We start from the raw sequence: 57,671 nt of genomic DNA on the forward strand, positions 1-57,671 counted from the left end.
GGAAGGCCATGAGCGCGGTGCGTGCTTCGGCTTGGCGTGCCAGCCGTTGGGTGGTGCGGGCGACGTCGTTGAGTTCGGCACCGGAGAGGTGGCCGATGGTGTCGAGGTCAGCGGCGGTGAACGAGAGCGGCGAGTTCGAAAATGGCGAAGCCGGGACGTGGTCGTCGATGATGTCGGTCATGGCCACCCCCTTTTTCTCCGCGTGTCGGTGATCGCTTGTGTGTTCGATCTGACAACAACGCTACAGGGCGGGTACGACAATTCGGACACGTCGGAGAACGGCTGTGGAACATCGCTACCCAGACCGCGGATCCGCAGGTACGTGACTTGCGCGCTCGAACTGTCAACAATCCGACAATGTGTCATCATGCCTGCATGGAGTACGAATTCGGGTGGGGTGATGGCCCCGGCGAGCAGGTTGGCATCGGGATCGTCTGCCCGTTCGATATGGCTCTCGACCGCGAGCTGTGGCGCTGGATGCCCGACGGCGTCTCGCTGCACTTCACTCGGACCGGATTCATCGACGCCCCGGTCGACGTCGACATGTGCAAGGACCTGAACAACCACGCCGAGATCGCGGCGGCGGTGCGCGCGATATCGGCCGTTCGGCCCAGTGCATACGCGTACGCGTGTGCGTCGGGCAGCTTTGTCTACGGCATCTCCGGGGCCGTCGAACTCTCCAACTGCATGTTGGGTGCCGGTGCGCAGCGTGCGGTCACGACGTCGGAAGCGCTGTTACGCGCGTTGGATGCGTTGGGAATCAGTCGGATCGCCGTGGCGACGCCCTATACGAATGCGCTCACCGGGTTGCTGTGTGACTTTCTCGCGCAAGCCGGACGCAGCGTGGTGGCGCAGGCCGGACTTGGTCGTGACCACGACATCTGGACCATTCCGTATTCGGTCACGGCCGATCTGATCCGTGGCGCCGACCATCCAGACGCCGACGCGATCTTCGTGTCCTGCACCAACCTCTGGACCTACGACGTCCTCGGCGCACTCGAAGCCGAACTCGGCAAACCGGTGCTCTCGGCCAACCAGGTGACCGCGTGGGCGACGCTCGTCGACGCCGGCGTGCTGTCGCCGGGGATCACTCACTCCTACGCGGTACCTGCTGCCGACCAGTCGCTGTTCGCACGCGCCGCGTGAGCGACTCCGATATCGGGTTGAGCGAAGTAGGGTTGGGTATGGCCACCGATAAGCCCTTCGACGCTGCGACCGATGCAAAGTACGTGCAGCTGACCACTTTTCGCAAAGACGGGACGCCGGTGTCGTCGCCTCTGTGGGCGGCCTACGACGGCGAGTCGCTGCTGATGTGGACAGAGACCGGCTCGTGGAAGGTCAAGCGGATTCGACGCGACCCGCACGTCGTCGTCCAGGCGTGTGATGCCCGCGGAAAGAAGCTCGAGGGTCAACCGGTGGACGGAACCGCGACGATCCTCGACGCCGCCGGTACCGATCGCGTGCGCAGCGCGATCTCGAAAAAGTACGGCATCGTCGGCTGGGGTCTCGTCAAGGCAAGCCTGATCCGTCGTGGCAAGGATGGGACGATCGGCATCGCGATCACACCGCGCTGAGTCGACGCCGCCGGGCAGCGGGAATCTCGTGATAGCAACGGGCCCACACCATTTCGTGTTCGACGGGGCTGATCGCACCTGAAGCGAGACGACCATCGGCGTCGCGCAGGGCAGCGCCGAGTTCGCAGATACTCCGCTGGGTAGCTCGGGCGGTGGCGTCCGTTCCGTAACCCGTCCACGCCTCCATTGTGCGTGTCTGCGTGCGCACCAGGTGGGTCCGCTGCCCCACGACCACAACCGTCGCGAACGCGACAACCATTCCACTCAGCATTCCGGCAAGCCCGGAGCGACCCATCCACGACGCGATCAACGCTGCGGTCAACACCGTCGCGATCGCGACGAAGGGTAGTGCCCGCCACACGCGCAGCCAGCGCGCGTCGTCCTCGCTGGTGCCGGGCGGATACACGACGATGCGATGGCAGACCCAATGGCGCGCGTAGCCGACCTGGACGTATCCCCAGCGCGACGATCCTGACTCGTTCATGTGATCGGTTCTAACTCCTACACGCGCGGGAGAGCGTATTCCTCACGACTTCTCGACGCCGTGAGCGCAGATCTTGACGCGCCTTTGACGCGCCTTTGACGAGGCCCGCTGCACGGCTGAGTCGGTTGGCGCGAAGGTTGCGTCAACAAACCCCGGCGCCGCGTATGGAACACGTTAAGAGGTCTTCCAACACAGACGAATTAGACAGAAGCTGTGGTGCGCCGTTCGCCAGCTCGACGTTCGGCATGCCCAGCCAAGGAGTGTGACAAGTGGCCGATGTGCTTTATGTACTCGCCGCGTTGATCGGCTTCGCGATATGCGTCCTGGTGGTCCGGGGCGTCGACGCGAGGATCGGCCGATGACTGCAGACGGAGTGTTGAACGTGGTTCTGCTGGTCCTGTCGGCGGCGACAGCGATCTACCTCATGATCGCGCTGATCAAGCCGGAAAGGTTCTGAACGTGAATTCATCCCTTGCGGGGGCGCTCCAGGTGGCGTTCGTCGTCCTGGTTCTCGCAGTCGTCTACGTGCCGCTGGGCGACTACATGGCCCGCGTGTACCGCAGCACTCGCGACCTGCTGCCCGAGCGCGCGATCTACTCGTTGGCTCGCGTCGACGCCCGACGCGAACAGACGTGGGTCGGCTACGTGGTTGCGGTACTGGCCTTTTCGCTGATCTCGTTTCTGTTCCTCTATCTGCTGCAGCGGCTACAGGGCGTGCTGCCCTGGTCGGACGGCAAGGCAGGTGTCAATCCGGCGACGGCGTTCAACACCGCGATCTCGTTTGTCACCAACACCAACTGGCAGTCGTATTCGCCAGAAGTGGTGATGAGCAACCTTTCCCAGATGCTCGGACTCGCTGTGCAGAACTTCGTGTCTGCCGCCGTCGGCATGGCTGTGGCCGTCGCGCTCATCAGAGGATTGGTGAACCGACGCGGCGACGGCCTGATCGGCAACTTCTGGGTCGATCTGACGCGCACATGCGTGCGTATTCTCCTGCCGCTCAGCGTGATCGTCGCGATCCTGCTGCTGACTCAGGGCGTGGTGCAGTCGTGGCACAGCGGCTTCGGCTTCACGACGATGTCGGGCGATCCTGCTCGAAGCATGGTGGGGCCGTTCGCTTCTCAGGAGGCGATCAAGGAACTCGGAACCAACGGCGGCGGCACGCTGTCGGCGAACTCGGCGCATCCGTTCGAGAATCCGACGCCGTTCAGCAACGTCGTGGAAATCCTTGCGATCCTGATCATTCCGATCTGCCTGACACGTACCTACGGCACGCTGGTGCGCGATCGACGCCAGGGCCTCACGCTGCTCGGCGTGATGGCGGCGATCTGGGGCGTGATGCTCGCGATCGTGTGGAGTTTCGAATCGCACACCAACGGTCTCGCCGCTCAGGCTGCCGGCGCGATGATGGAGGGCAAAGAACAGCGTTTCGGTATTCCCGGAAGTGCGTTGTTCGCCGTCTCGACAACCGGAACGTCAACGGGCGCAGTCAATGCCGCCCACGACAGCCTCTCTGCCGGTGGTGGTGGAGCGGTGATCTGGAACATGCTTCTCGGTGAGGTCGCGCCCGGCGGCGTCGGCACCGGACTCTACGGAATCCTGATGATGGCTGTGGTCACGGTGTTCGTCGGCGGTCTACTCGTCGGACGCTCGCCGGAGTTCCTCGGAAAGAAGATCGGCCAGAACGAGATCACCATGGCGGCGCTATACGTGTTGGTCATGCCCGCTCTGGTGCTGGTCGGCGTCGGTGTCAGCGTTGCGATGGGTTCGACGCTCGACGCCCAGGGCAACAGTGGCGACCCGGGGACTCCGGGATCGATCCACGGCTTCTCCGAGGTGATCTACGCGTATGCGTCGGCCGCGAACAACAACGGCAGCGCGTTCGGTGGGCTGACGGTCACCAGTGACTGGTTCCAGACGTCGCTCGGAATGGCGATGCTGCTCGGCCGGTTCTTGCCGATCGTGTTCGTGCTCGCGCTCGCGGGGCTGCTCAGCCGCCAACGCCCGCGCGGGGTGGTCTCGACAGGCTCGACCAGCGGTGGGAGCTCGACCAGCGGTGGGAGCTCGGCTGGCGGTGAGGGCTCGACTGGCGGTGGGGTGGTCTCGACAAGCTCGACCAGCGGTAGCGACTCGACCAGCGAAGACAGCTCTACCAGCGAAGACAGCTCGACCAGCGGTAGCGGCGGGGTGGTTGCCGTCCTCGAGCGGCAGGAGGCCGTGCGCGCCGAGGCCAATCTGCCCACGCACGGAGTTCTGTTCGGCGTACTGCTACTCGGCACGATCCTTCTCGTCGCCGGTCTCACCTTCTTCCCGGCCATGGCGCTGGGACCCATCGCGGAGGCACTTCTGTGAGCGTCAACACCATCGAATCCGATGTGACACCCGAGGAGGCGACGGTCGAACAGCGTGAAGAGACACAACTGGTCTCGCGCGGCTCGTTCGATCCTCGTCAGCTCATCACGTCGGTTCCGCAGGCACTGCGGAAACTCAACCCGCGCGACCAGGCGCGCAATCCGGTCATGTTCGTCGTGTACATCGGGTCGATCGTGACCACGGTGCTCGCGATCTGGCGGCCGTCGTGGTTCGCATGGCTGATCGCGGCGTGGCTGTGGTTCACCGTGCTCTTCGCGAATTTGGCCGAGGCCGTCGCGGAGGGCCGCGGTCGGGCACAGGCCGATTCACTGCGAAAGGTGAAGCGCGACAGCTTGGCTCGTCGACTCGACGAGAGCGGTTCGATCTCTCAGGTCTCGGGAACGGCCCTGCGGGTCGGCGATCTGATCGTCGTCGAGGCCGGTGAGGTGATCGCGGGCGACGGCGACGTCGTCGACGGCATCGCGACGGTCGACGAGTCGGCCATCACCGGCGAGTCCGCTCCGGTGGTGCGTGAGTCCGGCGGCGACCGCTGCGCGGTGACGGGCGGCACGGTGGTTCTCAGCGACCGGATCGTCGTCAAGATCACCGCCGCGCCCGGAGAGAGCTTCGTCGATCGGATGATCGCGCTCGTCGAGGGTGCGTCGCGCAAGAAGACGCCCAACGAGATCGCACTTGACATCCTGCTCGCGAGCCTGACGTTGATCTTCCTGCTCGCGGTGGTCGCGGTCGGTCCGATGCAGCAGTATGCGGGCCAGAGCCCCGATGCGATCAAGCTGATCGCGCTGCTCGTCTGCCTGATCCCGACGACGATCGGTGCGCTACTCAGCTCGATCGGTATCGCGGGCATGGACCGGCTCGTGCAGCGCAACGTGCTCGCCATGTCGGGCCGCGCGGTGGAGGCCGCGGGCGACATCGACACCCTGCTGCTCGACAAGACCGGCACCATCACCTTCGGTAATCGTCGAGCCACCGAGATCTTCCCCGGCCCGGGTACCTCGACGGCCGAGCTCGCCGAGGTGTCTTACCGCTGCAGTCTCGCCGACGACACTCCCGAGGGACGCAGCATCGTCGAATTGTGTTTGGACGAGCATGATGTGGTGCCCGCCGACGCGGAAGCGCTTGCCGCGACGCGTGGTCACGAGCATCCCGAGTTCGAGGTCGTGCCCTTCACCGCGGAGACGCGTATGAGCGGTATCGATGTACGCACGGGTCCCGGCCCTGTCGTCGAGTACCGCAAGGGTGCCGCCGATGCGGTCGCACGCTGGGTGACGAAGCTCGGTGGCGACATGCCTGTCGAGGTGACCGAACGGGTCGCCGAGATCTCGAACGGCGGAGGTACGCCGCTGGTCGTCGCCGTCAACGACGAAACGCCGCGTGTGCTGGGTGTGATCCAGCTGTCGGACGTCGTGAAACCCGGTATGACAGAACGCTTTGCGCAATTGCGTGAGATGGGTATCCGCACGGTCATGGTTACCGGCGACAACCCGCTCACCGCGAAGGCGATCGCCGCCGAAGCAGGCGTCGACCACTTCGTCGCCGAGGCGACACCGGAGGACAAGCTGGCACTGATCCGTGCCGAGCAGTCAGGTGGACGACTGGTCGCGATGACCGGTGACGGCACCAACGACGCCCCCGCGCTCGCGCAGGCCGACGTCGGTGTGGCGATGAACTCGGGAACGTCGGCGGCGAAGGAAGCCGGCAACATGGTCGACCTCGACTCCGACCCGACCAAGCTCATCGACATCGTGGCCATCGGCAAGCAGCTGTTGATCACTCGCGGCGCACTGACCACGTTCTCGCTGGCCAACGACCTCGCGAAGTACTTCGCGATCCTGCCTGCGATGTTCGTGAGCATCTATCCGCAGCTCGACACGCTCAACATCATGCGGCTGCACTCGGCACAGTCGGCGATCGTGTCGGCGGTGGTGTTCAACGCGCTCATCATCGTCGCGTTGATCCCGCTCTCGCTGCGTGGTGTGCGGTACCGACCCAGCTCGGCGTCGAAGTTGTTGGGGCGCAACCTACTCGTCTACGGCGTCGGAGGCGTGATCACCCCGTTCGTGGGGATCTGGCTCATCGATCTCGTCGTCCGCTTCCTCCCGGGAATGGGGTAATCGCAGCATGAACACCATCACGTCCGGATTCCTCCGGCAGTGTGCCGTCGCGTTCGCGATGCTCGTGGCGCTGACAGTGATCCTCGGCGTCGCCTATCCGACGGTTGTCTGGGCGGCATCGCGCATCGGGTCGAACTCAGCAGAGGGGTCGCAGATGACCGACGCCACGGGCTGTAACGCCGGGTCGTCGCTGATCGGGGTCGATCCGAAGGCACCTGCTGGGACTCCCGACAGCTATCTGCACGCGCGGGTGCTCGGCTCGGCCGACGATCCGATGGCCACCGGCGATCCGTCGGCCTCGGCCGCGAGCAATCAGGGCCCCAACAGCGAGACGCTCGCGCACAACATCACCGCCCGCCGCGCGTTGATCGGCGAGCGTGAGGGCGTCGCACCGTCGGCGGTGCCCGCGGACGCCGTGACGGGTTCCGGCTCGGGCCTCGACCCGCAGATCAGCCCCGAATACGCAGCGATCCAGATCTCGCGGATCGCCCGGAACAGCGGAAAGTCGCAGGCTGCCGTCCGCGAGATCGTCGACGCTCACACGTCGGGTCGGCAGTTCGGATTCCTGGGGCAGCAGCGCGTCAATGTGCTCGAGGTGAACCTCGCGCTGGGTCACACGGTGTGCAAGTGATCGCCGGTCGCGCTGATTAGACTCAGTTCCATGGGTTCAGGTGCTGACACCCGGGGACGACTCGAAGTCTTCCTCGGGTGTGCGCCCGGAGTCGGCAAGACCTACGAAATGCTTTCGCATGCACGAGGTCTCGCCGACGAGGGTGTAGATGTGGTGATCGCGGTTGTCGAGTCGCACGGGCGCTCGGCAACCGCGGCTCTCACCGATGGTCTCGAGGAGATTCCGCGCCGCGAGGAGGTGTATCGCGGGGCCGTCCTCGACGAGATGGATCTCGACGCCGTGCTGGCGCGTGCCCCACGCGTCGCACTCGTCGACGAACTGGCGCACACGAATGCTCCCGGATCGCGAAACGCCAAGCGCTGGCAAGACATCGAGGAGTTGCGCGACGCGGGCATCGACGTGCTGACAACGGTCAACGTGCAGCATCTGGAGAGTCTGAACGACGTCGTCGCCCAGATCACCGGTGTCATCCAGCGCGAGACCGTTCCCGACGCCGTGGTGCGTGCCGCTGACGAGATCGAGTTGGTCGACATAGCCCCGCAGGCGCTACGTCAACGACTCAGTGCGGGCAAGGTGTACCCGGCCGGACGCATCGACGGGGCGCTCTCGAACTACTTCCGCCAGGGAAATCTGACGGCACTGCGCGAATTGGCACTACTGTGGCTCGCCGACCGCGTCGACGACAATCTCGCCGACTACCGCGCGGCGCACGCGATCACCGACACGTGGGAAGCACGCGAGCGCGTGGTGGTCGCGATCACCGGTGGACCCGAATCCGCGACCCTTATGCGTCGAGCGAGTCGCATTGCGTCACGGTCGAGCGCGGAACTGGTTGTGGTGCATGTGATCCGCGGAGACGGACTCGTCGGGACGCCCGCTGCCGAACTGTCCCGGCTGCACGAGTTGGCCGAAGGGTTCGGCACGCGAATCCACACCGTCGTCGGCGACGACATCCCGTCGACGCTCCTCGACTTCGCACGCGGCGTCAACGCGACGCAGTTGGTGCTGGGTACGTCGCGCCGCCCGCGCTGGCAACGACTCTTCGACGAGGGCGTCGGCGCGAATGTCGTTGCGCACAGCGGGAAGATCGACGTCCACATGGTCACCCACGACGAGACGCGTCGTCGAAACCGGCTCGACATTCGCGACACGCGCTTCCATCGTCCGTTGAGCTGGGTCGCGGCGGTCGTGGTGCCGGTGATCATGACGGTCATACTCGCCGTCCTGGACCGTTGGTTGGGGTTCGCCAGCGAGTCGGCGTTGTTCTTCGTGACGGTGCTCGCGGTCTCGCTGCTGGGCGGCATCGGGCCTGCGGCATTGTCGGCGGTGGTGGCCGGCCTGCTGCTCAACTACTTCTTCACCAACCCACGGTTCACGTTCACCATCAACGAGCCCGACAATCTCATCACCATCCTTGTCATGCTGGTGATCGCGATAGCGGTTGCCGCACTGGTCGATTCGGCTGCGAACAGGCGTCGACAAGCCAGCCTGGCAAGCCGTGACGCCGAGTTGTTGGCGTTGTTCTCCGACGCCGTGCTTGGCGGGGCTGACGTGTCGGCACTGCTGCAGCGCGTGCGTGAGACCTACGACCAGGCCGCGGTGTCGGTGGTGCACAAAGAAGATGGTCGACGCGTCGTCGACGCCGCCGTCGGCGACGACCCGCCGCAGCGCGCCGAAGACGCCGACACGGTCTGCCCGGTCCCCGGCGGTGAATACGAATTGCTGTTGCGCGGGCCGAAACTCGGCGGTCGGGATCGACGGGTACTCACCTCGGTGGCGATCCAGGCCGCCGGCGCGGTGCAGCGTCGTCGACTCGAACGCGAGGCGTCCGAGGCACGTGCACTCGCCCAGACCGACGAGATGCGTCGCGCACTGCTGTCCGCGGTGAGCCACGATCTGCGCACACCGTTGGCCGGCGCGAAAGCCGCGGTGTCGAGCCTGCGTGCGGGCGACGTGACATTCAGCCCGGAGGACACCTCAGAACTCCTCGAGACAATCGACGAGTCGGTCGACCACCTGTCGGCGCTTGTCGGAAATCTGCTCGACTCGTCGAGGCTCGCGGCAGGTGCCGTGCGGCCGAGACTGGCGCGCACCTACCTCGTCGAGGTGGTGCACCGTGCAGCGACCGCGGTGAGCTGGGTCGGTGGGCCCATCCCGGAGATCGCTTTCACCTTCCACGCGATGTGGGCATACACCGACGGTGGACTGCTCGAACGCGTCCTGGCCAACCTGATCGACAACGCGGTGCGCCACGGTGGGGGAGGTGGCGCCGGTGTCGAGGTCGCGGCAGAGTCCGAGACCGACGACGACGGTGTGCCGCGTACCGTCATTCGTGTGATCGACCACGGCTCCGGGATTCCCGCCGACAGACGCGGGCAGATCTTCGACGCCTTCGTTCAGGGTGGCGACCGCAACGGTGCCGACGGGGGCGTCGGGCTGGGTCTGTCTGTAGCGCAGGGGTTTACCGCCGCGATCGGTGGCACGCTCGGTGTAGAGGAGACACCGGGCGGCGGCACCACGATGGTCGTTTCACTTCCGGCGGAGGACGACGAGTCATGACCGACGGAATCCGAGTTCTGGTTGTCGACGACGAACCACAGTTGTTGCGGGCCTTACGAATCAATCTGAGCGCCCGTGGCTTCGCTGTCACGACGGCGTCGACGGGAACCGCGGCGCTGACCGCGGCAGCCAAGGTCAACCCGCAGGTGGTTGTCCTCGACCTCGGGCTTCCCGACATCGACGGCTTCACGGTTCTGGAGGGATTGCGCGGGTGGACCAACGTGCCGGTCATCGTGTTGTCGGCGCGCGGCGAATCGGTCGACAAGGTGGCTGCGCTCGACGCGGGCGCCGACGATTACGTCACGAAACCCTTTGGGATGGACGAGTTCTTGGCGAGACTGCGTGCAGCAGTGCGTCGTGGAGTCGCTGCGCCGGATGCGTCGGAGGTGCCGGTTGTCGACGCGGGAGACTTCGTGGTCGACCTCAGTGCGAAGCAGGTGTCGCGCCACAGTGAGCAGATCCACCTGACGCCGACCGAGTGGGGGATTCTCGAACTGCTCGTGCGCAACGAGGGAAAACTGGTGGGGCAGAAGGACATCCTGAGTACCGTGTGGGGTCCCAAGTACCTCAACCAGACCAACTATCTGCGCGTGTACCTGGCCAGTCTGCGCCGCAAACTCGAAGACGACCCGGCGCATCCGGTGCATCTGCTCACCGAGGCCGGGATGGGGTATCGCTTCGTACGGGGACACTCGGCACCTGAGCAGGCTGGGTCTGGAGGCGCGGAGCCTGAACAAGCGGCGTCTGACTGAACAACGCGCCCAGCTTGTCGGAGTGCGGGGTTGCGCCCGCCAGCCGCGCACCCTCCCAGGCGGTCACCTGGTTCGCGGTGAGGACCGGTTTACCCACCTGCGCCTCGAGGTCGTTGATCCAGGTTGCCGTGTGTAGTGCGGTGTCGGGAATCAGGATGGCTTGCGCCGCAGGCTGATCGGCGGTGACAACCATGTCGAACAGGGTGTCGCCGTCGATGAACCCGGCGTCGGTCGCGGTCAGAATGTCGTTGGCGCGGATACCGACCACCTCGATATCCGCGCCGGCGAGGAACGTCGTGAATCCCGCGGCGACGTCGCTCGGATAGCTCGCCGCGACCGCGACCGCGTCGATCCCGAGCGCTCTGCACGCCTCGGCAAACGCGAGCGACGTCGACGATGCGGGTAGTCCCGCAACCTCGGACAACTGCGCGGCCTGCCGTTGTGCGCCCTCCCACCCGTAGAGGAAGCTGCCCGAGGTGCACGCCCACATCAACGCTGCGGGGTCGTGTGTGCGTGCGCGCTGTGCGCCGTCGAGTAGTCGGTCGGACTCGCCGACAGCCCGCATGGCGCCGACGGTGTGATCGTCGGAGTCGATTTCGGTGATCACCACGGGCAGGCGAATCGACGGGCCGAGTGCGTCCTCGATGAGCTGGTAGTCGTCCTCGGCCGCGTGTCCCGGGTAGAGGACCGCGGTGATAGCGGTTGTCACGGGTTGACCTCCCGACTAGATTGTCAACAATCAAACAATTGTTGTTCTCACCGTATCGGAACCGGAGGTGACCATGCAGGACTCAGTGCGCACGATGTCGGCGTCGGAGCTCGGTGACGCCTACCGCAGTGGTTTGCTGAGCCCTGTCGACGTCGCTGCCGAGCTACTGGACACCATCCCGCAGGTGAACGTCGAGATCAACGCCTTCTGCGTCGTTGACCCTGATACGACGATGGCTGCCGCACGCCAATCGGCGGCTCGCTACGCCGCGTCGACTCCCATCGGTCCGCTCGACGGCGTGCCGGTGTCGATCAAGGATCTCCTGCTCACCGAGGGGTGGCCGACGCTGCGCGGCTCGTTGACGCTGAGCCCTGACACACAACGATCCGACGTCGACGCGCCAGCGGTGGCACGACTGCGCGAGGCGGGAGCCGTGCCGCTCGGCAAGGTCACGACGCCTGAGTTCGGCTGGAAAGGCGTGACCGACAGTCCCCGGACCGGCATCACGCGCAATCCGTGGTCGACCGATCGGACGTCGGGCGGTTCGAGCGGAGGTAGCGCCGCTGCCCTCGCGGCGGGACTCGGGCCGCTGTCGGTCGGCACCGACGGTGGCGGCTCGATTCGTATTCCGGCTGCGTTCTGCGGAGTTGTCGGACTCAAGCCGACGCTCGGCCGGGTGCCGATGTATCCGCCGAGTCCGTTCGCGCCGGTGGCACACGTCGGACCGATGACGCGCAGCGTCGTCGACTGCGCGTTGTTGCTCGACGTCATCAGTGGTTTCGATTCGCGTGACTGGTCGGCGGGGCCGACGCCGCAACCTGTCGCCCCGGAGATCATCGCGGGCGCGCGGGGTTTGGATGGCGTCCGCGTCGCTTACAGTCCCGATCTCGGCTATGGCGTCAATGATGCTGCGGTGCAGTCGAATACTGAGGCTGCGGTCGGCGTTCTACGCGACCTCGGAGCCACGGTCGACGAGGTCGACATCGGGTGGGACGATCCGGTCTGGGCGTACCACACGGTGTGGTTCGCGGGAGCGGCCGCGGTGGTCGGGGCTCTGGACCCTGCCCTGCGGGATCGCGTCGACCCGAAACTGCTTGCGGCACTGGAACGTCACCACGACTTCAGTGCGGCCGACTATGTGGATGCCACTGCGCTGCGAATGGCAATGGGCACACAGATGGGTGCACTGCACGAGGACTACGACGTTCTGGTGACACCGTCGATGCCGTCCGTCGCATTCGAGGCGGGCGTCGACGTGCCTGCAGGTTCGTCGTCGCAGGACTGGACGTCGTGGACGCCGTACAGCTATCCGTTCAATCTCACCGGTCAACCTGCGATCACGGTGCCGAGCGGGTTTGCGCAGGACCCGTTGCTGCCCACTGGCATTCAGATCGTGGGAGCACGCCACGACGACGCGACAGTGCTGCGCGTGGCCGCGGCATACGAGTCGGTCGCGAACGTCGGCACGCTCGCAGATGCAGACTTTCGACGAAAGTCTGCTCACCTCAACGAAAGTCGAGATGGCTCGTGACCGATCGCTTTATCATCGTCAGCCTCACATCGCGCGATGTCAGCGCCCGGGCGAGACTGCTCGACGCCGAGGCGCCGCGCACCGCCGCCGCGGTGTGGGACGCTTTGCCGTTGGGGGGTCAGGTCTTTCACGGCAAGTTTGCGCGCAACGAGATCTACACGTTGGCGCCCGCGTTCGCGGCGCATGAACCGGGACCGGAGAACACGACGGTCACACCGATACCGGGCGACCTTTGCTATTTCACCTTCGACGGTGTATTGGACAATCCCGCTTACGGTTACGAATCCGACGCCGCGCCGTCGGAACACTCACTGCTCATCGACCTTGCAGTCTTCTATGGTCGAAACAACTTGCTGGTCAACGGGGATGTCGGATGGGTTCCCGGAAATGTGTTCGCCACCATCACCGATGGTCTCGTCGAGTTCGCCGCAGCATGCAACGACATCTGGATGGGCGGCGCTCGCGGCGAAACCCTGACATTTGCGCGTGCATAGAGTACGAAGAAGAGGATGGTCACGATGACAATGGAGCGAGCTCGATCGGAGGGTCGCCGTAGGGTTCTCGAACCGATCGAGCAGGAGTCGACACCTGCGATCATCGCCAGAAAGTTGCACGATGCGATTGCGAACGGTAACTTTCCGTCCGGTTCACAATTGACCGAAGCGGGTCTCGCAGCAGACCTGGGAGTGAGTCGGGGGCCACTGCGAGAGGCGATGCAACGCCTGACTGCAGAAGGGTTGCTGGTGAGTCACCGCAACCGAGGCTTGTTCGTCGTTTCGATGGATGACGACGACATCCGGGACATGTACATCGCCCGGACGGCCGTTGAACGTGCGGCAATAGAGCAGGTGATCGAACACGGCGACCCTGCGGCGGTGCAAGCTCTCACCGACGTGGTTGCGTTGATGCGTCGTCATATCGACGATCCGAACGGCGAAGACATGGCCGAAGCGGATATGCGGTTCCATCAGACTTTGGTGGAGTACGCGCGGAGTCAACGATTGTCGCGCTTGCACAGCACGATCCTCGTGGAAACGAAGATGTGTCTACGCGCGATGCGGGGAACGTATTCCTCGGGAAAGGAACGTACCGACGAACACCAGGCATTGGTGGACGCCATCGCGGCTGGAGATGCGAAGGCGGCCGACGAGCTGATGATCGAACACATGAGAGACGGTCTCCGCCGACTGCTCTAGACGACGTGTACTGATCACCGCCCACCGATGTGAGTCAGCGCGAAGACACACTGGCCCCGAGTCCACCCAGGAAGGCACAGATGGCTACGGCAAACTCCTCGGCAACCTATGAGGATCTCGCACCCGACCCCGAGTCGCGAGAAGGAAAAGCTCTACTCCGCAAAGCAATTGGCGCGTCGGCGATCGGCAACGCAACAGAGTGGTACGACTACGGCGTCTACGCCGCGACCGCCACCTACCTCACGCAAGCATTCTTCCCGGGGTCGCTCGGCTCGATAGGCACCATGCTCGGGTTCGCGATCTCATTCGTCCTACGCCCGTTGGGCGGCATGATTTGGGGTCCCATTGGTGACCGGATCGGACGAAAGTCCGTGCTGGCCATGACGATTCTATTGATCGCCGGTGCCACTGCGCTGATCGGTGTCCTTCCGACACACGCCGTCGCCGGGATCTGGGCGCCGATTCTGTTGATAGCGCTGCGCGTGATTCAGGGCTTCTCCACCGGCGGCGAATACGGCGGTGCTGCGACGTTCATGGCCGAGTATGCGCCGGACAACAAGCGCGGCAAGTACGGATCGCTGCTGGAGTTCGGCACACTCGCCGGGTTCAGCGCGGGCACCGCGATCGTTCTGTTCCTCGAGCTGTTGCTCTCCGACGAGCAGATGCAGACGTGGGGCTGGCGAATTCCGTTCCTGATTGCGCTGCCGCTCGGGTTGATCGGTCTGTATCTGCGATCGCAGCTGGAAGACACCCCGGTGTTCCAGGAGCTGGACAAGCGCGACGAGATCACCGGAAGCGCCTACACCCGCTTCAAGGATCTGCTGAGCAACTATTGGAAGCCGATCCTGATCATGTTCGGCATGGTGATCGCACTCAACGTCGCGAATTACACGCTGCTGGCGTATCAGCCGACGTACCTGAAGGAGACGATCGGGCTGTCGGAGTCGTCGGGTTCAACGGTGGTGCTCATCGGTCAGCTCGCGATGATGGTGGTGATCCCGTTCTTCGGAGCGGCGTCGGACAAGACCGGGCGTAAACCGATGTGGTGGTTCTCGCTCATCGGACTCTTCGTATTCGCAATACCGCTCTACTGGTTGATGGGTAAGGGATTCGCTTGGGCGATAGTGGGATTCGTGATCCTGGGACTGTTCTACGTGCCTCAGCTCTCGACCATCTCCGCGACGTTCCCGGCGATGTTCCCCACTCAGGTGCGCTACGCGGGCTTCGCAATCTCCTACAACGTGGCGACCGCCGCGTTCGGCGGTACCGCACCGCTCGTCAACGAAGCGGTGGTCAACGACACGGGCTGGAACCTGTTTCCCGCCGTCTACATGATGGGCGCGTGTGCGATCGGCATGGTGGCGCTGATCTTCTTGAAGGAGACGGCCGGAGCGTCGTTGCGCGGCACCGAGATTCCCGAGCGGACCGAGGACATCACGGTTCCGGAGAGCTCCACGGCGGTGACTTCGCGCTGACCAGGCGCGTACCGTCACGCGCTGATACCGGCTCCCACGTGCAGTGCTGACGGTCTCCGGCGGCTCAACCAGCGATAAGATGTCGCATATGTCGAGGCCCGAGTCGTATCACCACGGTGATCTCGCCGCAGCGCTGGTGCAGTCGGCGATCGAGTTGCTCAACGAGGACCGCTCTGCCGAGTTGTCGTTGCGCGCTGTCGCACGGCGCGCGGGCGTCTCACCCGCGGCGCCCTACCGGCACTTCGCCGACCGTGAGGCATTGGTCTCGAGCGTTGCTGCGGTGGGCTATCGCGAGCTGACTGCGCGGCTGAGAGCGGCGAGCGAGTCGCCGGCGAGCGTCGACGATGTAGCCGACATCGCCGTCGCGTACGTGCGGTTCGCGTTGGAGCGGTCGGGGTTGTTCCGCGCGATGTTCGCCGAGCGGTGCGACCCGACGAGCCCGGATCGGGTCGAGGCCGTCGAGGCGATCCATGAGTATTTGAATACCGTTGTCGCCGCAACGGTTTCGACGTCCGAGCCGGAAGAGGTTGCGACCGCGATGTGGGCGCTGGTGCACGGGCTGGCGTTCTTGTACCTCGGCGGAAAGTTCCCCGAAGGCTCTCCGGCTGAGGTCGACGCGCGGGTGCGTTCGACGGTGCGCGCTGTGCTCGGGGCGGGCGGCGTCAGCCGAGCAGTTCCAGCGCCACCAACGCGTAAGCCCGTGCGGCAGTGACCAGATCGTCGACCGCGACGGATTCGTCGGGCTGATGGGCCTGGGTGTTGATGTTGCCCGGACCGCAGACGATCGCCGGGATGCCGAGGTCGCGACTGACGAAACCGCCGTCGCACGCCGCGGTCCAGCCGCCGACGGACGTCTGGGCGTCGAGTGAGTTCAGCGCGTCGACGGTTGCGGTGACCAGTGTGTGGTCGGCAGGAGTCTCGAAGCCAGGCATCTCCATGGTGACCGCGACGTCGACCTCGATGCCGTCGGACTCGATGCCTGCGGCGGCGATGCGGCCGCGCAGCCATTCGGCGATGGCATCCGCACTCTCATCTGGCATCAGTCTGCGGTCGACGCCGAGTGCCGCCATCGGGGCGACAACGGAAATGCCTTGCCCGCCGCTCATCGTCCCCACGTTCCACGTACCCGAGCCGAGAAGACCTGCGGCGCCCGCGGTCATCGCCTCGTGGTCGGCCCGGATGATGTCGATGATCGACGCTGCCGCGTAGATCGCGCTGCGGCCGTCGTCGGGGCGACCGGAGTGGGCGGCCTTGCCCCGGATGTCGATTTCCAGATACGACGCCCCGCGACACCCGCGGACGACGACCAGATCGGTGGGTTCGGCGACGACGCAACCGATGAAGTCGCGGGAGGTGTCGGCGCGGGCCACCAGGTCGCGGACGCCCGCGCCGTGTTCCTCCTCGTCGACGGTGCAGACCAACTGCACCGGACCGGAGAGTCGTCCCTGCGCGGCCAGCGGCGCCAACGCCGACATCGCCTCGACGACCGAGGCCAATCCGCCCTTCATGTCGACGGTGCCGCGCCCGGTCAGCACGCCGTCGGACAACCGGGTGCGGTAGGGATCACCGGTCCAGCCAGGTCCGGCCGGGACGACGTCGGAGTGTCCGAGGAACATCAGTCCTGGCCCGTCGCCGCCGGGTAGCGTCGCGATGAGGTTGGGTCGGCCGGGCGTCACCTCATGGGTGGTGACGGTGAAACCAGCATCGCGGCAAGCGTTTTCGAGAACGGCGACAGCCTGAGCCTCGGTGCCGCCGGGGTTCTCACTCGGGGCGTCGACCAGAGCTCTGGTGAGCGCGACGATCTCGTCCGGACGGATCCGGGCCACCACCGCGTCGGACTCGCTCACCGTCACAGGGATTCCCTTCGTGGTCGTCGGCTAGGCAGTGCCAACGTCAACTGCCAAGCCGACCTCAGCTGTTCTGTGTCACCCTCTCGCAGACATCCTCTCGCAGCTTCCGGCGAGACGTCGAATTCCCTCGTCGATGCGCTCGGGCGTGCTCGATGCGAAGCACAGACGCAGGGCGTTGCGGAACCGGCCGGTCGGCGACAGCGCGGGGCCGGGGATGAACGCGACGCCGTCGGCGAGAGCGGTCTCGAACAGTTCGCGGGTGTCGATCTCGGCGAACTCGCCGCGCAGGGTCAGCCAAAGGAAGAAGCCGCCCTCGGGGTGCGTCGTCGACACGCGGTCGCCGAAATGGCGCTCCACCGAATCGAGCATTGCGTCCCTGCGTTCGCGGTAGAGAACCCGCAGGCCGGCGAGGTGATCCTCGAGTCCGCCGCGCGCGATGTATTCGGCGACGATGTGCTGGTTGGGCACGTTGGTGCAGGTGTCCATCGCCTGTTTGCCGTTGATGAGCAGTTGGCGCAGCGACGGGTCGGCGTCGACCCATCCGACCCGCCAGCCCGGCGCGAGGATCTTGGAGAACGTCCGCACCGAGAAGATCAGCGGATCGTGCGGCGACAGGGTCTGGAACGTCGGGACGTCGTCGCCGGAGAAGCGCAGGAGACCGTACGGGTCGTCGTCGATGATGACCGAGCCCCACTCGTGCGCCAGCCGCAGCAGCTCGCGTCGACGTTCCTCGGAGAGGGTGACGCCCGACGGGTTCTGGAACGTCGGGATCGTGTAGATCGCCTTGGGGGTGCGTCGGGTGCGGGAGACGAGGTCTTCGAGGGTGTCGACCTGCATGCCGTCGTCGTCGACGGGCACTTCGAGAAGCTGCGCGCCGTACGACAGCGCAGTGGCACTGCCGTTGGTGTACGTCGGTGATTCGACGACGACGAGGTCGCCCGGGTCGACGAACAGTTTGGACGCGAGGTCGAGGCCCTGCATGCCGCCGGTGGTGATGACGAGGCGATCGAGGCTCGACGGGTCGGGTGTGGTGGCGAGGTAGTCGACGAGAAGTTGCAGCAGCCGCGGTTCGCCCTCGGTGGCGCCGTAGGTGAACGACGAGTTGTCGAGGATCTCACCGGCGATCTGCCGGAACTCCGCGGCGGGGACGGCCTCGTCCGCGGGTGAGCCCATCGCGAAGCGCACGATGTCGTGCGTTTGCGAGGCCAGCAGGGACGTCGACGAATCGATCATCGAGCCGACGAGATCCTTCGCGCGTCCGGCAAGGGGGAGCGTGTAGTTCATGGTGGTCACTGCTGACACCTCATTTCCTGATCAGTTCCCGTGGGAACGCGGTGAAGGTTTCGACGCCCGTCGGGCTGACTCGTACCGACTCGGAGAGCTCGAAACCGTAGTCGTCCATCCACATTCCGCAGACGATGTGGAACGTCATGTTGGTTTCGAGGATGGTTTCGTCCTCGGTGCGGATGCTGATGGTGCGCTCACCCCAATCCGGCGGATAACCGATACCGATGGAATAGCCGAGGCGAGAGGGCTTTTCGAGACCGTACTTGGCGAGAGTCCAGTTCCAGGTCGACGCGAGCTCACGCGTGGCGACGCCGGGTTTGATCGCGTCGAGGACGTTGTTGAGGCCCTCTGCCGTTGCGCCCGCGACATAGTCGAGATCCTTCGACGGTGCGCTCAGCGCCACGGTGCGGGCGAGGGGACAGTGATACCGGTTGTGCGCACCGGACAATTCGACGACGACGGCCTCGTCGGGGGTGAAAGTGCCCTGGTGCCAAGTCAAATGGGGAGTGTCGGCGGCGGCACCGGTCGGCATCATCGGCACAATCGCGGGATAGTCGCCGCCGAACTGGTCGGTGCCGGTGATCTGTGCCTGTGAGATCGCTGCTGCCGCATCACATTGCCGCACACCGACATCGATGGTCTCGATGGCAGCCCGCATCGCCTCTGAACACACCATGCCGGCCTGTCGCATGAGCTGCACCTCGGCGTCGGATTTCACCGAGCGTACCCAGTTGACGAGTTCGAAGTTGTCGACGAGCTTCCACTCGGGGATGGCGTTGTGCAGTGCGCGATACGCCTTGGGCGAGAAGAAGTGTGAGTCCATCTCGAGTCCAACGGAGCCGCCCTTCGACGCCGGTGCGACCTGGTGACGTTGCCGCAGCGCCCACGCGACCCAGTCGAACGGATGCACGTGCGGGCGGTGTACGTAGCTCTCGGGATAGCCGACGATCTGCTCGTCGGGTAGCCAGGTGGTGCGGTGTGCGCCATGTGCGTCCATCTCGCGGGCGAAGAACAGCATCTCTCCGTCGATGGGGACGAACAGCATCTGCGGGGTGTAGAACGACCACGCGTTGTACCCGATGAGGTAGAAGATGTTCGCGGGGTCGGTGACGATGATCGCCGAAAGTCCTTGCAGATCCATCAGTTCGCGCACGCGGGTCAACCGCTGTCGGTACTCGCTGTCGGTGAAGAGTTGGGCGCCGAGATACACCTATCGCCTCCGTCGGATCGGGGTGGACGTGTAGGTGACGTCGAGGAACTCCTCGATGCCGAGACGTCCGCCCTCGCGGCCGAGGCCCGACTCCTTGATCCCCCCGAACGGGGCCGCGGGGTTGGAGACCAGACCCGTGTTGACCCCGACCATACCCACCGCGAGGCTCGACGAGATGGCGTCGAGCCGCTCGGCGTCGCGGCTGCAGACGTATCCGACAAGGCCGGCGGGCGTGCTGTTCGCGGCTGCGACCACGGTGTCGTCGGCCTCGATTCCTGAGCCGCCGAACGGGATCAGAGCCGCGACGGGACCGAAGATCTCGGTGCTCATGAGAGCGGATTCGGGGTGTACGTCGGTGAGGACCGTCGGCGGGTAGAAGTGGCCGGGGCCGTCGGGACGGGTGCCGCCGCACTGAAGCCATGCTCCGCGTCGAACGGCGTCGTCGACGAGCTCTTCGACCTTGTCGACGGCTTTGCGTTCGACGAGGGGGCCGACCTGGGTGCCTTCGGACATCCCGTCGCCGACGGTGAGTGTTGACATGCGTTGCGTGAGACCGCTTGCGAACTCGTCCATGACGTCACGATGCACGAAGATGCGATTGGCCGCAGTGCATGCCTGTCCCATGTTGCGCATCTTCGCGACCATCACGGCGTCGAGCGCGGTGTCGAGATCGGCGTCGTCGCAGACGATGAAGGGTGCGTTGCCGCCGAGCTCCATGGAGGTGCGCATCACCGTGTCGGCGGCCTGGCGTAGCAACAGCTTTCCCACCGCGGTGGAGCCGGTGAAGCTGACCTTGCGGGCGAGGCCCGACGACATCCACGCGCCGACGACGTCACCGGGATCGCTTGTGGTGACCACGTTCAGGACGCCGTCGGGCAGACCTGCCTCGCGGAGTACGTCGGCGAGGAGTAGCGAGGTCAACGGTGTCAGCTCTGCGGGCTTGAAGACCATGGTGCAGCCCGCGGCGATCGCGGGGCCGATCTTGCGTGTTCCCATCGCCAATGGGAAGTTCCACGGCGTGATCAGGATGCACGGGCCGACGGGACGATGCCGGACGACGACGCGGTTGTTGCCGTCCGGGGTGAGGAAGTGGTCGCCGCCGATGCGTACGGCCTCCTCGGCGAACCAGCGGAAGAACTCGGCGCCGTAGGCAACCTCCCCGCGCGCTTCGGGGTACGGCTTGCCCATCTCGGTGGTCATCAGGGTCGCGAACTCGTCGGTCCGCGCGGTGATGAGTTCGTATGCGCGGTAGAGGATCTCGCTGCGTGAGCGGGGACTGGTTGCTGCCCAGTCGGATTGGGCGTCGGCGGCACGACGGAGGGCGTCGAGCGCGTCGTCGGCGTTGCCGTCCGGGACCGACGTGATGACCTCGCCGGTCGCCGGATTCTCCACGTCGAAGCGACGTTGCGAGGCCGCGGGTGTCCAGGTTGTGTCGACGAGAAGTGTCATCGGAGTCCTTCCTCTGGTGATGGCTGTGCGCGGGGTAGTTCTTGTGCAAGGGGCAGCGCCTGTGCGAGCAGTTCGGCGAGGTGCTGCCCGTGGGCGTTGATGAGGGGGTCGGTGGCGGTCAGGTGGTCGACGCTCATCGCGCAGCTGAACCCGTCGGTGATGACCGGGGTTTCCGGCGCGGCTCGGAGCGCGGGCGCGAGGGCGTTCTCGGCCACCGCGACGCTGACCTCGTAGTGGCCCTTCTCGAAGCCGAAGTTGCCTGCGACGCCGCAGCATCCGTCGGCCGTGGTGACCTCGACGCCGAGCGACGCCAGTGCGGCCGTCGAGGCGTGCGCACCGAAGGCCGCGTACTCGTGGCAGTGGGTTTGGACCGTGACCGATTCGGGGAGGTCCGGGACCTGCAGCCCCGCGTCGACGAGTGTGGGCAGGTAGGCGGCGAAGCTCGTCACTCGCGCGGCGACACGATGTGCGGCGGGCGTGGTGATCAGTTCTGGTAGGTCCGTGCGCAGTGCGGCCGCGCAACTGGGTTCGGCGACGATGAGGGGGCGGTCGGTGCCGTCGTCGAGTTGATCAGCAGTGCGGGCCAGTACCTTTCGGGCGTGATCGAGCTGACCGGTCGAGATCCAGGTCAGGCCGCAACACACGTCGGCGCGGGTGGCGACGGTGTCGCCGCTGGCGGCCAGTACGCGTGCCGCGGCGGTTGCCACGTGCGGGCGGAATGCCTTGGTGAAGGTGTCGACGATCAGCACGACGTCGGCGTCGGCTGGTTGGTTGAGTGTGCTGAGTGCCGCGCGTCTGTCGCTGCGAGTGGTGAAGCGGGGCATGGAGCGTCGAGCGTCGAGGCCGCCTGCGCGAGCGGCGAGGCGTCGGGCGAGTGGAGCTTGCAGAACTCGATTCAGCAGTGGTGCAACGGAGGTCGCGACGGGAAGCCACGCGGGCATCCAGCCGAGGGAGTAGTGCGAGAGGGGTCGTAGCCGGCGTCGGTAGTGATGGGAGAGGAACTCGGACTTCAGTGACGCCATGTCGACGCCGGTGGGGCAGTCGCTCGAACATGCCTTGCACGACAGGCAGAGGTCGAGTGCGTCGGCGACATCGGCTGACTGCCAACCGGATTCGACGCTGGGTGCGGTACGGACCATGTCTTGTAGGACGCGTGCCCGGCCGCGCGTCGAGTCCTTCTCGTCGCGGGTCGCGCGATAGCTCGGGCACATCACCCCGCCACTGGTGGTGCGACAGCGACCGACACCGATGCAGCCCTGCACGGCGTGGATGAACGGATCGAGCCCGGCGTGTTCGGAGGGGTGCTCGGTGGAGTGCCACGGTCGGTTCGGAACGTCGGCGAGTGCGAGGTCGGCGGTGATGGGTGCGGGGTCGACGATGTTGCCCGGGTTGAGGACACCGGAGGGGTCCCAGATCCGCCGGAAGTCGTCAAAGGCGCGCAGCATCTCGGTGGAGTACATCAGCGGCAGCAGGGCTGATCGGGCGCGACCGTCGCCGTGCTCACCCGACAGCGAACCGCCATGAGCAACAACCAGTTCGGCGGCACGCGTGCAGAACCGCGACATCACCGCCCGACCCTGCTCGGTGCGCAGGTCGAAGGTGATCCGCACGTGCATGCAGCCCGCGCCGAAGTGCCCGTACAGCACGCCGGTGAGGTCGAATTCGTCGAGGAGTGCGGTGAAGTCCTGCAGGTAATCGGCGAGACGTTCTGGCGCTACGGCGGCGTCTTCCCAGCCGGGCCACGACTCGTGCGTCGTCGGAGCATCGCTCTCCGGATCGACGAGGCGCGCGGACAGGCCGGCACCGTCCTCGCGGACTCGCCACAGCCCGCGGCGTCGGGTCTCGTCGTCGACGAACGCGGCGTCGACCATGCGCCCTCGTGTGCGTAGGCGTTCGATCAGGCGTTTCGCGGTGGCGGGAACGTCGGATTCGGATTGCGCTGCGGCGCTCGCATTGTCGAGGTCGATGAAGAGCCAGGAGTCGCCGTCGGGGAGGCCCGCGACGGTGTCGGGTCCGCGCCGGGCGGCCATGGTGGCGACGATGCCGCGGTCGATGCCCTCAATGGCCGACGGCGCGAACGGGAGGATGTCGGGAACGTCGCGGGCGGCGTCGGCGACAGATCGGTAGCCGACGCAGACGAGCAACTGAGATGTCGGAGCCGCGACCAGTCGGACCGTGGCGCCGACGACGATCGCGCACGTGCCTTCGCTGCCCACGAGTGCGCGTGCGACATCGAATCCGTTCTCCGGCAACAGATGTGCCAGATGGTATCCCGACACCTGGCGGGGAATCTGTTCGAGTTGGGTGCGGAAGGCTGCGAGGTTGCGTGTGGTGAGGTCGGTGAGTTCGCGGGTGAGTTCGGCTGCTCGCGCGGTCGCTGCCGGATCATTCGGCAGTGTCGGTTCGATGCCCGATCTCGTTGCGGTCAATCGTAATCCGTCAGCGGTGACGAGATCGAGTGCCTCGACGTGGTCGGTGGTGCGGCCGTGGCGCACCGAGTGATTTCCACACGCGTCGTTACCGATCGCCCCACCGATGGTGGCGCGCGACGCCGACGACGGGTCGGGTGCGAAGGTCAGGCGGCCGCCGGTGGCGTTGCGCGCGGCCGCGGCAAGGTGTGTGAGCACGACGCCCGGGTCGACGTGGGCGGTCGACGCTTCGTCGTCGATGTGGTGGATACGCGTCATGCAGCGCGAGAAGTCGAGGATGACACCGTCGCCGATAGCGTTGCCCGCCATCGATGTTCCGCCACCGCGTGCGGTGAGGGGCGTCCCGAGGTGATGGCAGCAGGCTGCGATCCGAGCTACCTCGGCGGCGTCGCGGGGGAAGGTAACTGCCACTGGCTGAACCCGGTAATTGGATGCGTCGTAGGAGTATTCGGCACGACGACGCGACGAAGCGTCGACCTCGACGCCGAGCCGGGTGAGTTCGGTGACGATCGTCGGCGTGGGCGTCGTGGGAGTGGGTAGTGGATGTAAAGCCATCGCGAGCGGCTAGGGGCCGTCGTTGCGGGCGGCGACGTCGGACAGCGCTGCGCTGAATCGCTCGACGCCGGTCGCGATTTCGTGCTCGGTGACGACGAGGGCGGGAATCAAGCGGACCACGTTGGCCTCTGGTCCACAGGTGAGCGTCAGTAGTCCGTGTCGAGTGGTGGCCTGCTGGACGGCGAGAGCTGTTGCCGCGTGGGGTACCGGGGTGTCGCCGTCGCGGGAGACGAATTCGATGCCGACCATGAGGCCGAGACCGCGCACGTCGCCGATGGCGTCGTAATGGGAGGTGACAGAGCGGATTCCGGACAGAAGCTGTTCGCCCCGGACACGTGCGTTCTCGACGAGATCCTCGTCGTCGATGACATCGAGCGTCGCGATGGCTGCCGCAGCGGCGACGGCATTGCCGCCGTATGTTCCGCCCTGCGAGCCGGGCCACGCCTTGCTCATCAACTCCGTCGATGCGGCGATCGCGGAGATCGGGAAGCCCGACGCGAGTCCCTTTGCGGTGACGAGGATGTCGGGGGTGAGGTCGTCGGCGTGCTGATGTCCGCAGAACTTGCCCGTGCGGCCGAAACCGGCCTGCACCTCGTCGATGACGAGCAGGATGCCGTGGCGGTCGGCGCGTTCGCGGAGCCCTGCGAGGAAGCGTGGCGGCGTCGGGAGGTATCCGCCGTCGCCGAGGACGGGTTCGATCAGGAATGCGGCGGTGTCGTTCGGCGCAACGCGGGATGCGAGCAGATAGTCGAGTTCCTTGAGCGCGAAATCGATTGCGGCGTCGTCATTCCAGCCGTAGCGGTACGCGTAGGGAAACGGCGCCATGTGCACGCCGCCCATGAGGGGTGAGAAGCCCGCGGAGAATCGGGTGCCCGCGGTGGTGAGGCTCGCGGCGGCGACGGTGCGCCCGTGAAATCCGCCCTGGAACACGATGATGTTGGGCTTCGCGGTTGCCATGCGGGCCAGGCGCACCGCTGCCTCGACGGCCTCCGACCCGGAGTTCGCATAGAAGACGGAGTCGAGCCCGAGTGGGAGGACTGCGCCGAGCTTCTCGGTGAGTTCGAGCAGCGGCTGATGCATCACCGTCGTGTACTGCGCGTGGATGATCTTCGTGCACTGCTCCTGAGCTGCGGCGACGACCCTCGGGTGGCAGTGGCCGGTGCTGGTGACCCCGATGCCGGTGGTGAAGTCGAGGTAGCTGTTTCCGTCGGTTCCGTGAATCCACGAGCCGAGTGCGTGATCGACGACGACGGGCGTCGCCTGCTTGAGGATCGGCGACAGCGACGCGGTCTGAGGCGTTGCGGCGAGGGTCATGGGTACACGGTGTACTCAGATCGTCGGATTGTCAACAATTAGACAGGGTGCTGTGTCCGGTGGGTGCGTACACGGATACGGTGGCGGGTGTGACGTCCACCAAGCCGCAACTTGTTCTCCTCGGCGCCGACGACGCGCCGGGTCCCTACAACCTCGCTGACCTCGAGGCGCTCGCCGACGTGCGGCAGTGCACTGTCGAGACCTTGCCGCAGGTGCTGCCGGGCGCCGATGTTCTCGTCGTGTGGGACTTCTTCTCCCGCGCGCTGCGCGACAACTGGGGCGCCGCAACACAATCGCTGCGCTGGGTGCACGTCTGCGCCGCGGGCGTCGATTCGCTGCTGTTCGACGAGCTCGCCGACTCCGACATCGTGGTGACCAACGCACACGGCGTCTTCGACCAACCGATCGCGGAGTTCGTGCTGGCGTCGATCCTGGCGCGGGACAAGCGCTTACACGAATCGGCGCGCCTGCAGTCGGCGCACGACTGGGTGTGGCGCGAGACGACGCGGACCGCGGGGTCGTCGGTGTTGGTCATCGGGACCGGCGGGATCGGACGCGCGATTGCGCGGCTGCTGCGCGCCGTCGGGATGCGCGTGACCGGCGCCGGGCGCACGGCACGTCACGACGATCCCGACTTCGGCGAGGTGCGTGTGACCGACGAATTGAGCACGTACGTCGGCGAATTCGACAACGTCGTCGTCGTGGCGCCGCTCACTGCGCAGACCGAGGGCATGATCGACGCGTCGGTGCTGTCGGCGATGCGTTCCGACGCGCACCTTGTCAACGTCGGAAGGGGAAGGCTCGTCGACGAGGAGGCGCTGGCCGACGCGCTGCGCAGCGGCGGGATCGGCGCGGCGTCGCTCGATGTCTTCGTCACCGAACCGCTGCCAGACGACAGCCCCCTGTGGGACTTCGACAACGTCGCGATCTCGGCGCATATGAGCGGCGACGTCGTGGGGTGGCGCGACGAGCTCGCCGATCAGGTGCTCGACAATCTGCGGCGGTACGTCGAGGCTGGGCGCGAGGCCGGCGGCGAGGAGTTGTCGACGGCGCTGCGGAACGTCGTCGACAAGCGGCGGGGGTACGTGGCGTCGGGGAGGTGATCTCGACAAGCTCGATCAGCGGGGGTTGGCTCGATCAGCGGGGATTTTCCGCTGGTTGAGCAGGCCGCGAGCGTAGCGAGCTGCCGTGTCGAAACCACGGTGCGCCCGTGCTGGTGGGCTCGGTCGGTGATCTCGACAAGCTCGATCAGCGGGGGTTTGGCTCGATCGGTGATCTCGACAAGCTCGATCAGCGGAGCGGGGCTCGATCGGCGAGGGGCGGCTCGATCAGCGAGGGGGCGCTCGATCGGCGGGTGGTGATCTCGACAGGCTCGATCAGCGGGGTGGGCTCGATCAGCGGTTGGGTGGGGCGCGCTCGATCAGCAGCGAGGCATTCTCGATCAGCGGCGTGCCCCTGAAGTAGGCTGTAGCGCGATGACCATCGTCTATTTCGTGATCGCAGCCGTGGCGCTGGCCGGTGCGGCGGCCCTGCTGTGGCTCGACCGCAAGCGTTCCAGCGGCACCCGCCACCAGCGTGCCGTGTGGGGTGATGCCCACGACTTCTCCTACCGTGCCTCAGATACCAAGCTGCGCAAGGTGTTCCACCGCGCGACGATGAACGTTCCCGACAGCGTCGGGGTTCAAGATGTCGCATACGGAGTTTATGGCGGTGCCGAGGCTGTCGTCTTCGACCTCGCTGATACCGCAACCGTGATCGCGGTGCGTCGTAACGCGCCGTCGAACGTGATCGTCGACCTTCGCCACGAGGATGTGCTCGCGCCCGCGGAGGACGACGTCGAACTGCTCGGTGCGATGGGTCCGCGTGTCATGTTCTCCAATGACCTCGACGTCGCACGACGGGTGTGCGACCGGAGGATGGTCGCGCTGGCCAACAACGCGCCGTCGTACGTCGAGGTGCTGTGGGACGAAGGCAACTGGGCGCTCGGTTCGATGCCGTTGACCGATGACGCGACCAAGCTCGACACGGGACTCGAAGTGGTTCGACGCTTCGCTGACCTGCTGCGTGTACTCCCGCCGGTGCAGGACCCCCAGGATCCGCCGGACCCGCGTGATCCGCACGGGCCGACGCGCGAAGAGTTTGCCGACGAGAAGACCGAGTCGATGCGCGACAAGGAACGTCGGGCGCGCATTCAGGCGCAGGAGGCAGCAGCTCCCGCGACGCGCCGTCAACCGCCACCCCAGAACCAGCAACCACAGAACCAGCCACCACAGGCCGAGCAACCGCAGAGCGAGACCGGAGCCAGGCGCGCGTCGACGCCGTCGACCGGCCGCGGCATGACCCCGATGCCGGTGCGGCGGTCACGCAGCGCGCAGCCGCCCGAGACGGGTGAACGCTCCAATCGGCATCATCGTCGTGACTGAGTGTTTCACGCAGTTTTCGAGACACAAGCAGCCATCGAGACATCCCACCGCGACGCACGAGCAGGAAGAGTGAGCCGACTGTGACCTCCTCAACGCCCTCCGCATCCGCGACCCCCGAGGTCGACGGCGACGCCCGCGCGGCGCTCGCGCGACTCGTCGCCGAACTGTCTGTGGTGCACGGCAAGGTGACGTTGTCGTCGGGACGTGAAGCCGACTACTACGTCGACCTGCGACGCGCCACGCTGCATCACGAGGCGTCGCCGCTGATCGGCAAGCTCATGCGACAGCTCACCGCCGACTGGGGATACCAGTCGGTCGGCGGGTTGACGTTGGGTGCCGACCCGGTTGCGACCGCGATCATGCACGCGCCCGGACGCCCCATCGACGCATTCGTGGTGCGCAAGGCGGCCAAGGCGCACGGAATGCAGCGTCAGGTGGAGGGCCCGGACATCGCAGGCAAAGCGGTGCTGATCGTCGAGGACACCAGCACCACGGGCAATTCGCCGGCAACCGCTGTGGCGGCTGCGCGCGAGGCCGGAGCTGTCGTGGTGGGTGTTGCGACCGTCGTCGATCGCGCAACCGGCGCCGACGACGTGATCACGAAACTCGGTGTGCCGTACCGATCTCTCCTCGGCCTCGCCGACATCGGGCTTGCCTGAGGCGATGTCGACCGGCGGCATGTCGCCAGAGGGATCTGGGCCACCCGAGGGATCTGACTCGCCCGAGGGTTCGGACGTACCCGGACCCACCGAATGGCAGGCACGGCCCGCCGTCGGAGTGGGGCCGTGGGACGTCGAACGGGATGGTCGAATCCCCGACGATCCGCGCTACGACCCGGAACTGCTCGCCGAGGGTGATACCCGGAATGTCGTTGATGCATACCGGTATTGGCGCCGCGAGGCGATCGTCGATGACATCGACGCGCGTCGACACCCGTTTCATGTCGCCATCGAGAACTTCGCGCACGACGCCAACATCGGGACCGTGGTGCGGACCGCGAATGCGTTTGCCGCGTCGGCGGTGCACATCGTCGGACGACGCCGCTGGAATCGTCGCGGAGCAATGGTGACCGATCGCTATCAGCATCTGCTGCACCATGATTCGGTGTCGGAGCTGATGACGTGGGCGCGCGACAACGGTCTCGCCGTGGTCGCCGTCGACAACACTCCGGGGTCGGTACCGCTGGAAACCGCTGATCTCCCACGAGAATGCGTACTGCTCTTCGGTCAGGAGGGGCCCGGCGTCAGTGACGACGCACAAGCGCAGGCGGACCTGGCGGTGTCGATCGCGCAGTTCGGATCAACACGGAGCATCAACGCCGGGGTAGCGGCGGGAATCGCCATGCACGCGTGGATTCGGCAACACGCCGACCTCGACGACGCGTGGTGACGCCAGGCGTCAGACGTTGTCGGAGGAGTGCGGATCGGCCGTGGCCGTCGCCTCCGAGGTCGCGACGGCATCGGTCGCGACCTTCTTCGCGGCGCGTCGTCGGCGATACCACTCGATGAGCATCGGGGCGATCGACAGGATGACGATCAGGATGAAGATCGGCTCGATGAGCTTCTGCACCACCTCGAACCGGCCGAGCCAGTAGCCGAGCAGAACGATGCCGGCACCCCAGACGATGGCTCCGATCACGTTGTAGAGCGCGAACACCGACCACTTCATGCGCGCGGCGCCGGCGACGATGGGAGCGATGGTGCGCACGATGGGCACGAAGCGGGCCAGGAAAATGGTGATCGGGCCGTGCTTGTCGAAGAACTCCTGCGCCTCGATGAGATAGCGCTCCTTGAGGAACCGGGCATCGGGTTTGAACATCTCGGTCCCGATGAATCGGCCGATCCAATAACCCACCTGACCGCCGAGGATCGCGGCGATCGGCACGAAGACCAACAGCTGCCATAGCGACGCGAACTGGTCGATGCCGTCCTTGCCACCTGCCGCGACCACCATGCCCGCGACGAACAGCAGCGAGTCACCGGGGAGGACCGGGAACAGCACACCCGACTCGATGAAGACGACCAGGAGCAGCCCCCAGAACGCCCAGGCGCCGAACCAGCTCAGCACGTTGATGGGGTCGAGAATGCCGGGGAGAGCGACCACGGTGGTCGTATGGGCAAGTGCGGTGTCGATCACGGGTCACCAGGCTACTTGGCGAAGCTGTCCGAGAGCTAATGAGTGGCTGTCAGAAGCGGCCGTGCCCGGCGTGCAGTGCCGAATGTGGCGCAGCCCCCATCGGGGGAGCGCTACACCGCGGTGTCCACTATGTCCGCTACGCGGCGGTGTCTATGCGCGGGGGCGGTGTCCTATGCGCGCTCCGCGGCGTCGACCTTCTCTTCGACGACGGGTTGGCGGGAACGTCGCCAGCGCTTGACCACCTCGGAGATGATCGGGAGCACCGAGATGAAGACGATCAGCAGGAAGATCACGTCGACGTTGTCGCGAATGAACGCGATCTGGCCGAGGAAGTATCCCAGGAGCGTCACGCCTGCACCCCAGACGACCGCGCCGATCGCGTTGTAGGCGAGGAACGTGGAGTAGCGCATCTTTGCAGCTCCGGCGACCAGCGGTGCATAGGTGCGCACGATCGGCACGAAGCGCGCCAGGAAGATGGTGATGGGGCCGTGCTTCTCGAAGAACTCGTGGGCCTCGACGATGTAGGACTGCTTCAAGATGCGGGCGTCCGGCTTGAACAGGGAGTACCCGAGTCTGTTGCCGATGAGGTACCCGACCTGGTCGCCGAGGAACGCCGCGATCGGAATGGTCACCAGCAGCACCCACAGTGGGGCGAACGGCTCGATGTCGGCCGACTTCGCAGCCACGATCAGGCCCGCGGTGAAGAGCAGTGAGTCGCCTGGGAGTAGCGGGAAGAGCAGTCCTGACTCGATGAAGACCACCAACAGCAGTCCGGCGAGAATCCAGGTGCCGAAGGAGTTCAGCAGGTTGACGGGGTCGAGGAAGCCGGGGAGAAGGGCGAGGTCGGTCGTCGTTGCTGCGAGAACGGGGGCTGTGGCGTCGAGAACAGAGGCGGTCACGGCTCCGAGGGTAGCGGAAACGGACAAAGCGTCCTATTCGCGCGCGGGCGCAGGTGTCGACGCGGAGGTTTAGACGCAGGTGAGAGCGTCCTGCACACGCTGGAGTGGCACTTGCCATACTGAGGGGGACTCAACAGAGCTCGAAGTGTGAGATCCCACCCGGTTGGAGGACGTGACATGCCCATTGCAGCCCCAGAGCAGTACGCCGAGATGTACGCGAAGGCGAAGGAGGGTGGCTACGCATTTCCCGCGATCAACTGCACCTCGTCGTCGACGATCAATGCGGCCATCAAGGGCTTCGCCGATGCCGGGAGCGACGGCATCATCCAGTTCTCCACCGGTGGGGCCGAGTTCGGCTCGGGCCTCGGCGTCAAGGACATGGTGACGGGCGCGGTTGCGCTCGCCGAGTTCGCGCACGTGGTGGCCGCCAAGTACGACGTGACGATCGCGCTGCACACCGACCACTGTCCCAAGGACAAGCTCGACACCTACGTGCGTCCGCTGCTCGCGATCTCCCAGGAGCGCGTCGACGCCGGCAAGAATCCGCTGTTCCAGTCGCATATGTGGGACGGCAGCGCTGTGCCGATCGACGAGAACCTCGAGATCGCGCAGGAACTGCTCGTCAAGGCGGCTGCGGCGAAGATCATCCTCGAGGTCGAGATCGGCGTCGTCGGTGGTGAAGAAGACGGTGTCGAGGCGGAGATCAACGACAAGCTCTACACCTCGGCCGAGGACTTCGAGAAGACCGTCGACGCGCTCGGCGCAGGTGAGAAGGGCAAGTACCTGCTCGCCGCCACCTTCGGCAACGTGCACGGCGTCTACAAGCCGGGCAACGTGAAGCTGCGCCCCGACGTGCTCAAGCTGGGCCAGGACGTCGCGAGCAAGAAGCTCGGTCTGCCTGAGGGCTCCAAGCCGTTCGACTTCGTGTTCCACGGCGGATCGGGCTCGCTCAAGAGCGAGATCGAGGAAGCGCTCACGTACGGCGTCGTCAAGATGAACGTCGACACCGACACCCAGTACGCCTACACCCGACCGATCGCCGGGCACATGTTCAGCAACTACGACGGCGTGCTGAAGGTCGACGGCGAGGTCGGCAACAAGAAGGCCTACGACCCGCGCGTCTGGTCGAAGAAGGCTGAGACCAACATGTCCGAGCGCGTTGTCGAGGCATGCGACGACCTGAAGTCGAACGGCAAGTCGATCAGCGCCTGACGTTTCACGCCTGAACTTCGCACGCAGACCACCGCGCGCCCCCTCTCGGTTCGGGAGGGGGCGCGCGGTGCTTGTGTCGGAATGGCGGGAAAAGGGCGTGCTGGGTCGCGAGTTGCGGTTGCCCAGAGGCGCGGTATCCGAGCGCCTGGGCAACCGCAACAACGGGGCCTACGCGCTCAGTGCGCTCAGGACCAGATCAACCCGATGGCGACGGTCAAGGCCAACGCGGCCATGGCGATCGCCGCGCAGATCACTGCGGGGTCGGCTCGACGTTGCACCCGGACCCGCTGAGAGTGGACGCTCCGGGGAGCGGGGCGTCGTACAGGGACGTCGAGTTGCTTCGGATGGCCGAACGGTGTGGCGCCCGGCGCGTCGGCTGCCGGGACATAGGAGCGTCGCGCTGGTCGGGGCGTAACCCGCAGCGGCTGGGTCGTCGGACGGTGGACCGGCGCATGCCCACCCGGCACCCACCCTGTGCCGGGAATGTCGTCGCGTAGGGGACCTGGCGCCCTGCGACCGGTCACCGCGGCGTGCAGACCTTCCAGTCGCTGCCATCCTTCTGGAGATTGATGGTGACGGTCTGAGGCTCGTTGGGGTTGCTGGTTTGGTAGGCAGTCACCTCGACGACCGCCTTTGCCCCGTCGTCGGTCACCTTCGACGCCTTGATGTCTCCGGTGCGGACCAACTCGTTGCGCGCCTTCTGTGCCGAGTAGATCTTCTGGAAATCAGCGTCGGAGATGTTGGTGTAGAACTGATTCTCCTGACCGCACGTCACTGAGCGCAGCGTCGAGAGGTCGCCGTTGTAGAGGGCGGTGGAGAACTTCGACGCTGCGTCGGCAGCCTGGTCGGCTGCAGGCTTGGCGCGCGATGCGATAACGCCCCACACAACTCCCACGACGACCAGCGCCAGGACGACGAGCGCGCCGACCGTCAGCAGCAGACGACGGCTGGAGCCTTCCTTGCTCTTCGCAGTGGTCGTCGTCGACGTTCCGGCAGGTGGAATCACCTGTGGCTGGTGCGGCGTGGTCGACCAACCGGTCGACGTCGTGGGACGAGCCGTCGACGTTTGTGCGGTCTTCGCTGCGGACCCTGCTGCTGCGCCCGCTCCGACTGCGGCGGCTCCCGCGGCAGCCGCGCCGCCGACAACCGCCGCGCCCTTGCCGATGTTCACCTTGTCGGTGGTGGCGCTGTCGGTCGGGGCGTCGGGCTTCTGTGCCTTCAGCGCGACGGTCTCCGCCTCACCGTCGATGGTGTCTTCGTCGTCGGCGGGCTGCTCGTCGGTGGGCTCTTCGCCTGTGGGTTCCTCGTCGGTGAGCGCTTCGTCGACGGGTTCTTCGTCGGTGAGTTCTTCATCGACAGAAGTGCTGTCATCTTCTGCGGTTTCCGCGTCGGCCGCCTCGTCGGTGTCGGCTTGTTCGGCGTCGGTTTCGGGCTCGGTCTCAGCCGATGCGTCGTCGACGTCGTCAACGTCGGCGGGTTCGTCGCCGTGCGCGGTCTGGTCTTCGGCAACTGTCTGGTCTTCGGCAACTGTCTCGTCGTCGACGCCAGTCTCCGTGCCGGCCTCGGTGTCGGCGGTGTCGTCGGACTCGGATGTGACGGCGGCTGCGGAGGTGGCAGCAGCTGCGGAAGTCGCTGCGGCCGTTGGTGTTTCGTCGCCGGGCTCGTCGGCCTGGTCGATCTCGTCGATGGGTTCGAAGTCGCCGATGTCTCCGTCGGTCGCGGCTTCTTCGACGCTCAGGTCGCCCGCGTCCGTGGTCGCTTCGAAGGCTTCGAGGCGAGCTTCGGCGTCTTCCTTCTCGTGCTCGGCATCGGTGGCGTCGACGGTTTCGGGATCGGCGTCGTCAAGCTTCGCTTCGTGATCGGCACCGTCCAGCTCCACTTCGGACTCCGCCTCGGCGCGGTCGGCAGCGACGGCGTCCGCGGTGTCGTCGGCGTCTTCGATCTCGGCGGCAGAAGACTCGTCAGCCGCAGGGAACTCGGCGGCGTCGTCGGCTGTCTCGTCGACTACCTTCTCGTCGGCGTCGCTCTCGTCGACTGCCTTCTCGTCCGTATCGGTCTCGTCGGTCTCGGCGTCGTCGGTGTCGTGCGCTGCCACGGCGGCCGCGCCTGCGACTCCCGCTGCGACCGCGCCCGCGGCCGCGATCTTCCCCGCGTTGCCCTGATCGTCTTGGTCGGCGCTGTCGGTGTCCTCGGCGCTGTCGGTGTCCTCGGTGCTAGCGGTCTCTTCGGCGCTGTCGGTGTCCTCGCTGCTAGCGGACTCTTCAGCGCCGGACTCCTCAGCGGAGTCGGTGCCCGTGATGTCGACGTCGTCGAGGTCGGGCATGTCGCTGGTATCCGGCAGGTCGTCGCGCTTGATCACCGTGGTGTCGGTGGCGCTCGGCGACGCCGTGCCGGCAACCTTCACGACCGCGGGCTTGTGACCCTTGTCGTCCGAACCCTTGTCGTCCGAACTCGCGGCGTCGGAACTGTCGGTGTCAGTTGCTTCGGCTGCTTTGGCGTCGTCGGCCTCGGTGCCGCCCGCGAGGGGATCGATGTCGTCGAGGTCGTCGAGCGTGCTGGGATCGGGAAGCTGATCCCGCGAGATCACCTTTGTCGCGGAGTCGATGCCTCGACCTCCACGGGGCTTCGGGCCACTCGGGCGTGAATCCGTCCCCTGTGCGCCGCCGGCGCCCACCTCATCGACCTGAGACTTGTCCACAGATGATCCCGATTCCCCCGTTTGTGTATCCGTGACTGTTGTTGCCTCGGCGCCCGCCGATTCCTTCTTGCCCGCCGTCTCGCTCTTGCCCGCTGTCTCGCTGCGCGTCGACGTCCTCGCAGTGGACGCGGCCGGTGCTGAGTTCTTGGTCGGCGACGAGTAGGTCCGGCTCGACGTCCCCTCCAGACGTTCGGCGGCCTTCTTGCGTATCACCGAGAAGGCTTTGGTGACAGCCGATTTCCGATCACCGGATTGAGGCATCGTCGATCACCATTCCTTCCTCGAGCAAGTGGATTCTGCCGCGCATCGCGGCGTCGTGGTCGTGCAGCGACCAAGTGCGCCATTCACCCTAGCGAATCGTCGTTGTCACGGGCATCCGGGCAGGGGATGAGCATCTGCGCAGACTACTACCGCCGGGCAGATGTCGCGGGGGCGTCGAGCGGCCGTGCCCCGACCGGCTCGGCGGGTCGACCGAAGCGGACACGGTGTCGTGGCTCGATGCTTGAATAGGGGTGTGACTTCCTTTGGAGACTTGCTGGGCCCGCAACCGACACTCCTCCCAGGAGACGACGAGGCCGAATCGGATCTGCTCAACGGCGCATCGCCCGCTGCTGTAGCCGCCGAACATCCCACGGCGTCGATCGCCTGGGCATATCTGGCGGAAGGTGCGTTGACTGCGGGTGGTGTCGGAGCCGACGGTGAGCCCGCAGGTGAACAAACGCCTGACGTCGACGCCGTGATCGCCGCCTACGCCTACGCGCGCACCGGGTACCACCGCGGGCTCGACCAACTGCGCCGCAACGGGTGGAAGGGATTCGGACCCGTTCCGTGGTCGCATGAGGGCAACCAGGGCTTCCTGCGCTGCGTCGGCGCGTTGGCCAGAGCTGCTCGAGTCGTCGGTGAGCGCGACGAGTACCTGCGCTGCCTCGACCTCCTGAACGAAAGCGACCCGACCGCGGCAGAACAACTCGGCCTGGTGTGACCGCAACGCTGCGTGCACGGGTCAGCGCCAGGGTCAACGCGCTCCCGCGCCCCCTGCGCACCCGCATTCGGCGGCTGTACCTTTCTCTGCAACCGATCGTGCAATGCTCGATCGCGGCGGGTCTGGCGTGGTGGATCGCTCTCGACCTACTGCATCACTCACGTCCGTTCTTTGCGCCGATCGCGGCTGTCATCTCGCTGGGGCTGTCACTCGGTCAGCGGTGGCGGCGCGCCGTCGAACTGGTCGTCGGCGTCTCCATCGGAATCCTGATCGGCGATCTGCTGATCTCGCGGATCGGCTCGGGGACCTGGCAGATCATGGTCGTCGTCGCACTCGCGATGGCGACAGCGGTGTTCCTCGACGACGGCCCGCTGATCCCGATGCAGGCGGCGTCGTCGGCCGTGCTGGTCGCGACGCTCCTGCCGCCTGGTCAGGCGGGCGGCTACTACCGCGCGTTCGACGCGCTGATCGGCGGACTTGTCGGCATCACCGTCGGCGCGCTACTTCCAACGAACCCGGCGGCGCGTGGGCGGCGTGATGCGGCCGGGATTCTGGCGACGATGCGCGACGCCGCGAAGACCCTCGCGGCGGGACTGCGTGTGGGCGACCCCGACGTGGTGTTCTCGGCGCTTGAGAGCGCGCGCGGAACACAGGCCGCGATCAACACGATGCGCTCGGACATGCGTGGCGGCAAAGAGATCAGCACCATCTCGCCGCTGTACTGGCGGCAGCGAATACGACTCCAGCGAATCGCCGCGACAGCGGACCCCATCGACAACGGGGTGCGCAACTTCCGGATCGTCGCACGGCGCGCGCTCGGGATGACGCAGCGCGGCGAGAAGCTCCGCCCCGAACTGATCGAGATCATCGACGACCTCGGCGACGCGTTCGAGACGCTGCGTCGAATGATGCTCGCCGACCCCGGCGAATCGCCCGACCCCGCCGACGCCGCGCGGGTACTGCGCACGATCGCGCGCAAGGCTCGCGCGGAGCTCGTCGCCGAGAGTGACATGAGTGAGACCGCGCTGCTGGCAGAGATACGTTCGCTGCTGATCGACCTGCTGATGGTGTGTGGTCTTCGACGCTCCTCCGCGCAGGCGACGCTGCGCTGAGCGTCAGGCCTTGCCGTCGATCGCGCGCTGCCCCAGAGCGAAGATCGGCACCGACACCGCGACGCAGCCGATTGCGCCGTCGACCCCGATCAGTGCGCTCGCCGCGGCCGCGGCGACGACGATGAGACAGACTCCGAGCGCGATGCGCGGGACCAGCCGAAGGCGGCGTCGCGCTTTCGGCGACATCCAACGCCCCCACACGCCGCCGACGACCGCGAGCGCGACGACACCGAGCAGGACGCCTGCGGCGGGACCCGCGAATGCGGCGCCCAAGTGATAGCCGACGGCGACCGCGAAGGTCCAGAGCATGATCTCGACAGCGAAGACCAGCGCTCCCCAGGTGTAATCGCGCGGGCCAGACAGTGGGCGAAGCTCGACGCCGTACTGTTCAGCACTTTCGAGAGCGGTGCTCTTGTTCATGCTTCGAGTGTGCGCTCGCATGGATCGGAAAGCAAGAGCGGTGCTCTCTTTTCCCAAAACTGCCGTGATTCAAAGATTTAGGCGACCCTAACTCTTGTCATATATGCGAAAACATGCATATATTGGCGAGACCATGGGTCACTCGCATACACACACGCACTCGCACGGCGCCGGCGCCGCGACGTCGAATCGGCGGATCTGGCCGATGGTCGTCGCCGTGGCGATGATCGGGACGTATTTCGTCGTCGAGCTCAGCGTCGGAATCGCCGTCAACTCGCTGGCCTTGATCGCCGACGCCGGGCACATGCTGACCGACGTCGTCGCACTGTTGATGGGTCTTGTCGCACTGTTGCTCGCGCGTCACGGATCGACGACGGCCGAGCGGAGCTTCGGGTGGCATCGCGCCGAGGTCTTCACCGCGGTGGCCAATGCGGTGCTGCTGATCGGTGTTGCCGTCTTCGTGTTGTACGAGGCGATTCGACGCATCGGCTCTGATCCGGAAGTGCCCGGGCTGACGCTCATCGTGGTGGCGTTGGTCGGCCTGGCCGTCAACGTCGCGATGATGCTGCTGCTGCGTGCGGACTCCAAGGAGTCGATTGCGGTGCGCGGCGCGTACATGGAGGTGTTGGCCGACGCGGTCGGAAGCGTCGGCGTGTTGGTCGCGGGCATCGTGACGATGACAACCGGTTGGGGCTACGCCGATATCGTGGTCGCGGTCCTGATCGCGATCTGGGTGGTACCCCGCGCGGTGCGTCTGGCCCGCGATGCCCTGCGCATTCTCAACCAGCAGGCACCCGACCACATCGACGTCGACGCTCTCGAGGACGAGCTCGCCGCTATCCCCGAGGTCCACGACGTCCACGACCTGCACGTCTGGTCGCTGACCACCGGAATGGACGTCGCGACAGTGCATCTGGCGAGCAACTGTCCCAACGACGAGGTGCTCCCGCAGGCGCGCGCCGTGCTGGCCCGCCACGGCCTCACCCACGCGACGATTCAGGTCGATCCGGACCAAGCGGGCAAGCGCTGCCGCGACGATATGGGCTGGTAACGCGACACGCTCGATCTCGTTGCCCTCACGCCACCTTGGTGGGCTATCTTCACAGCCGTGAGACGTAGGGGGTTCATGACCGTCTTGGCTGCAGGGTTGGTCACTGCACTCGGGGGATGTGCGACAGCGCGCGTCGACGCGTCGGCACCGACGGCCTTGCCGTCGACCAACCCGATGTCGCCGACTCCGAAATCGGTTGCGCAGACACCGATTCCGCAGGTACCACCACCCGACGTTGCACGAAGGGTTCCGGTTCCCGCGGGCACACTGACCGGATTGCCGGGTACGGGAAGGCATCTCGCGCTGACCGTCGACGACGGCGCGAGCTCCGAGGTCGTCGGTGCGTACATCCGATTCGCTCGTGACACGGGCGCGCGGTTCACCTTCTTCGTCACCGGTGGCTTTGATTCCTGGACAGACCACAAGGCCGAGCTACGACCGCTCGTCGACTCCGGTCAGATCCAACTCGGCAATCACACGTGGACCCACGCCGATCTGACGTCGCTCTCGACCGAGGGTGTCGCGGACGAGCTGTCGCGGTGTAAGCGGTTCCTACGCAACACGTTCGGCGTCGACGGCACTCCGTTCTTTCGTCCGCCGTACGGCTACCACAACGACACGGTCGACGCCGTGGCCGCAGAACTCGGATACACGACGCCCGTGCTCTGGTTCGGGTCGCTCTCGGACTCGGGATTGATCACCGAGCGCTATCTGGTGCAGTGCGCGCGGCAGTACTTCCATCCGCAGACCGTGATCATCGGCCACGCCAATCATCCGCCGGTGACCCACGTGTATCCGACGCTGGTGGAGATCATCCGCGAGCGTCGACTCAACATGGTCACGCTCGACGACTACTTTGTCACGCGCAGGGCATGAATTGCGGAGCGGCCCGCCAGCCCCGCTGGTACATCACGTCCGCCAGAACATGAAGACGTTCCAGCCCTGGTTCGCGAGATTCGATGGCACGCCCGACAATTCGAACAGCCAGCGGATGAGGTCGAAGAAGGCGGCGTTCAGTTGAGGAATGAACAGTAGCGCGAACACGATCAGGAACCCGTAGGGCGCGATCTTGGCGGCGCTCGCGCGTGTCTGCTGCGACAGGTATGGCTCGATGGCGTTGTAGCCGTCGAAACCCGGCATCGGAATCAGGTTGAGCACGGCCGCGGTGATCTGCAAGAAGGCGAGCATCGCCAGTGCCGCCCACAGATTGATGCCGTCGACGGCCAGGATCATCCCCGACATCAGACCCGAGTGGAGGGGGATGTAGGCGTCGGGTGCGGCGATGCGGATGACGAGCAGCAGGATCGCCGCGAGCAGGATGTTCATCGCGGGTCCGGCGAGTGAGACCAAAGTCTTCTGCCGATTGGTCATCCCGCGTTCGTCGAGATACACAGCGCCGCCGGGGAATCCGATACCGCCGAGCAGAATGATCAGCAGCGGCAGGCCGAGCGACAACCCCGGATGCGTGTAGCGCATCGGGTTGAGCGTGAGGTAGCCGCGCAGTTCGGCATTGCGATCGCCGAACCGGAACGCGGTGACGGCGTGGCCGAATTCGTGCAGACACAGTGAGATGACCCAGCCGGCGAGTACGAGCAGCAGGGTTCCGCCGATCGACATCGCGTTGCGACCGGGTGCCGAGACCGCGCACATCCAGCCGCCGACGGCCGCGACGGCGATGAACGCGAAGAACAACCATCCCGGCCGTATCGCGCGGGCGATCTCGCCGGGCGTCGGATGCCCCGACCGATCGCTCGCCCACGCATTGCCCGTCATGAGTGGCAGACCAGCTTCCAGTCGATGTGGTGGCGGTAGAACGTCGAGCGTTTGACGGTCCGCTCGGTCAGGACGCCTTCACGCTCGACGACGAGGTTGCTCCCGCCGGTCTGTGCCGCGCGCCCGACGTGCCAGCTGCCCTGCCGGAGTGTGCGTTCGACGCGGGCGCGTACGCCCGGTGCCTCGCGGGTCGGTTCGATCCGCACACCGCGTACCGAACCGGTGAACAGGCGGGCGTCGTCGACATAGCTCTCGCCGTGCAACTTCGCACCGTCGGCGCCGAGGTGACGTGCGCTGCCGACGAGGACGGTGGCGGCGTCGTCGCGGATCAGTGGTAGGGCGTGAGCGTCGCCGTCGCGGGCGAGGTCGACGGCCGCCTGTCCGTGCGGTAGGCCGTAGCGCCGGGTTGCCGGGGTGGCGTAGCTCGGCGTGTAGGCGACCTCGACGTCGAGTCGTTCGGAGATCATCAGGATCGCCACCACCTCGGCGAGCAGCACGTCGGGGTATGCGCAGTCGCCGGGCTCGACGATCAGCCGGCTCGGTGCGTCGGAAAGCGCGCTCTCGACGACTCGCCGTACCGCCTTGCGGGTCGGTGGCGACTGCCGGGCGTCGTCGACGATCACCGTCGACGACGAGATAACTGCATGGGACACGCCGACGAGCGTAGTCGGGCCGCAACGTCGATGTCGGGGCGTCGGCCAAGGGTTCTGCCCGGTCAGCAAGTAGGGTAGGTCCGTTACGGCGCGTTCCGCATGCGCGCGGCTAAGGAGTAGGGGACATGGCAGCGATCGTGCTTATCGGCGCCCAATGGGGCGACGAGGGCAAGGGCAAGGCGACCGATCTACTCGGCGAGAAGCTGCAGTGGGTTGTCCGCTACCAGGGCGGCAACAACGCGGGTCACACCGTCGTTCTCCCGAATGGTGAGACGTTCGCCCTGCACCTGATCCCCTCGGGCATCCTCACGCCGGGCGTCAACAACGTCATCGGCAACGGCGTTGTCGTCGACCCCGGGGTGCTGCTCACCGAGCTGAGCGGCCTCGAGGACCGCGACGTCGACACCACCGGCCTGATGATCTCGGCCGATGCCCACCTGCTGATGCCCTATCACGTGGCGATCGACAAGGTCACCGAGCGGTTCCTCGGCAACAAGAAGATCGGCACGACCGGACGCGGCATCGGGCCCTGCTACCAAGACAAGATCGCGCGCGTCGGCGTGCGTGCGGCCGACGTCCTCGACGAGAAGATCTTCGCGCAGAAGGTCGAGGCCGCGCTCGAACTCAAGAACCAGATCCTGGTCAAGATCTACAACCGTCGCGCACTCGAACCCGCGCAGGTCGTCGACGAGGTCCTCACCCAGGCCGAGGGCTTCAAGCATCGCATCGCCAATACGCAGCTCCTGCTGAACCAGGCGCTCGAACGTGGCGAGACGGTGCTGCTCGAGGGCTCGCAGGGCACGCTGCTCGACGTCGACCACGGCACGTATCCCTACGTGACGTCGTCGAATCCGACGGCAGGCGGCGCCGCTGTCGGGTCGGGTATCGGACCGAACAAGATCACCACGGTGCTCGGCATTTTGAAGGCCTACACCACGCGCGTCGGCTCGGGTCCGTTCCCGACCGAGTTGTTCGACGAGTGGGGCGAGTACCTCGCGAAGACCGGCGGCGAGGTCGGTGTGACCACCGGCCGCGCCCGCCGTTGCGGTTGGTTCGACGCCGTGATCGCCCGCTACGCGACGCGCATCAACGGCATCACCGACTACTTCCTGACCAAGCTCGACGTGCTCTCCAGCCTCGACCGCGTCCCGATCTGCGTGGCCTATGAGGTCGACGGCGAGCGCGTCGACGAGATGCCGATGACCCAGACCGGCTTCCATCACGCCAAGCCGGTCTACGAGTACATGCCCGGCTGGTGGGAGGACATCTCACAGTGCAAGACGTTCGACGACCTGCCGAAGACCGCCCAGGACTACGTGTTGCGGCTCGAGGAGCTCTCGGGTGCGCACATCTCGTGCATCGGCGTCGGCCCCGGCCGTGACCAGACGATCGTCCGTCGGGCCATCATCTGACGAGCGCGGGTGAGCAGAAGAGCCGGACTGTGCGGAATCCGTCACCAACGGACGCGGGTTTCGCCGAAAAGTGAACTGCTTGAGTGAGAATGTTGCGGATTCCGCAACGTAAGCGCCCTAGAATTGTCGATTCACTCAGCGCGCGACCTCGTCGACTACTACATTCGTAGATGAAGTCGGCCGAGCGGCCGTGCGTGCAGACGAGGAGAATCGCAATGAGCTTGTACCAAGTCGTCGACCCCGCGACCGGCGACGTCGTCAAGGAGTACCCGACCGCCACCGATGAGCAGGTCGAGGCGGCGATCACCGCGGCGTCGGATGCGTTCACGACGTGGTCGAAGAACTCGACGGTCGCCGAGCGGGCCGCACTGATCCGACGCGTCGGCGAACTGCACACCGAGCGCAAGGACGAGCTGGCCAAGATCATCGTCCGCGAGATGGGCAAGCCGTACGACCAGTCCGTCGGCGAGGTCGAGTTCAGCGCCGCGATCTACGAGTACTACGCCGACAATGCCGAGAAGTTCCTCGCAGACGAGCCGATCGCGCTGCTCGAGGGCGAGGGGTCGGCGTTCATTCGACGCAGCGCTGTCGGTGTGCTGCTCGGCATCATGCCGTGGAACTACCCCTACTATCAGGTCGCGCGTTTCGCCGGTCCAAACCTGGTGCTGGGCAACACAATTGTGCTCAAACACGCCCCGCAGTGCCCCGAATCGGCTGCCGCTCTGCAACAGATCTTCCTCGACGCCGGGTACCCGGCCGGCGCGTACGTGAACGTCTACGCCACCAATGAGCAGATCGCCGAGGCGATCGCCGACCCGCGTGTGCAGGGGGTCTCGCTGACCGGATCGGAGCGCGCAGGTGCTGCCGTCGCAGAGGTCGCGGGTCGCAACCTGAAGAAGGTCGTCCTCGAACTCGGCGGGTCGGATCCGTTCATCCTGCTGTCCACCGACGACCTCGACGCAACGGTGTCGGCCGCGATCGACGGACGATTCGAGAACACCGGACAGGCGTGCAACGCCGCGAAGCGCTTCATCGTCGACGAGAGCGTCTACGACGACTTCATCGTCAAGTTCACCGAGAAGGTCAAGGCCGCAGGGGAGGGGCTGGCTCCGCTCTCGTCGGTTGCTGCCGCCGAGCGTCTCGAGGAGCAGGTGAACTCGGTGGTTGCCACCGGTGCGAGCCTCGAATCGGCAGGAGAACGCAAGGGTGCCTACTTCCCGCCCGGCGTGCTGACCGGCGTCGACCCCGACTCGATCGTCGCCAAGCAGGAGCTGTTCGGCCCGATCGCGACCGTCTACAAGGTCTCGGGTGAAGACGCCGCCGTCGCACTGGCCAACGACACTCCCTTCGGTCTGGGGTCGTACGTCTTCACCACCGATGCCGACCAGGCGCTACGCGTCGCCGACAAGATCGAGGCCGGGATGGTCTTCGTCAACGCCGTCGGCGCCGAGGGGGCGGAGTTGCCGTTCGGTGGCGTGAAGCGTTCGGGCTTCGGTCGCGAACTCGGACGTTTCGGCATCGACGAGTTCGTCAACAAGAAGATGATCCGGATCAGCTGACTCGCTGCCTGTGACACAGTAGGTGGATGATCCGCGGCAGGGGGGAACGCGACTACGGCTCGGTCCTGCTCGGGTCGGCGAGCGACGGTCCGACCAAACGGCGCGTTCGTATCCAGACGATCCTCACCGGGTCCATCGTCCTCTCCAATTTCGTCGGTGCTGTCGTCACCATCTCGCTGTCGTCCGTCGGCATCCCCGAACCGTCGACGTTCGCGCCGGAGATGTGGTGGATCAACTACATCGCGGTGCCGATCTACGTGGCGCTCGCGTTCGTCATCGGAATCGGTTGGGGTACCTACACCATCACCCGCGACCTGCGGTGGGCGATTCGACGACAGCCACCGACCAAGTCCGACGCACGCCGGACGAGGCGCGTCGCGGGCAGGCTGCTGCGACTACAGGCCGCGCTCTGGCTCGGAGCGGTCGTGATGTTCACCATCATGTACGGGATCCAGAGCCCGATGCTCATCCCGAAGATGTTCTTCGTCATCGGGTTGTCGGGTGCCGTGGTCGTCGGTGTCACGTACCTGTTGATCGAGCTCGCGCTGCGACCGGTATCCGCGGATCTGATCAGTGCGGGTTACCGACGTCGCAAGCGTTCGGGCGTGCTGTCTCGCGCGGTGGTCGCGTGGATCGTCGGGTCGGCGACGCCCATCGTCGGCATCCTGCTTCTGGTGTCATTCGGGGCGTTCCGCAAGGACACCAGCAAGCTCGACCTCTTCGTCGGAGTCTTCGTGCTCGCGGTGATCTCACTCGGTACCGGACTACTCCTGACGTGGCTGACCACGACGAGTGTCACCGGTCCGCTGCGGAGTGTCCGCAACGGGATGAACAAGGTGCAGGCGGGCAATGTCGACGTCGACCTCGTCGTCTACGACGGCACCGAACTCGGCGACCTGCAGGTGGGCTTCAACTCGATGGTCAATGGCCTGCGTGAGCGCGAGCGGATGCGAGATCTGTTCGGCCGCCACGTGGGTCGTGAGGTGGCCGAAGCGGCGTTGAGCTCCGACCCCGCACTCGGCGGAACCGAACGCACGGTCGCGGCTCTGTTCGTCGACGTGATCGGTTCGACGACGCTGGCCGCGCAACGATCTCCGACGGAGGTGGTCGAGATCTTGAACCGCTTCTTCGCGGTGATCGTGCGGGCCGTCGAGCAACAGCGCGGACTGGTCAACAAGTTCGAGGGCGACGCCGTGCTCGCCATCTTCGGGGCACCGATCGACCTCGACGACGCCGCGGGCGCCGCGCTGTGTACCGCCCGCGAGATCGCTCGGGAACTCGAGCGTCGGGTACCAGAACTCTCCGCGGGCATCGGCGTCGGATTCGGGCCTGCGGTCGCCGGCAACGTCGGGGCGATCGAGCGCTTCGAGTACACGATCATCGGCGACCCGGTCAACGAGAGCGCCCGACTTTCCGAACTCGCCAAGCGAGATCCACGTCGTCCGTTGGCATCCGGGCGAACCGTCGACGTCGCGAACCCACAGGAAGCGGCGCACTGGGAGGAGCAGGAGACGACGTCGCTGCGCGGACGCACCGAGGAGACGCGCGTCTACGCCGCGGTGGTCGACGACTGACCGTTACGCCTCGCGGTCGTTGGTGCCCTCGGCGAAGTCGAGACGACGCAGCGCGGTACGCAGCACCTCGTCGTCGATGTGCCCGGCGTCGCGCTCGTCGATGAAGACCTTTCGTTGGATCGCAAGCATCTTGCTGCGCATGCGGTTTCCGGCTGCCGTCGGACTCTCGCCGATGTCCTCGGGGCCGCGCCCGAGCTCTTCCCATGCCGTATTGCGTTGTGTGGTAATCCATTTGCGCAGCATCGCCACCTGGAGATGTCGCGGGTCGTGATCGCCGATGTCTGATGCCATCGTGTCGAGGTAGGCCTCGGCCTCCCGTGATGCCCGATCCTGTGCTGCTGCGTATGCGAGCCGGTCGGTCGCGTCGTCGTTGTCGCAGACACCGAGACGTCGGATCACCCACGGCAGGCTGACACCCTGGATCAGCAGGGTGCCGACGACCACCACGAAGGTCAGGAACAGAATCTCCGCGCGGGCGGGGAACGGTTCGCCCGACTCCGTTGTCAGGGGGATGGAGAACGCCGCGGCCAGAGAGACGACGCCGCGCATGCCCGACCACCCGACGACGAACAGCCACGACGGTTTGGGCGGAGGTTCTCGTCGTCGAACTCCCGGCAGCAGTCGGGACGCATACGTGAACAGGTACACCCATGCGAAGCGCACGAGGATCGTGGCGATCAGGACCATTGCGGCGTCGAATGCGATGTGGAGCCAGGATTGCCCGGCGAGTCCGCGGATGAGATCGGGCAACTGCAGGCCGATCAGCAGGAAGACGAACGCCTCGAGGAGTGCGTCGATCGATTTGCGGACGGCTTCGTCCTGAAGTCGTGTCGCGTAGCCGACGCGCACCGACCGCTGCCCGATGAACAACCCCGCGACGACGACTGCGATCACGCCGGAGGTGTGCAGTTCCTCCGCGACGAAGTAGGTCGCGAACGGCACCATGAGCCCGATGGCCGTCTCGATCGTCGGGTCGCTCAGCCAGTCGCGGACGCGAAACACGAGGTAGCCGATCAGGAGGCCGATGACGACACCTCCGATCGCCGCGAGCAGGAACGTCTCGATGCCGTCCCACACCGACGTCGTCGCACCGACCGCGGCCGCGAGTGCCACCCGCAGCGCGGTGAGCGCTGTCGCGTCGTTGAGCAGACTCTCGCCGCCGAGAAGGGTCATGATTCGACGCGGAAGCCCGACCTTGCGCCCGATCGCCTGGGCAGAGACCGCATCAGGCGGCGCGACGACGGCACCGAGGACCAGCGCGGCTGCCAGCGGCAGATGCGGCACCGACGCGTAAGCCACAAGGCCGACGACCACCGCGGTGGCGAGCGGAAGACCGATGGCCAGCATGCCGATCGCACGACGATTCGCGCGGATCTCCTGGTAGGAGCTGTCCTGCGCCGCGGAGTAGAGCAGCGGCGGCAGAATCACGAACAGGACGAAATCGGGGTCGAGTTCGGCCGCCGACAGGCCGGGTATCCACCCGATCGCCAGCCCGGCGAGGACCAGAACCAGGGGCGCCGACAGGTTGTAGTGCCGTGACAGCGCCGCGATCACCACCGACAGCACCCCGACCAGCAGAAGAGAAGCGCTCACTGCGCAAACCTAGCCCGAGTTCGAGACTTTGACGCGATCATCAAGTCGCCGGGTGTCCCCGGCGATGGCGTCGGGGATAATAGGTGGCATGCGTTTGTTCGGTCGATCACGTACCCGTGCCGGTGACCCCCGTGGCGAATCAGGGGGCGTCGAGGCCAGATGTCCGGAACTCGCGGAGATCGGGGTCGACGCGGCAGCCGACCCAGGTCCGGCTCACGGCGATATCAGCGTCTGCGAAGACTGCATGCAACTCGGCGAGCAGCACTGGGCACATCTGCGGATCTGCCTCGAGTGCGGCCACGTCGGTTGCTGTGATTCGAGCCGGCGTAAGCACGCGACCGCCCATTTCCACGACGTCGGCCACCCCGTCATGCGGTCGGCCGAACCGGGTGAGCTGTGGCGCTGGTGCTACATCCACGAGGTCATGGGTTGACCACGCGCTGATGTGTTGAGGCGGCGGTCGGGTGCGCAGGGATGGGTTCGAGTGAATGAGTAGCGGGGAGATGGGGCGCGTCGGCGCAAATCCGGCACGTAAGATTGCTCCCATGACCTCGATCAACGGGAGTAGCGCGGACGACCACGCCACCGGCGCGGCGACACCTGATGTGTCGCCCGCGCAGCCGACCGTGGGGCCGCCCGACATCATCGGCACGCCACTGTCGCCGACCGCCACGAGAGTGATGGTGCTCGGCGCCGGAGAACTCGGCAAAGAGCTGATCATCGCCTTCCAGCGGTTGGGCGTCGAGGTGATCGCTGTCGACCGTTACTCGGGTGCGCCCGGCCAGCAGGTCGCGCATCACGCCGAGGTGATCGATATGACCGACGGCGATGCGCTGATCGGCCTTGTCGAGAAGTACTCGCCCGCATACGTCGTCCCCGAGATTGAGGCCATCGCCACCGACGCCTTGGCGACCATCGAGCGCCGCGGACTCGCAGAGGTCATCCCCACCGCTTCCGCGGTCATGGCGACGATGAACCGCGAGGGAATTCGACGCCTCGCCGACGAAGAACTGGGCCTGCCGACGTCGCCGTATCTGTTCGCCGGTTCGCACGACGAGCTGACGATTGCGGCAGAACAGGTCGGGTACCCATGCGTGGTCAAACCGGTGATGTCGTCGTCGGGCAAAGGACAGACCGTGGTTCGCGGTCCGGAGGACATCGACAAGGCGTGGGAGACCGCGACGACCGGCGGACGGGTTGCCGGCGAGCGTGTCATCGTCGAGGGTTTCATCGAGTTCGACTACGAGATCACCCTGCTCACGGTGCGAGCGATCGACCCCGCGACCGGCCGACTGGTGACGCACTTCTGTGCGCCGATCGGGCATCGTCAGGTCAACGGCGACTACGTCGAGAGCTGGCAACCGCACGAGATGAGTGCCTTCGCGTTGGGTGCCGCGACATCGATCGCTGCACGTATCGCAACAGCTATGGGCGACGGAAACCTCGGTGGCCGTGGCATTTTCGGCGTGGAACTGTTCGTCAAGGGCGACGACGTGTACTTCTCCGAGGTCTCTCCGCGCCCGCACGACACCGGACTCGTGACCATGGCGACCCAGCGACTCTCGGAGTTCGAGATGCATGCCAGGGCGATCCTGGGCCTGCCGGTCGACGTGACGCTCGCGTCGCCGGGCGCGTCGGCCGTCATCTACGGGCAGCTCGACGAGAAGGGGATCGGGTTCGAGTACGTCGCGCAGGCACTTGCGTTGCCCGAGACCGACATTCGACTCTTCGGCAAGCCCGAGAGTTTCCGCCGCCGCAGGATGGGCGTGGTCACCGCAACCGCCGACGACGTCGCCACCGCCCGTGAACGCGCAGTTCGGGCCGCGTCGATCGTCACGCCCGTTCCCGGCAGGCCTGCTCGACGCGGCGTCGTTGTTCCGCTTCGTGCTCCCGGCCCGCCCGCGCCGCCGAAACCTCCTGTGGGGCAACGACCTCAGCCAGCCGCGCAGCGTCCGCCGTCGGCACAGGAGCGCCCGCAGGCAGCAGGGCAGCGCCCTCCGGCTGCACAGCAACGTCCCGCGGCAGAACAACGTCCGCCCGCGCCGGAACAGCGGCCCGCGGCGGGGGCGCAGCGTCCGCCTGTGGCCGGACAGCGACCGCAGCAGCCCGCGCCTCGCCCGGTGCGCCAACCCGCGCCGCACTCCGCCACGCCGAATGGTCGGCCGGTGACGCCAGGTCGGTCGTCGAACTAGCTCGAACGTTCAGTTCGAACTCTCAGATCGAGAGTTCCCCGGCCGACGAGCCGACTTCGGTTCGCGCACTGCGGGTTCCGATCGGAATGATCAGTGGGTCGCCGTACACGGGGTCGGTGATGACCCGCGCGTTCAGTCCGAACGCGTCGTCGAGTAGTTCTTCTGTGATGACCTCGTTGGGGGTGCCCTGCGCCACGATCTTTCCGGCCGTCATCACGAAGAGCGAATCACTGTAGCGGGCAGCGAGATTCAGATCGTGCAGCACCATCACCACGGTCTTGTCGTGTTCGGTGCGCAGCGAGTACACGAGGTCGAGTACCTCGACGGAGTGCGCGAGGTCGAGGTAGGTGGTCGGTTCGTCGAGTAGGAGAAGGTCGGTGCCCTGCGCGAGCGTCATCGCGATCCACACGCGCTGGCGCTGACCGCCGGACAACGCGTCGATGTGTCGATCGGCCAGGTCTGTCGTCCCAGTCATCTCCAACGCCGACGCCACCGCGGCCTCGTCGTCGGGAGATGCCTGCTGGTACCACTTCTGGTGGGGGAACCGTCCGCGACCGACGAGATCTGCGACGGTGAGTCCCTCTGGCGCCACGGGATTCTGGGGGAGTATCCCGAGCTTGCGTGCGACCTCTTTGGGCTTGGTGTGGTTGATGTCGGCGCCGTCGAGAAACACGACGCCCTCGCGTGGGTGCAGCAGGCGAGACATGGCGCGCAGCAGCGTCGACTTGCCGCATCCGTTGGGGCCGATGATCGTCGTGACCGCGGCGTCGGGGATCTCGACGTCGAGACCCTCGATGACGACGCGATCGTCGTAGCCGACGCTGAGTCCTTGGCCGACGAGTCTGCTCATACTGTCGCCTTCCGTGACATCGAGACCATGAGATAGATGAGGAACGGTCCGCCCACCGCGGCGGTGACGATGCCGACCGGAAGTCCACTGGGAAGTACCGTGCGGCACAACAGATCACCGGCGAGCACAAGGATCGCTCCGATCACCCCGGCCAGCAGCGGTGTGGGAACCGGCGTCCTGGCCAGACGCATCCCGATTTGCGGTGCGAGCAGGGCGATGAATGCGATGGGGCCCGCTGCCGATACCGCCATCGCGGTCAATCCGACGGCGACGAGCAGCACAGTGGTCGACACCGCGGTGGTGCGAACCCCGAGCCCGCGCGCCATGTCTTGGCCGAGCGACAGCGCGTCGATCTGGCGGGACATCATCGCGATCACGACGATGCCGACGACGACTGCGATCGCGACGGGCCACACGCTCGACCAGGTGGATTGCGACACCGACCCGACGAGCCAGACCTGTGCGCGGGCAACGTCTTTGATGTCGGCGCGGGTGAGGAGGAACGACGTCAGGGCCTGCAGCAGCCAGGTCACGCCGACGCCGATCAGCACGAGTCGGAGCGGGTTGATGCCGTGGTTGGCCTTGCGTCCCGGCCACGCGAGAATGTACATGACGATCGCCGTCACGACACCGCCGATGAGGGCGGCAGCGGGGACTCCGATGTCGGCAAGCCATGCGCCCCAACCGTTTGCGAAGGCAATGGCGGCCACGGCGGCAGCGCTCGACCCGGCCGTGATACCCAGAATGTCAGGCGTGGCGAGGGGATTGCGCGCAATCAACTGGCTCAGTGCGCCTGCAGCGCCCAACGCGAAACCGACCAAGACCGAGACCAGAGCGCGGGGAAGGGAATCCGAGAGCACGACGACGTTCTCGATGCGCGTGCCGCCGCCGAGCAGAATGCGCGCGACGTCGAGCGGTGTCAGTGGATAGTCACTGACACCGACACTCAACAGGAACAGCAGCAGCATCAGTGCGAGTCCGGTGAGTGTCACCGCGACCATGCGGGGACGCACCACCCACGACGACGGACCGATGTGGACGACGAGGCGTCGGCGTTCGAGCGTCGGTGTGGCCGTGGTCTGGGGTGTGGTCTCGGTCGTCATACGTTCGTCAGCTTCTGTCGGCGGACCATGGCAATCAGGAACGGTGCCCCGACCATCGCGAGGACGACGCCGACCTGGACCTCGCCCGGGCGGGCGATGACTCGTCCGATGACGTCGCAGACCAGCATGAGTGTCGCTCCGATGAGCGCCGAGTAGGGGATGATCCAGCGGTAGTCGGGCCCGGTGAACGCGCGGGCGATGTGCGGTACGACGAGCCCGAGGAACACGATGGGCCCGCAGGCGGCGGTCGCTGCCCCGACCAGCAGTGTGATCGCCGCGATACCGACCGCTCGGATCACGAGGACGCGTGAGCCGAGCGCCGTCGTCATCTCGTCGCCGAGGCTCAGGATGTTGAGGAAGAATCCGCTCGCCAGGGCGAGGACCAACCCGGCGATGACGAAGGGCAGTGCTGCCCAGAAGATGTCGATGCCGCGCCCGGACGTCGAGCCGACACTCCAGAACCGCCAGGCGTCGAGCGACGCCGTATCCGAGAGGACCACGGCCGACGTGATCGCCGTGAGCATCGCCGAGAGTCCGGTGCCTGCGAGGATCAGCGTGACCGGGCCGGTACCGGTGAGTGCCGAGACGCCGAAGACCGCGCACGACGCGACGATCGCGCCGAGAAGGCCGAATCCCATGAACGCCATCGGCGAGGAGATACCGAGCACGTAGACCCCGCACACCACAGCGCACGCGGCACCGGCGTTGACGCCGAGCATGCCGGGATCGGCGATGGGGTTACGGGTGTGTCCCTGCGTGATCGCACCCGCGGCGCCGATCGCCAGACCACAGAGCAAGCCGAGCACGGTTCGCGGGATTCGCAGATCCCACACGATGCCCGCGACGTCGTCGGGCTTGCTGACCGATGGTGCGCGCAGGTGGATGATCGAGTTCCAGATCTGACTGACGCCCGAGGTGAACGCATCCCAGGTTTGCGCAGGTGGGACGTTGCGCGTGCCGATGATCACCGACGCGATGACCGCCGCGGTCAGGACCGCAACGATCACCAACAAGCCGGATATTCGACGCACGAAGGGCAACCTTACCTGAGTTGAGATGTCCGGTTCCGGGCCGAGGGTTCATGTCACCGCCTGACCCGGGGCCGATGTCACGGAGTGATTGCCGAACGGGCAAGATGTTCAGCGCCGGTAACAAGTTCCTGTGAGTTTCCGATAAGCATGTTCAGACGGGACGAACCGTCGGGGTGAACGTCCACAGTCGCATCCCGGTGCGTCGACAGCTCGCAGGTCGGTACACGCACGACGAAACACGTGAATCAGGAAGGTCATACGACATGAAGAAGTCTGTGAAGCGCGCCATCGCCGCGGTTGCCGCCGCCAGCGGTATCGCCGCCGGCTCCATCGCTGCTGCTACACCCGCCCACGCTGCCGATCCCGCCGGCGATCTCGCGCTATATGGCGGAGTCAACTGCTACTTCAAGGGTTGGGGCCCCACCTGGGACAACCTACCGGGCTGGCGCATGCACCGCTGGATGGGCGTGAAGAACATCGGCGGATCGACCATGACCAACGTGAACGTCACCGAGTTCGGTGGCCCGACGAAGAAGACCGCGATCAAGGGTCAGCCTGCGGGTGTGCTGAAGCCGGGCCAGTTCTACATGGCATCGGAGACCACCTGGCGTAGCTGCTTCCCGTCGTCGATCTCCGGGTACACCATCGGAGCCCAGACCGAGAACATTCTCAACAACGCGGGCTTCTGGTGGAACATCGACCAGCAGAAGGGCGAGAACGGAACCGCGCCGAACACGCAGAAGGTTGCGCCGTCGAACAACAACGCGGGTAACCAGGCTCCTCCGGCCGCCGCAGTCACGGCCGCACAGAACTGATACACCCCGATCGCCCGGCGATCGGTTCCCTCTCACACAAAGAACGCCGACCGGAAATCCGGTCGGCGTTCTTTATTGCTGTCTGTCAGGCCTTCTGAACCTTGTGCGGTTCGGATGCGGCGATCATGTCCTCGCGCTCGACGACCTTCACGCGCTCGCGGCCCTCAGCGGCGCCGAGGGCGCGCTCGTGCTCATCGAGGCGGTACCAGCCGTCCCACGTGGTGAACGGGATGTTCTTGGACTCGAGCAGCTCGATGATCGCGTCTTCCGACGGGTTGGCGGGGTCGAGCAGTTCGCCATTACCCATGTCTTCGATGATGCACTCGACGGTCTCGTTGGCGTCGCCCTTGGTGTGACCGATGAGGCCGACCGGTCCACGCTTGATCCAACCGGTTGCGTAGAGGCCGGTAAGGTGGGAGCCGTCGTCGAAGATGCGGCCTGCCTCGTTGGGAATGACGCCCGCCTGCGAGTCGAACGGGATGTGGGGCAGGTTGTCCGAGAGGTAGCCGACGGCGCGGTACACCGCGGTGACGTCCCAGTCGGTGTGCTTGCCGGTCGGCTTGACGTTGCCGGTGCCGTCGAGCTGGGTGCGCTCGGTGCGCAGTCCGACGACCTCGCCGTTCTCGCCGAGGATCTCGATCGGGCTCTCGAAGAAGTGCAGGAAGAGCTTGTGGATCGCGCCTTCCTTCGGCTCACGCATCGCGTAGTTCTCGATGATCGTCGCGACCTGGTCGGTGATCTTGGAACCGCGACGGGCGACGGCCGAGCCCTCGTCGTAGTCGATGTCCTCGGGACTCACGACGACCTCGATGTTGGGCGAGTGGTCGAGCTCCTTGAGCTCGAGGGGCGTGAACTTCGCCTGTGCGGGGCCGCGGCGTCCGAACACGTGGACCTCGACGGCCTTGTTGGACTTGAGGCCCTCGTAGACGTTGGCGGGGATCTCGGTGGGGAGCAGTTCGTCGCCGGTCTTGGCCAGCACGCGCGCGACGTCGAGCGCGACGTTGCCGACGCCGATGACCGCGACCTTCTCCTGCTCGAGCGGCCACTCGCGCGGGAAGTCGGGATGTCCGTCGTACCAGGCGACGAACTGTGCCGCGCCGTAGCTGCGGTCGAGGTCGATGCCGGGGATGTCGAGTGCGCGGTCGTCGGTGGCGCCGGTCGAGAAGACCACGGCGTCGTAGTGCGACTTGAGCTCGTCGAGCGTGATGTCGGTGCCGTAGTCGATGTTGCCGAGCAGGCGGACCTGCGGCTTGTCGAGGACCTTGTGCAGCGCGGTGATGATGCCCTTGATGCGCGGGTGGTCGGGCGCGACGCCGTAGCGAATCAGGCCGAACGGCGCGGGCATGCGCTCGTACAGATCGATGCTGACGCCGCGATCCTTGGCGGTGTCGGACTTCATCAAGGCATCGGCGGCGTAGATGCCGGCGGGGCCGGCTCCGACGATGGCAACCCGCAGCGGGCGGCTCTGATCAGTCATAGAGTGTCGTCTACCTCGTGCTCAGGGGTTTCTCGACGCGCCAGGTATGTCGCTGGAGTGCGGCGGAGCGTCGACGCTTATCCCCTCTACGGTAGGCGCTGGGCACCGCTAACCAAAATCATCTGTGAGGGTTACCTCAGTAGCTTCGCTAACTCGTCGGGCGCTTACCCGCTGCTTCGGCGATCGGTGCGACCGCCTGGTCGGCGACCCACGGAACCGTCAGCACAGTTGGCACCGACATCGCGCTGCCGACCTGCTGGTCGAGATAGACGGTTCGGCCCTGCGTGACGTACGCCTGGCGGTTCCACGTCGGATCGGCCTTGAGCTTGGCGTTCGCGCCTGACCAGTCCACCGTGACCACCACGTCCGCTGCGTTGAGCATGTCGAGCCTCTCGGCCGAGATCGAACCGTAAAAGCCGCTGGTGATCGTCGGTTTGAGTGACTCGGGGAAGCTGAGTCCGTAGTCGGCGAGCATCTGCGCACGCCCGTCTCCCGGCCCGTAGATGGAGACACCACCGTCCGTCGACCCGGTGACCACGACACCCGTCTTGCCCTTGAGCTCCGGATGCTGGGCAACCAGATCGGCGACGTGCTTCTTCGACTCGGCGATCTTCTTCGACGCCGCGTCGGGAAGTCCGACGGCCTTACCGATCTCGGTGGTCTGTACGTCCCACGGCACCTGCCAGTCCTGGTACTGGGCGGGTCGCACGATGGTCGGCACGGCCTTGCTCAGAGTGTCGTACTGCTCGCGGGTGGGCGCCGCGCCGACCGCGGTGACCAGCTGCGGGTTGGTCGAGAGTGCCTTGGAGATCTGCGCGCCGAACTCCGCCGACACGTTGGGCAGAATCTCGGGCTTGGCGTCGCCGAGGAGTTCGGCATTCCACGGGGCGCTGCGCTGTGTGGGATCGGCGAACGGAGCGATCGTCGTCGGAGTGATCCCGAGGGCGAGCAGCGTGTCCCCGTCGCCAACTCCCATTGCGGCGACGCGAGAAGGCTGGGTGGAGATGGTCGTCGAGCCGTACTTGTGCTCGATGGTGACCGGCAGTGCGCCGGGTTCGGCTGCGGGTGCCGACGAACCGGCAGAGTCTTCTTGTTCGTCGGGGGCCGAGCATCCGACGAGAACCAGAGTCGACGCCGCGATGGTCGCGAACACGGCGAGCAGTGGGCGGACATGTCGTGAGTGGGGCACGGGGTGGTCCTCTCGTAGATGGCGCTCTTAGGGTTACCTTACGAGATGTGTTGCCGCAGATGTCCGGATCGGGGGTAGTGAAGATCGGATTCGACGATGACTACACTGCCCGGCATGGCCAGCGGTGCACGTGACAGCAAAAACCCCGGTAGCGATCTCGATGCCGACGACGAGCGCCCACGCACCTGGAAAGACGCCTGGCCGTTCTGGGTCGCGTTGGTGATCGTGGTGCTGGCGATTCTCGGCGTCGTGTTGTCCAACGTGCTGCGTCCGGCGGAGGAGCGCGCAAGCGATTCAGGACAGGTCCAGTTCGCGATCAACGACAACTACACCGCCCGCAACAACGTCGACTACGGCAAGTACAAGCAGACAACGTGCGCTGCCGACACGTCGTCGCCGTCGTTCATCTCCGAGCAGGAATTCGTCAGGCAGAACCGGACTTTGGTGGAGTCCAAGGGCCGCATCGTGATTCCGGAGATCACCGACGTGGCGGTCAACGGCGACCGCGCCACGGCAAAGGTGAACTGGCACTACGACAAGACGCCCGACGACAAGCAGACCACCAGCGTCGTCGTGGTCAAGGACGACGGTACGTGGAAGCTCTGCACGAGCTGACGGTTGACTCGTGGATAGAAGTCACTCGTAGATGTAGAAGCCCTCGCCGGTCTTGCGGCCGAGCTTGCCGTCGTCGACGTAGCGCTTGAGCAATTCACGCGGACCGGTCGGCAGGTTCGGATTCTCTGCGGCGTAGTGGTTTTCGATGTCGAGCACTACGTCGAGGCCCACGCTGTCCATCATCGCGAACGGGCCGGTTGGCATGTGCCAGTTGATCTTGAACATCTCATCGATGTCGTGCGGCGTCGACACGCCCTCTGCGACGACTTCGAGCGACTCCCGCTTGATGGCTGCCCAGATGCGGTTGAAGATGAATCCCGTGCTCTCCCTGCGTGCTTCGAACGGGTGGATACCGAACTCGGGTAGCACGGTGAGCAGTGAGTCGAGGACGTCGCGGGCCGTGTCGCCGTCGGACATGAGGTCGACGGCATTCGCCGTCGGCGGCATGTAGAAGTGCATGTTGCACAGACGTTCCGGGTTTCGCACGTTCTCGGTCATCGTCGACGACGCATACGACGACGAGTTGGTCGCGAAGATCGCGTCGCCGTCTGCGGCTGCGTCGATCTCGCCCCACAGTGGGATCTTGATGTCGAGGCGCTCGGGTACGGCCTCGACGACCAGCCACGCACCGGCAACCGCATCTGAGAGGGTTGATGCCGGGATCACCTTTCCCGCAACGCCTTTGCCGATGATCTTCAGCGTCTCGTCGATGGTGTCCTCGACGTACTGAACGGCTGCTTCGCGTTGGTCGGCGCTCTGGTCGAAGATCCGCACCTCGCCGCCCCGGGTGGAGAACATGAGAGCGATTCGACGTCCGAGGGTGCCTGCCCCGACGACGGCAACCGGCCGTGCGTCGATGTCGTCGAGGGACTTCGCGTAATTGCTCATCGCGTGTACTTCTTTCGAGAGATGTTGTGGTGGTGGATGTTCGGTGTCCCCAGGGCCCGGCGTCTCAGAGGCCGGCGATGCCCGTGAACGACGAGTCGGGCAGATGGATGATGTCGCGTACGGTGTGGTCGCCACCGATCTCGACAGACCGGATCGAGCCGCCGAGGTCGCTGACGTAGACCAATCCGGCGTCGGAGTCGACGGCCAGGCCGATCGCCTCGTCGAAGCCGCGCGCGAGGATCTCCGGGGTGGCGCCTGCGTGACCCTTGTCGGGTATCGCCGCCCGGTTGAGCGTGTTGCCCGACGGCGCTGCTCCGCGATCGGTCCAGAAGACTGTGTTCGTGTCGAGGTCCAGGTGGAGGTCGATCGGCTCCGGTAGGTCATGCCACAGCACTTCGATATCTGTTCGGGTGGAAGCGGTTTCGCCCTCCGGGAGGTCGAGGCCCGCGCGCAAGATCTTTCCGCGTCCGCCCTTGCTCGGGCCCTTCTGCGTCCAGTACAGGAACCCGCCGACAGGGTCAC

Annotated in this window: 52 protein-coding genes and 1 pseudogene (1 of these 53 running past the window's edge); 29 read left to right on the forward strand and 24 right to left on the reverse strand. The window is 65.8% G+C overall.

Features of this window, described 5'->3' with window-relative positions; genetic code table 11:
- Positions 1 to 181: pseudogene (locus A5785_RS15440) on the reverse strand (HNH endonuclease); the annotation flags it as partial.
- A gap of 194 nt (positions 182 to 375) precedes the next feature.
- Between A5785_RS15440 and A5785_RS15445 the strand changes: the two are divergent.
- Both A5785_RS15445 and A5785_RS15450 read left to right on the forward strand, forming a co-directional pair.
- Positions 376 to 1,146, forward strand: a complete 771-nt coding sequence (locus A5785_RS15445; protein ID WP_064867345.1) for a maleate cis-trans isomerase family protein — start codon at positions 376 to 378, stop codon at positions 1,144 to 1,146.
- A 38-nt stretch (positions 1,147 to 1,184) separates the two neighbouring features.
- Positions 1,185 to 1,574, forward strand: a complete 390-nt coding sequence (locus A5785_RS15450) for a PPOX class F420-dependent oxidoreductase (protein WP_064867347.1) — start codon at positions 1,185 to 1,187, stop codon at positions 1,572 to 1,574.
- Here A5785_RS15450 and A5785_RS15455 read toward each other — a convergent pair.
- On the reverse strand, positions 1,561 to 2,058 hold the full coding sequence (locus tag A5785_RS15455; protein ID WP_064867349.1) for a DUF6611 family protein: 498 nt from the start codon (positions 2,056 to 2,058) through the stop codon (positions 1,561 to 1,563). The two genes, A5785_RS15450 and A5785_RS15455, sit on opposite strands and share 14 nt — an antisense overlap.
- A 358-nt stretch (positions 2,059 to 2,416) precedes the next feature.
- Here A5785_RS15455 and kdpF point away from each other — a divergent pair, with 358 nt between their 5' ends.
- Genes kdpF through A5785_RS15485 form a run of 6 tightly spaced genes read left to right on the forward strand, consistent with a single transcriptional unit; the run spans position 2,417 to position 10,487 of the window.
- Positions 2,417 to 2,515: a K(+)-transporting ATPase subunit F gene (gene kdpF / locus A5785_RS15460; RefSeq protein ID WP_064861331.1), complete on the forward strand. Its 99-nt coding sequence runs from the start codon at positions 2,417 to 2,419 to the stop codon at positions 2,513 to 2,515.
- 2 nt (positions 2,516 to 2,517) lie between these two features.
- Positions 2,518 to 4,410, forward strand: coding sequence for a potassium-transporting ATPase subunit KdpA (gene kdpA, locus A5785_RS15465; protein WP_064867351.1), 1,893 nt, complete (start codon positions 2,518 to 2,520; stop codon positions 4,408 to 4,410).
- A 23-nt stretch (positions 4,411 to 4,433) separates the two neighbouring features.
- Positions 4,434 to 6,545 carry a potassium-transporting ATPase subunit KdpB gene (gene kdpB, locus A5785_RS15470; RefSeq protein ID WP_231894035.1) on the forward strand — a complete coding sequence of 704 codons (2,112 nt, stop codon included), beginning with the start codon at positions 4,434 to 4,436 and terminating at the stop codon, positions 6,543 to 6,545.
- 7 nt (positions 6,546 to 6,552) lie between these two features.
- A complete protein-coding gene (locus tag A5785_RS15475) occupies positions 6,553 to 7,176 on the forward strand; it encodes a potassium-transporting ATPase subunit C (protein WP_064867355.1) in 624 nt (207 codons plus the stop codon).
- Positions 7,177 to 7,206: 30 nt separating this feature from the next.
- Complete coding sequence (locus A5785_RS15480) at positions 7,207 to 9,735, forward strand: sensor histidine kinase (RefSeq protein WP_064867357.1); 2,529 nt, start codon at positions 7,207 to 7,209, stop codon at positions 9,733 to 9,735.
- A complete protein-coding gene (locus A5785_RS15485) occupies positions 9,732 to 10,487 on the forward strand; it encodes a response regulator (protein WP_064867359.1) in 756 nt (251 codons plus the stop codon). The genes A5785_RS15480 and A5785_RS15485 overlap by 4 nt, the downstream gene beginning before the upstream one ends.
- Here A5785_RS15485 and A5785_RS15490 read toward each other — a convergent pair.
- Positions 10,387 to 11,196: a maleate cis-trans isomerase family protein gene (locus A5785_RS15490; protein WP_064867361.1), complete on the reverse strand. Its 810-nt coding sequence runs from the start codon at positions 11,194 to 11,196 to the stop codon at positions 10,387 to 10,389. The two genes, A5785_RS15485 and A5785_RS15490, sit on opposite strands and share 101 nt — an antisense overlap.
- A gap of 73 nt (positions 11,197 to 11,269) precedes the next feature.
- Here A5785_RS15490 and A5785_RS15495 point away from each other — a divergent pair, with 73 nt between their 5' ends.
- The 5 genes from A5785_RS15495 to A5785_RS15515 all read left to right on the forward strand — a co-directional run bounded on the left by A5785_RS15495 (position 11,270) and on the right by A5785_RS15515 (position 16,110).
- Positions 11,270 to 12,727: an amidase gene (locus A5785_RS15495; protein ID WP_064867431.1), complete on the forward strand. Its 1,458-nt coding sequence runs from the start codon at positions 11,270 to 11,272 to the stop codon at positions 12,725 to 12,727.
- On the forward strand, positions 12,724 to 13,221 hold the full coding sequence (locus tag A5785_RS15500; protein ID WP_049699999.1) for a DUF3830 family protein: 498 nt from the start codon (positions 12,724 to 12,726) through the stop codon (positions 13,219 to 13,221). The genes A5785_RS15495 and A5785_RS15500 overlap by 4 nt, the downstream gene beginning before the upstream one ends.
- A gap of 15 nt (positions 13,222 to 13,236) precedes the next feature.
- The gene (locus A5785_RS15505; RefSeq protein WP_064867363.1) at positions 13,237 to 13,923 is read left to right on the forward strand and encodes a GntR family transcriptional regulator; all 687 of its coding nucleotides are present in this window, start codon (positions 13,237 to 13,239) and stop codon (positions 13,921 to 13,923) included.
- Between the two features lie 80 nt (positions 13,924 to 14,003).
- Positions 14,004 to 15,398 (forward strand): MFS transporter, encoded by a 1,395-nt coding sequence (locus A5785_RS15510; RefSeq protein WP_049700116.1) that lies wholly within the window; start codon positions 14,004 to 14,006, stop codon positions 15,396 to 15,398.
- Between the two features lie 88 nt (positions 15,399 to 15,486).
- Positions 15,487 to 16,110 carry a TetR/AcrR family transcriptional regulator gene (locus A5785_RS15515; RefSeq protein WP_082937788.1) on the forward strand — a complete coding sequence of 208 codons (624 nt, stop codon included), beginning with the start codon at positions 15,487 to 15,489 and terminating at the stop codon, positions 16,108 to 16,110.
- On the opposite strand, the gene A5785_RS15520 is transcribed toward A5785_RS15515, so the two are convergent.
- From A5785_RS15520 to A5785_RS15545, 6 genes are all read right to left on the reverse strand, one after another.
- Positions 16,061 to 17,251, reverse strand: coding sequence for a M20 family metallopeptidase (locus A5785_RS15520; RefSeq protein ID WP_064867365.1), 1,191 nt, complete (start codon positions 17,249 to 17,251; stop codon positions 16,061 to 16,063). The two genes, A5785_RS15515 and A5785_RS15520, sit on opposite strands and share 50 nt — an antisense overlap.
- A gap of 72 nt (positions 17,252 to 17,323) precedes the next feature.
- Positions 17,324 to 18,532: an aminotransferase-like domain-containing protein gene (locus A5785_RS15525; protein ID WP_064867435.1), complete on the reverse strand. Its 1,209-nt coding sequence runs from the start codon at positions 18,530 to 18,532 to the stop codon at positions 17,324 to 17,326.
- 19 nt (positions 18,533 to 18,551) lie between these two features.
- The gene (locus A5785_RS15530) at positions 18,552 to 19,745 is read right to left on the reverse strand and encodes a M24 family metallopeptidase (RefSeq protein WP_049699995.1); all 1,194 of its coding nucleotides are present in this window, start codon (positions 19,743 to 19,745) and stop codon (positions 18,552 to 18,554) included.
- Positions 19,746 to 21,194, reverse strand: a complete 1,449-nt coding sequence (locus A5785_RS15535; protein ID WP_064867367.1) for an NAD-dependent succinate-semialdehyde dehydrogenase — start codon at positions 21,192 to 21,194, stop codon at positions 19,746 to 19,748.
- On the reverse strand, positions 21,191 to 24,178 hold the full coding sequence (locus tag A5785_RS15540) for an FAD-binding and (Fe-S)-binding domain-containing protein (RefSeq protein ID WP_064867369.1): 2,988 nt from the start codon (positions 24,176 to 24,178) through the stop codon (positions 21,191 to 21,193). Before A5785_RS15540 ends, A5785_RS15535 begins: the two co-directional genes overlap by 4 nt.
- A 9-nt stretch (positions 24,179 to 24,187) precedes the next feature.
- Positions 24,188 to 25,492 (reverse strand): aspartate aminotransferase family protein, encoded by a 1,305-nt coding sequence (locus A5785_RS15545; protein ID WP_064867371.1) that lies wholly within the window; start codon positions 25,490 to 25,492, stop codon positions 24,188 to 24,190.
- A gap of 89 nt (positions 25,493 to 25,581) precedes the next feature.
- On the opposite strand from A5785_RS15545, the gene A5785_RS15550 reads away from it, so the two are divergent.
- The 4 genes from A5785_RS15550 (at position 25,582) to A5785_RS15570 (ending at position 29,304) form a co-directional block, all read left to right on the forward strand.
- The gene (locus tag A5785_RS15550) at positions 25,582 to 26,595 is read left to right on the forward strand and encodes a D-2-hydroxyacid dehydrogenase (protein WP_156525575.1); all 1,014 of its coding nucleotides are present in this window, start codon (positions 25,582 to 25,584) and stop codon (positions 26,593 to 26,595) included.
- A gap of 372 nt (positions 26,596 to 26,967) precedes the next feature.
- Entirely contained in the window at positions 26,968 to 27,915 is a 948-nt protein-coding gene (locus A5785_RS15560; protein WP_064867375.1) for a hypothetical protein, read from the forward strand.
- 80 nt (positions 27,916 to 27,995) lie between these two features.
- A complete protein-coding gene (pyrE, locus tag A5785_RS15565; RefSeq protein WP_064867377.1) occupies positions 27,996 to 28,574 on the forward strand; it encodes an orotate phosphoribosyltransferase in 579 nt (192 codons plus the stop codon).
- 19 nt (positions 28,575 to 28,593) lie between these two features.
- The gene (locus A5785_RS15570; RefSeq protein ID WP_064867439.1) at positions 28,594 to 29,304 is read left to right on the forward strand and encodes a TrmH family RNA methyltransferase; all 711 of its coding nucleotides are present in this window, start codon (positions 28,594 to 28,596) and stop codon (positions 29,302 to 29,304) included.
- Between the two features lie 9 nt (positions 29,305 to 29,313).
- On the opposite strand, the gene A5785_RS15575 is transcribed toward A5785_RS15570, so the two are convergent.
- Together A5785_RS15575 and A5785_RS15580 are read right to left on the reverse strand one after the other, a co-directional pair.
- The gene (locus A5785_RS15575) at positions 29,314 to 30,051 is read right to left on the reverse strand and encodes a DedA family protein (RefSeq protein ID WP_049699990.1); all 738 of its coding nucleotides are present in this window, start codon (positions 30,049 to 30,051) and stop codon (positions 29,314 to 29,316) included.
- Between the two features lie 170 nt (positions 30,052 to 30,221).
- Positions 30,222 to 30,950 (reverse strand): VTT domain-containing protein, encoded by a 729-nt coding sequence (locus A5785_RS15580; RefSeq protein ID WP_049699989.1) that lies wholly within the window; start codon positions 30,948 to 30,950, stop codon positions 30,222 to 30,224.
- A gap of 177 nt (positions 30,951 to 31,127) precedes the next feature.
- Between A5785_RS15580 and fbaA the strand changes: the two genes are divergently transcribed.
- Positions 31,128 to 32,162, forward strand: a complete 1,035-nt coding sequence (gene fbaA, locus A5785_RS15585) for a class II fructose-bisphosphate aldolase (protein WP_064867379.1) — start codon at positions 31,128 to 31,130, stop codon at positions 32,160 to 32,162.
- A 185-nt stretch (positions 32,163 to 32,347) separates the two neighbouring features.
- On the opposite strand, the gene A5785_RS15590 is transcribed toward fbaA, so the two are convergent.
- Positions 32,348 to 32,686, reverse strand: a complete 339-nt coding sequence (locus A5785_RS15590; RefSeq protein WP_005207603.1) for a hypothetical protein — start codon at positions 32,684 to 32,686, stop codon at positions 32,348 to 32,350.
- A complete protein-coding gene (locus A5785_RS15595; protein ID WP_064867381.1) occupies positions 32,683 to 35,121 on the reverse strand; it encodes an Rv0361 family membrane protein in 2,439 nt (812 codons plus the stop codon). Before A5785_RS15595 ends, A5785_RS15590 begins: the two co-directional genes overlap by 4 nt.
- 253 nt (positions 35,122 to 35,374) lie before the next feature.
- Here A5785_RS15595 and A5785_RS15600 point away from each other — a divergent pair, with 253 nt between their 5' ends.
- Together A5785_RS15600 and A5785_RS15605 are read left to right on the forward strand one after the other, a co-directional pair.
- Complete coding sequence (locus tag A5785_RS15600; RefSeq protein ID WP_039856335.1) at positions 35,375 to 35,842, forward strand: DUF3151 domain-containing protein; 468 nt, start codon at positions 35,375 to 35,377, stop codon at positions 35,840 to 35,842.
- Positions 35,839 to 36,954 (forward strand): FUSC family protein, encoded by a 1,116-nt coding sequence (locus A5785_RS15605; RefSeq protein ID WP_064867383.1) that lies wholly within the window; start codon positions 35,839 to 35,841, stop codon positions 36,952 to 36,954. Before A5785_RS15600 ends, A5785_RS15605 begins: the two co-directional genes overlap by 4 nt.
- Positions 36,955 to 36,957: 3 nt before the next feature.
- Here the strand turns inward: A5785_RS15605 and A5785_RS15610 are convergent, their stop codons facing one another.
- Positions 36,958 to 37,374 carry a DUF2568 domain-containing protein gene (locus tag A5785_RS15610; RefSeq protein ID WP_064867385.1) on the reverse strand — a complete coding sequence of 139 codons (417 nt, stop codon included), beginning with the start codon at positions 37,372 to 37,374 and terminating at the stop codon, positions 36,958 to 36,960.
- Positions 37,375 to 37,507: 133 nt separating this feature from the next.
- Between A5785_RS15610 and A5785_RS15615 the strand changes: the two genes are divergently transcribed.
- Positions 37,508 to 38,425 (forward strand): cation diffusion facilitator family transporter, encoded by a 918-nt coding sequence (locus tag A5785_RS15615; protein ID WP_064867387.1) that lies wholly within the window; start codon positions 37,508 to 37,510, stop codon positions 38,423 to 38,425.
- A gap of 75 nt (positions 38,426 to 38,500) precedes the next feature.
- A complete protein-coding gene (locus A5785_RS15620) occupies positions 38,501 to 39,301 on the forward strand; it encodes a polysaccharide deacetylase family protein (protein ID WP_064867389.1) in 801 nt (266 codons plus the stop codon).
- A gap of 33 nt (positions 39,302 to 39,334) precedes the next feature.
- Here A5785_RS15620 and A5785_RS15625 read toward each other — a convergent pair whose 3' ends face one another.
- Both A5785_RS15625 and A5785_RS15630 read right to left on the reverse strand, forming a co-directional pair.
- A complete protein-coding gene (locus A5785_RS15625) occupies positions 39,335 to 40,198 on the reverse strand; it encodes a site-2 protease family protein (RefSeq protein ID WP_064867391.1) in 864 nt (287 codons plus the stop codon).
- On the reverse strand, positions 40,195 to 40,821 hold the full coding sequence (locus tag A5785_RS15630) for a hypothetical protein (RefSeq protein WP_156525576.1): 627 nt from the start codon (positions 40,819 to 40,821) through the stop codon (positions 40,195 to 40,197). Before A5785_RS15630 ends, A5785_RS15625 begins: the two co-directional genes overlap by 4 nt.
- Before the next feature lie 155 nt (positions 40,822 to 40,976).
- On the opposite strand from A5785_RS15630, the gene A5785_RS15635 reads away from it, so the two are divergent.
- From A5785_RS15635 to A5785_RS15645, 3 genes are all read left to right on the forward strand, one after another.
- A complete protein-coding gene (locus tag A5785_RS15635) occupies positions 40,977 to 42,263 on the forward strand; it encodes an adenylosuccinate synthase (protein ID WP_005207590.1) in 1,287 nt (428 codons plus the stop codon).
- A 215-nt stretch (positions 42,264 to 42,478) separates the two neighbouring features.
- Positions 42,479 to 43,822, forward strand: a complete 1,344-nt coding sequence (locus A5785_RS15640; RefSeq protein WP_005207589.1) for an NAD-dependent succinate-semialdehyde dehydrogenase — start codon at positions 42,479 to 42,481, stop codon at positions 43,820 to 43,822.
- A gap of 26 nt (positions 43,823 to 43,848) precedes the next feature.
- A complete protein-coding gene (locus tag A5785_RS15645) occupies positions 43,849 to 45,396 on the forward strand; it encodes an adenylate/guanylate cyclase domain-containing protein (protein ID WP_064867395.1) in 1,548 nt (515 codons plus the stop codon).
- A 3-nt stretch (positions 45,397 to 45,399) separates the two neighbouring features.
- Here A5785_RS15645 and A5785_RS15650 read toward each other — a convergent pair whose 3' ends face one another.
- Positions 45,400 to 46,989 (reverse strand): Na+/H+ antiporter, encoded by a 1,590-nt coding sequence (locus A5785_RS15650; protein WP_064867397.1) that lies wholly within the window; start codon positions 46,987 to 46,989, stop codon positions 45,400 to 45,402.
- Between the two features lie 88 nt (positions 46,990 to 47,077).
- Here A5785_RS15650 and A5785_RS23015 point away from each other — a divergent pair, with 88 nt between their 5' ends.
- Complete coding sequence (locus tag A5785_RS23015; RefSeq protein WP_082946588.1) at positions 47,078 to 47,422, forward strand: UBP-type zinc finger domain-containing protein; 345 nt, start codon at positions 47,078 to 47,080, stop codon at positions 47,420 to 47,422.
- A 112-nt stretch (positions 47,423 to 47,534) separates the two neighbouring features.
- Entirely contained in the window at positions 47,535 to 49,181 is a 1,647-nt protein-coding gene (purT, locus tag A5785_RS15660) for a formate-dependent phosphoribosylglycinamide formyltransferase (protein ID WP_231894032.1), read from the forward strand.
- A gap of 22 nt (positions 49,182 to 49,203) precedes the next feature.
- On the opposite strand, the gene A5785_RS15665 is transcribed toward purT, so the two are convergent.
- Genes A5785_RS15665 through A5785_RS15675 form a run of 3 tightly spaced genes read right to left on the reverse strand, consistent with a single transcriptional unit; the run spans position 49,204 to position 52,165 of the window.
- Entirely contained in the window at positions 49,204 to 50,031 is an 828-nt protein-coding gene (locus A5785_RS15665; protein ID WP_064867403.1) for an ABC transporter ATP-binding protein, read from the reverse strand.
- Positions 50,028 to 51,134: a FecCD family ABC transporter permease gene (locus A5785_RS15670; RefSeq protein ID WP_005207582.1), complete on the reverse strand. Its 1,107-nt coding sequence runs from the start codon at positions 51,132 to 51,134 to the stop codon at positions 50,028 to 50,030. The genes A5785_RS15665 and A5785_RS15670 overlap by 4 nt, the downstream gene beginning before the upstream one ends.
- Positions 51,131 to 52,165, reverse strand: coding sequence for a FecCD family ABC transporter permease (locus A5785_RS15675; protein ID WP_064862610.1), 1,035 nt, complete (start codon positions 52,163 to 52,165; stop codon positions 51,131 to 51,133). The genes A5785_RS15670 and A5785_RS15675 overlap by 4 nt, the downstream gene beginning before the upstream one ends.
- A gap of 263 nt (positions 52,166 to 52,428) precedes the next feature.
- Between A5785_RS15675 and A5785_RS15680 the strand changes: the two genes are divergently transcribed.
- A complete protein-coding gene (locus A5785_RS15680; RefSeq protein WP_064867441.1) occupies positions 52,429 to 52,980 on the forward strand; it encodes a hypothetical protein in 552 nt (183 codons plus the stop codon).
- A gap of 85 nt (positions 52,981 to 53,065) precedes the next feature.
- Here A5785_RS15680 and A5785_RS15685 read toward each other — a convergent pair whose 3' ends face one another.
- Entirely contained in the window at positions 53,066 to 54,457 is a 1,392-nt protein-coding gene (locus tag A5785_RS15685; RefSeq protein ID WP_064867405.1) for an FAD-dependent oxidoreductase, read from the reverse strand.
- Positions 54,458 to 54,605: 148 nt separating this feature from the next.
- A complete protein-coding gene (locus A5785_RS15690; protein ID WP_064867407.1) occupies positions 54,606 to 55,646 on the reverse strand; it encodes an ABC transporter substrate-binding protein in 1,041 nt (346 codons plus the stop codon).
- A 114-nt stretch (positions 55,647 to 55,760) separates the two neighbouring features.
- On the opposite strand from A5785_RS15690, the gene A5785_RS15695 reads away from it, so the two are divergent.
- The gene (locus A5785_RS15695) at positions 55,761 to 56,261 is read left to right on the forward strand and encodes an Rv0361 family membrane protein (RefSeq protein ID WP_064867409.1); all 501 of its coding nucleotides are present in this window, start codon (positions 55,761 to 55,763) and stop codon (positions 56,259 to 56,261) included.
- A gap of 21 nt (positions 56,262 to 56,282) precedes the next feature.
- Here A5785_RS15695 and A5785_RS15700 read toward each other — a convergent pair whose 3' ends face one another.
- Together A5785_RS15700 and A5785_RS15705 are read right to left on the reverse strand one after the other, a co-directional pair.
- Positions 56,283 to 57,149, reverse strand: a complete 867-nt coding sequence (locus tag A5785_RS15700; protein ID WP_064867411.1) for a 3-hydroxyacyl-CoA dehydrogenase family protein — start codon at positions 57,147 to 57,149, stop codon at positions 56,283 to 56,285.
- A gap of 64 nt (positions 57,150 to 57,213) precedes the next feature.
- On the reverse strand, positions 57,214 to 57,671 hold the 3' portion of the coding sequence (locus A5785_RS15705) for a hypothetical protein (RefSeq protein WP_064867413.1). The gene runs 457 nt beyond the window's last position; the window shows 458 of its 915 coding nt (coding positions 458-915); the start codon falls outside the window, past its right edge; its stop codon occupies positions 57,214 to 57,216.

Origin of the sequence: Gordonia sp. 852002-50395_SCH5434458 (assembly GCF_001665905.1) — a bacterium.
Lineage (GTDB): Bacteria > Actinomycetota > Actinomycetes > Mycobacteriales > Mycobacteriaceae > Gordonia > Gordonia jacobaea.

Coding starts and splice junctions, on each gene's coding strand:
- A5785_RS15615 (WP_064867387.1), top strand. CDS start 37,508: ATGGGTCACTCGCATACACACACGCACTCGCACGGCGCCGGCGCCGCG.
- A5785_RS15450 (WP_064867347.1), top strand. CDS start 1,185: ATGGCCACCGATAAGCCCTTCGACGCTGCGACCGATGCAAAGTACGTG.
- A5785_RS15560 (WP_064867375.1), top strand. CDS start 26,968: ATGACCATCGTCTATTTCGTGATCGCAGCCGTGGCGCTGGCCGGTGCG.
- A5785_RS15645 (WP_064867395.1), top strand. CDS start 43,849: ATGATCCGCGGCAGGGGGGAACGCGACTACGGCTCGGTCCTGCTCGGG.
- fbaA (WP_064867379.1), top strand. CDS start 31,128: ATGCCCATTGCAGCCCCAGAGCAGTACGCCGAGATGTACGCGAAGGCG.
- A5785_RS15545 (WP_064867371.1), bottom strand. CDS start 25,492: ATGACCCTCGCCGCAACGCCTCAGACCGCGTCGCTGTCGCCGATCCTC.
- A5785_RS15515 (WP_082937788.1), top strand. CDS start 15,487: ATGTCGAGGCCCGAGTCGTATCACCACGGTGATCTCGCCGCAGCGCTG.
- A5785_RS15595 (WP_064867381.1), bottom strand. CDS start 35,121: ATGCCTCAATCCGGTGATCGGAAATCGGCTGTCACCAAAGCCTTCTCG.
- A5785_RS15525 (WP_064867435.1), bottom strand. CDS start 18,532: ATGAACTACACGCTCCCCCTTGCCGGACGCGCGAAGGATCTCGTCGGC.
- A5785_RS15665 (WP_064867403.1), bottom strand. CDS start 50,031: ATGAGCAGACTCGTCGGCCAAGGACTCAGCGTCGGCTACGACGATCGC.
- A5785_RS15695 (WP_064867409.1), top strand. CDS start 55,761: ATGGCCAGCGGTGCACGTGACAGCAAAAACCCCGGTAGCGATCTCGAT.
- A5785_RS15445 (WP_064867345.1), top strand. CDS start 376: ATGGAGTACGAATTCGGGTGGGGTGATGGCCCCGGCGAGCAGGTTGGC.
- A5785_RS15475 (WP_064867355.1), top strand. CDS start 6,553: ATGAACACCATCACGTCCGGATTCCTCCGGCAGTGTGCCGTCGCGTTC.
- A5785_RS15485 (WP_064867359.1), top strand. CDS start 9,732: ATGACCGACGGAATCCGAGTTCTGGTTGTCGACGACGAACCACAGTTG.
- A5785_RS15685 (WP_064867405.1), bottom strand. CDS start 54,457: ATGACTGATCAGAGCCGCCCGCTGCGGGTTGCCATCGTCGGAGCCGGC.
- A5785_RS15620 (WP_064867389.1), top strand. CDS start 38,501: ATGACCGTCTTGGCTGCAGGGTTGGTCACTGCACTCGGGGGATGTGCG.
- purT (WP_231894032.1), top strand. CDS start 47,535: ATGACCTCGATCAACGGGAGTAGCGCGGACGACCACGCCACCGGCGCG.
- A5785_RS15540 (WP_064867369.1), bottom strand. CDS start 24,178: ATGGCTTTACATCCACTACCCACTCCCACGACGCCCACGCCGACGATC.
- A5785_RS15640 (WP_005207589.1), top strand. CDS start 42,479: ATGAGCTTGTACCAAGTCGTCGACCCCGCGACCGGCGACGTCGTCAAG.
- A5785_RS15610 (WP_064867385.1), bottom strand. CDS start 37,374: ATGAACAAGAGCACCGCTCTCGAAAGTGCTGAACAGTACGGCGTCGAG.
- A5785_RS15700 (WP_064867411.1), bottom strand. CDS start 57,149: ATGAGCAATTACGCGAAGTCCCTCGACGACATCGACGCACGGCCGGTT.
- A5785_RS15680 (WP_064867441.1), top strand. CDS start 52,429: ATGAAGAAGTCTGTGAAGCGCGCCATCGCCGCGGTTGCCGCCGCCAGC.
- A5785_RS15670 (WP_005207582.1), bottom strand. CDS start 51,134: ATGACGACCGAGACCACACCCCAGACCACGGCCACACCGACGCTCGAA.
- A5785_RS15535 (WP_064867367.1), bottom strand. CDS start 21,194: ATGACACTTCTCGTCGACACAACCTGGACACCCGCGGCCTCGCAACGT.
- A5785_RS15510 (WP_049700116.1), top strand. CDS start 14,004: ATGGCTACGGCAAACTCCTCGGCAACCTATGAGGATCTCGCACCCGAC.
- A5785_RS15455 (WP_064867349.1), bottom strand. CDS start 2,058: ATGAACGAGTCAGGATCGTCGCGCTGGGGATACGTCCAGGTCGGCTAC.
- A5785_RS15625 (WP_064867391.1), bottom strand. CDS start 40,198: ATGACGGGCAATGCGTGGGCGAGCGATCGGTCGGGGCATCCGACGCCC.
- A5785_RS23015 (WP_082946588.1), top strand. CDS start 47,078: ATGCGTTTGTTCGGTCGATCACGTACCCGTGCCGGTGACCCCCGTGGC.
- A5785_RS15570 (WP_064867439.1), top strand. CDS start 28,594: ATGTCGCCAGAGGGATCTGGGCCACCCGAGGGATCTGACTCGCCCGAG.
- A5785_RS15635 (WP_005207590.1), top strand. CDS start 40,977: ATGGCAGCGATCGTGCTTATCGGCGCCCAATGGGGCGACGAGGGCAAG.
- A5785_RS15480 (WP_064867357.1), top strand. CDS start 7,207: ATGGGTTCAGGTGCTGACACCCGGGGACGACTCGAAGTCTTCCTCGGG.
- A5785_RS15505 (WP_064867363.1), top strand. CDS start 13,237: ATGGTCACGATGACAATGGAGCGAGCTCGATCGGAGGGTCGCCGTAGG.
- A5785_RS15495 (WP_064867431.1), top strand. CDS start 11,270: ATGCAGGACTCAGTGCGCACGATGTCGGCGTCGGAGCTCGGTGACGCC.
- kdpF (WP_064861331.1), top strand. CDS start 2,417: ATGACTGCAGACGGAGTGTTGAACGTGGTTCTGCTGGTCCTGTCGGCG.